This window comes from Pseudomonas sp. 43mfcvi1.1, assembly GCF_900115935.1.
GTDB lineage: Bacteria > Pseudomonadota > Gammaproteobacteria > Pseudomonadales > Pseudomonadaceae > Aquipseudomonas > Aquipseudomonas bijieensis.
In genome coordinates, this window is record NZ_UETT01000006.1 from 340,124 (window position 1) to 396,178 (window position 56,055).

The 56,055-nt window shown below is 58.8% G+C and carries 37 protein-coding genes and 4 tRNA genes (1 of these 41 running past the window's edge); 27 read left to right on the top strand and 14 right to left on the bottom strand.

Annotated elements, in window-relative coordinates:
* The 3 genes from DTP52_RS14615 to DTP52_RS14625 all read left to right on the top strand — a co-directional run.
* Positions 1-604, top strand: the final stretch of a protein-coding gene (locus tag DTP52_RS14615) for a hypothetical protein (RefSeq protein WP_240337703.1). Its footprint begins 1,391 nt before the window's first position; the window shows 604 of its 1,995 coding nt (coding positions 1,392-1,995); its start codon lies off the left edge, out of view; the stop codon is at positions 602-604.
* Between the two features lie 291 nt (positions 605-895).
* Complete coding sequence (locus DTP52_RS14620; protein WP_109753982.1) at positions 896-3,097, top strand: autotransporter outer membrane beta-barrel domain-containing protein; 2,202 nt, start codon at positions 896-898, stop codon at positions 3,095-3,097.
* A 169-nt stretch (positions 3,098-3,266) separates the two neighbouring features.
* The gene (locus DTP52_RS14625) at positions 3,267-4,715 is read left to right on the top strand and encodes a hypothetical protein (RefSeq protein ID WP_109753983.1); all 1,449 of its coding nucleotides are present in this window, start codon (positions 3,267-3,269) and stop codon (positions 4,713-4,715) included.
* Positions 4,716-4,793: 78 nt separating this feature from the next.
* Here the strand turns inward: DTP52_RS14625 and DTP52_RS14630 are convergent, their stop codons facing one another.
* Both DTP52_RS14630 and DTP52_RS14635 read right to left on the bottom strand, forming a co-directional pair.
* Positions 4,794-9,731 (bottom strand): RHS repeat domain-containing protein, encoded by a 4,938-nt coding sequence (locus DTP52_RS14630; protein ID WP_109753984.1) that lies wholly within the window; start codon positions 9,729-9,731, stop codon positions 4,794-4,796.
* Positions 9,732-9,797: 66 nt separating this feature from the next.
* Positions 9,798-10,355 (bottom strand): hypothetical protein, encoded by a 558-nt coding sequence (locus DTP52_RS14635; protein ID WP_109753985.1) that lies wholly within the window; start codon positions 10,353-10,355, stop codon positions 9,798-9,800.
* Between the two features lie 203 nt (positions 10,356-10,558).
* On the opposite strand from DTP52_RS14635, the gene DTP52_RS14640 reads away from it, so the two are divergent.
* From DTP52_RS14640 to DTP52_RS14660, 5 genes are all read left to right on the top strand, one after another.
* Entirely contained in the window at positions 10,559-12,031 is a 1,473-nt protein-coding gene (locus tag DTP52_RS14640; RefSeq protein WP_109753986.1) for a hypothetical protein, read from the top strand.
* Positions 12,032-12,071: 40 nt separating this feature from the next.
* Entirely contained in the window at positions 12,072-14,786 is a 2,715-nt protein-coding gene (locus DTP52_RS14645; RefSeq protein ID WP_109753987.1) for a hypothetical protein, read from the top strand.
* Between the two features lie 167 nt (positions 14,787-14,953).
* The gene (locus DTP52_RS14650) at positions 14,954-17,362 is read left to right on the top strand and encodes a hypothetical protein (protein ID WP_109753988.1); all 2,409 of its coding nucleotides are present in this window, start codon (positions 14,954-14,956) and stop codon (positions 17,360-17,362) included.
* A 63-nt stretch (positions 17,363-17,425) separates the two neighbouring features.
* Positions 17,426-20,809: a hypothetical protein gene (locus DTP52_RS14655; RefSeq protein WP_146206858.1), complete on the top strand. Its 3,384-nt coding sequence runs from the start codon at positions 17,426-17,428 to the stop codon at positions 20,807-20,809.
* A 71-nt stretch (positions 20,810-20,880) separates the two neighbouring features.
* Complete coding sequence (locus DTP52_RS14660) at positions 20,881-25,476, top strand: RHS repeat-associated core domain-containing protein (protein WP_109753990.1); 4,596 nt, start codon at positions 20,881-20,883, stop codon at positions 25,474-25,476.
* A 722-nt stretch (positions 25,477-26,198) separates the two neighbouring features.
* On the opposite strand, the gene DTP52_RS31630 is transcribed toward DTP52_RS14660, so the two are convergent.
* Both DTP52_RS31630 and DTP52_RS14670 read right to left on the bottom strand, forming a co-directional pair.
* On the bottom strand, positions 26,199-26,555 hold the full coding sequence (locus tag DTP52_RS31630) for an RHS repeat-associated core domain-containing protein (RefSeq protein ID WP_109753991.1): 357 nt from the start codon (positions 26,553-26,555) through the stop codon (positions 26,199-26,201).
* Positions 26,556-26,649: 94 nt separating this feature from the next.
* Positions 26,650-26,967: a LuxR family transcriptional regulator gene (locus tag DTP52_RS14670; protein ID WP_109753992.1), complete on the bottom strand. Its 318-nt coding sequence runs from the start codon at positions 26,965-26,967 to the stop codon at positions 26,650-26,652.
* 450 nt (positions 26,968-27,417) lie between these two features.
* On the opposite strand from DTP52_RS14670, the gene DTP52_RS14680 reads away from it, so the two are divergent.
* The 3 genes from DTP52_RS14680 (at position 27,418) to DTP52_RS14690 (ending at position 29,818) form a co-directional block, all read left to right on the top strand.
* Positions 27,418-27,822 (top strand): MarR family winged helix-turn-helix transcriptional regulator, encoded by a 405-nt coding sequence (locus DTP52_RS14680; RefSeq protein WP_109753994.1) that lies wholly within the window; start codon positions 27,418-27,420, stop codon positions 27,820-27,822.
* 52 nt (positions 27,823-27,874) lie between these two features.
* The gene (locus DTP52_RS14685; RefSeq protein WP_109753995.1) at positions 27,875-29,083 is read left to right on the top strand and encodes an MFS transporter; all 1,209 of its coding nucleotides are present in this window, start codon (positions 27,875-27,877) and stop codon (positions 29,081-29,083) included.
* A gap of 183 nt (positions 29,084-29,266) precedes the next feature.
* The gene (locus DTP52_RS14690; RefSeq protein WP_109753996.1) at positions 29,267-29,818 is read left to right on the top strand and encodes a glutathione peroxidase; all 552 of its coding nucleotides are present in this window, start codon (positions 29,267-29,269) and stop codon (positions 29,816-29,818) included.
* An 89-nt stretch (positions 29,819-29,907) separates the two neighbouring features.
* On the opposite strand, the gene DTP52_RS14695 is transcribed toward DTP52_RS14690, so the two are convergent.
* From DTP52_RS14695 to DTP52_RS14705, 3 genes are all read right to left on the bottom strand, one after another.
* Positions 29,908-31,191 (bottom strand): OmpP1/FadL family transporter, encoded by a 1,284-nt coding sequence (locus DTP52_RS14695; RefSeq protein ID WP_109753997.1) that lies wholly within the window; start codon positions 31,189-31,191, stop codon positions 29,908-29,910.
* A gap of 144 nt (positions 31,192-31,335) precedes the next feature.
* On the bottom strand, positions 31,336-31,818 hold the full coding sequence (locus tag DTP52_RS14700) for a hypothetical protein (protein ID WP_109753998.1): 483 nt from the start codon (positions 31,816-31,818) through the stop codon (positions 31,336-31,338).
* Positions 31,819-32,094: 276 nt separating this feature from the next.
* Complete coding sequence (locus DTP52_RS14705) at positions 32,095-32,319, bottom strand: hypothetical protein (protein WP_053124246.1); 225 nt, start codon at positions 32,317-32,319, stop codon at positions 32,095-32,097.
* A 953-nt stretch (positions 32,320-33,272) separates the two neighbouring features.
* Here DTP52_RS14705 and DTP52_RS14715 point away from each other — a divergent pair.
* Together DTP52_RS14715 and rmuC are read left to right on the top strand one after the other, a co-directional pair.
* Positions 33,273-33,596, top strand: a complete 324-nt coding sequence (locus DTP52_RS14715; protein ID WP_109753999.1) for a sel1 repeat family protein — start codon at positions 33,273-33,275, stop codon at positions 33,594-33,596.
* 188 nt (positions 33,597-33,784) lie between these two features.
* Positions 33,785-35,170 carry a DNA recombination protein RmuC gene (rmuC, locus tag DTP52_RS14720; RefSeq protein WP_163858969.1) on the top strand — a complete coding sequence of 462 codons (1,386 nt, stop codon included), beginning with the start codon at positions 33,785-33,787 and terminating at the stop codon, positions 35,168-35,170.
* Positions 35,171-35,362: 192 nt separating this feature from the next.
* Here rmuC and DTP52_RS14725 read toward each other — a convergent pair whose 3' ends face one another.
* Both DTP52_RS14725 and DTP52_RS14730 read right to left on the bottom strand, forming a co-directional pair.
* Positions 35,363-38,833, bottom strand: a complete 3,471-nt coding sequence (locus tag DTP52_RS14725) for a PAS domain-containing hybrid sensor histidine kinase/response regulator (RefSeq protein WP_109754001.1) — start codon at positions 38,831-38,833, stop codon at positions 35,363-35,365.
* Positions 38,834-39,094: 261 nt separating this feature from the next.
* Entirely contained in the window at positions 39,095-39,634 is a 540-nt protein-coding gene (locus DTP52_RS14730; RefSeq protein WP_109754002.1) for a TetR/AcrR family transcriptional regulator, read from the bottom strand.
* A gap of 103 nt (positions 39,635-39,737) precedes the next feature.
* Here DTP52_RS14730 and DTP52_RS14735 point away from each other — a divergent pair, with 103 nt between their 5' ends.
* The 4 genes from DTP52_RS14735 (at position 39,738) to DTP52_RS14750 (ending at position 44,521) form a co-directional block, all read left to right on the top strand.
* Entirely contained in the window at positions 39,738-40,931 is a 1,194-nt protein-coding gene (locus DTP52_RS14735) for an MFS transporter (RefSeq protein WP_109754003.1), read from the top strand.
* 70 nt (positions 40,932-41,001) lie between these two features.
* Positions 41,002-41,313, top strand: coding sequence for a cupin domain-containing protein (locus tag DTP52_RS14740; RefSeq protein WP_178082485.1), 312 nt, complete (start codon positions 41,002-41,004; stop codon positions 41,311-41,313).
* Between the two features lie 103 nt (positions 41,314-41,416).
* Positions 41,417-42,565: a TDT family transporter gene (locus tag DTP52_RS14745; RefSeq protein WP_109754004.1), complete on the top strand. Its 1,149-nt coding sequence runs from the start codon at positions 41,417-41,419 to the stop codon at positions 42,563-42,565.
* 81 nt (positions 42,566-42,646) lie between these two features.
* Complete coding sequence (locus tag DTP52_RS14750; RefSeq protein WP_109754005.1) at positions 42,647-44,521, top strand: MFS transporter; 1,875 nt, start codon at positions 42,647-42,649, stop codon at positions 44,519-44,521.
* A 247-nt stretch (positions 44,522-44,768) separates the two neighbouring features.
* On the opposite strand, the gene sugE is transcribed toward DTP52_RS14750, so the two are convergent.
* From sugE to rdgC, 3 genes are all read right to left on the bottom strand, one after another.
* A complete protein-coding gene (gene sugE, locus DTP52_RS14755) occupies positions 44,769-45,083 on the bottom strand; it encodes a quaternary ammonium compound efflux SMR transporter SugE (protein ID WP_109754006.1) in 315 nt (104 codons plus the stop codon).
* Positions 45,084-45,211: 128 nt separating this feature from the next.
* On the bottom strand, positions 45,212-46,180 hold the full coding sequence (locus tag DTP52_RS14760) for a bile acid:sodium symporter family protein (protein WP_109754007.1): 969 nt from the start codon (positions 46,178-46,180) through the stop codon (positions 45,212-45,214).
* 143 nt (positions 46,181-46,323) lie between these two features.
* On the bottom strand, positions 46,324-47,244 hold the full coding sequence (rdgC, locus tag DTP52_RS14765) for a recombination-associated protein RdgC (RefSeq protein ID WP_014339706.1): 921 nt from the start codon (positions 47,242-47,244) through the stop codon (positions 46,324-46,326).
* Positions 47,245-47,404: 160 nt separating this feature from the next.
* On the opposite strand from rdgC, the gene DTP52_RS14770 reads away from it, so the two are divergent.
* The 4 genes from DTP52_RS14770 (at position 47,405) to DTP52_RS14785 (ending at position 47,921) form a co-directional block, all read left to right on the top strand.
* Positions 47,405-47,480: transfer RNA gene (locus tag DTP52_RS14770), tRNA-Val, on the top strand.
* Between the two features lie 19 nt (positions 47,481-47,499).
* A tRNA-Asp gene (locus DTP52_RS14775) sits at positions 47,500-47,576 on the top strand.
* Positions 47,577-47,751: 175 nt separating this feature from the next.
* Positions 47,752-47,827: transfer RNA gene (locus tag DTP52_RS14780), tRNA-Val, on the top strand.
* Positions 47,828-47,844: 17 nt separating this feature from the next.
* Positions 47,845-47,921 (top strand) — tRNA-Asp (locus DTP52_RS14785).
* Positions 47,922-48,010: 89 nt separating this feature from the next.
* On the opposite strand, the gene DTP52_RS14790 is transcribed toward DTP52_RS14785, so the two are convergent.
* Both DTP52_RS14790 and DTP52_RS14795 read right to left on the bottom strand, forming a co-directional pair.
* On the bottom strand, positions 48,011-49,147 hold the full coding sequence (locus DTP52_RS14790; RefSeq protein WP_109754008.1) for a catalase family protein: 1,137 nt from the start codon (positions 49,145-49,147) through the stop codon (positions 48,011-48,013).
* Positions 49,148-49,178: 31 nt separating this feature from the next.
* Entirely contained in the window at positions 49,179-50,984 is a 1,806-nt protein-coding gene (locus tag DTP52_RS14795) for a di-heme-cytochrome C peroxidase (RefSeq protein WP_109754009.1), read from the bottom strand.
* A gap of 269 nt (positions 50,985-51,253) precedes the next feature.
* On the opposite strand from DTP52_RS14795, the gene DTP52_RS14800 reads away from it, so the two are divergent.
* From DTP52_RS14800 to DTP52_RS14825, 6 genes are all read left to right on the top strand, one after another.
* The gene (locus tag DTP52_RS14800) at positions 51,254-51,967 is read left to right on the top strand and encodes an FKBP-type peptidyl-prolyl cis-trans isomerase (protein WP_003204577.1); all 714 of its coding nucleotides are present in this window, start codon (positions 51,254-51,256) and stop codon (positions 51,965-51,967) included.
* Positions 51,968-52,260: 293 nt separating this feature from the next.
* A complete protein-coding gene (locus tag DTP52_RS14805) occupies positions 52,261-52,710 on the top strand; it encodes a YkvA family protein (RefSeq protein WP_109754010.1) in 450 nt (149 codons plus the stop codon).
* A 114-nt stretch (positions 52,711-52,824) separates the two neighbouring features.
* Complete coding sequence (locus DTP52_RS14810; RefSeq protein ID WP_003204574.1) at positions 52,825-53,166, top strand: helix-turn-helix domain-containing protein; 342 nt, start codon at positions 52,825-52,827, stop codon at positions 53,164-53,166.
* Positions 53,163-53,534 carry a hypothetical protein gene (locus DTP52_RS14815; RefSeq protein WP_003179080.1) on the top strand — a complete coding sequence of 124 codons (372 nt, stop codon included), beginning with the start codon at positions 53,163-53,165 and terminating at the stop codon, positions 53,532-53,534. Before DTP52_RS14810 ends, DTP52_RS14815 begins: the two co-directional genes overlap by 4 nt.
* Positions 53,535-53,936: an SEL1-like repeat protein gene (locus DTP52_RS14820; RefSeq protein WP_109754011.1), complete on the top strand. Its 402-nt coding sequence runs from the start codon at positions 53,535-53,537 to the stop codon at positions 53,934-53,936. It begins immediately after the preceding gene.
* Between the two features lie 187 nt (positions 53,937-54,123).
* Positions 54,124-56,055 (top strand): DUF6531 domain-containing protein (locus DTP52_RS14825; protein WP_256594257.1); only part of this gene is annotated, 1,932 nt, incomplete at its 3' end.

Below are 56,055 nucleotides of genomic sequence, written 5' to 3' on the forward strand. Positions count from 1 at the left end.
TGACAATGTGGGGGACGACATCGAGATTGATCTCGATTGGGACGTCATCCGTGACGAAGGCCCCAGCGATGCCATGCCAGTCTGGTACGTGTTGACCAATGCGGCTCATGCAAACCCGCAAGAGCCTAAACAACGCACTTCGGTCAAGATTGATTTCCTGGTTCAAGCGTTGCCGGAGGCCATACCTCAACACATCGTTAACAACTTCGTGACCTGTCTATCATTGCGCTGGAATGCGGGTAACACCACCTTCGGCATCGAGTACCTTATCCCGCCAAGCCGCTATTTGCAGGTAGGTGACGAGGTCGTAGTGGAATGGAAGGCCTACACAAACTTTAACAGCCCGGTGGAGGTGCCCACCGCCAGAAAAATTGCGACGTTCAGCAATATCACGAAAGAGCAGGTGGATAACGGAATTGTCTGGCTCATCGAACCCTACGATGTGCATGTCCTGCCTACCTGGACGAACCCTCTCCCGATAGGCAAGGGCGAAGTGAGCTACACGATAACGGGAAAATCGTATACACCCACGCCTACCAATACCAGGGTGGCGTTGTCCCAGGGCGAGGGTAGCTGCAACGTTCCGCCGGGGCCGAATCCTTGAGCATGCAGTTAGACAGGTAACACTCGTTCGTATCCGAAATCCTGTGGGAGCGGGCTTGCTCGCGAAGGCGGTATGTCAAGCGACAAAAATGTTGACTGTACCGCCGCCTTCGCGAGCAAGCCCGCTCCCACAGGTCGGATCCCAGGGTGACTGGCAGCAGGAGGACCAAGCTCTTTCCTATGGTTTGCTTCATCGTTTATGCGGGCGAGTTCAGAAAAGTCCTACATACCGTGGAGTCGACGTTCTGTAGCCTGCGCGGCCTTCTGTATCCAATCGTCACAGGGTGCCTGTATGTCCTCGCCTAAATCGTTTTCGCTGCATCCGTTGTTCCGAGCGTTGAAATTGTTGTCTATCCCGCCTTTGTTGCTGGTCGCTGAGGTGGCATACGCAAGGGTCCTGAACCCTGGTGAGGTCGTGGACATCGATAGCACCACCGCATCTGATAACTACGTGTTGAACGGCGAGTCGACATTGAATGCCGATGGCGCCCAGACTCGCGATATCACCGTCAACAATTCAACCTTGAATCTCAACGGCACCACCGTGCAGGCAACGAGCGCCAATGGTGTTCTGTTGAACGCCGGTCGGGCGAACATCGGTAACAGTCACATCACCAGCGACCGGGTTGGTTTGGCGGTGAGTCGTGACGCAGCGGGCACCCAAGGTTCTACCGCGACAGTGAGCGACAGCACCATCATCGGTGGGACGACTGGCGTTTCGGTCTCGGCCTTGAGCGAAGTGACGCTGTTGCGAACCACTGTCATGGGCACTGGTGCCAATGCTGCCGGCCTGCGAGTGTTTGGCGGTACCGCCACCGCCATCGACAGTACGATTACCGGTGCCCGGAACGGGATCGAAATCGGTGTGGATGCAGGCATGACCACTCCCGCCACGCTGAACCTGGACGGTACCCATGTCGAAGGCCTCGACGGCTCGGCAATTGTCGTCGATACCTTTGGCCTGGGGACGATCACCGCCAATATCTCAGTGGCCAACGGCTCCACGCTGTCGGCCAGCAACGGCATCCTGATGGATGTGCGCAATAGCGCCGAGGGCAATTTGAATGTCAGCGGCAGCACGCTGGTCGGCGATATCGTCGCGGACGACACCAGCACTGCCAATGTGCTACTGGAAAACGCCGCGACCCTGACCGGGAACCTGCAGAACGTACGGGACCTGGGCATCAACAGCGATGCCCGTTGGGTGATGGTCGGTGATGGCGAGGTCGAGAACCTGGTCATGAATGGCGGCGCTATCCAGTTCGGCAACCCCGGTGAATTCTTCAAACTGAACGTAGAGACGTTGTCGGGCAGTGGCGGCACGTTCTATATGCACACCGATTTCAGAACTGGCCAGGTCGACACCCTGACCGTCAACGGCACAGCCACCGGAAATCACACCATCGCCATTGATTCCAGCGGTTCGGAGCCTGGAAGTGCGGGGGCCATCCCGGTGGTCCATATCGGCGGCGGCGACGCGACGTTCACCCTGGCCGGTGGCGAAGTGGACCTGGGGGCTTTTTCGTACGACCTGATCCAACAGGGCAGCAACGACTGGTACCTCAATACCGCCTCACGAGTGATCAGCCCGGGCACCCGCTCGGTCATTGCCCTGTTCAATGCCGCACCGACTGCCTGGCTCGGTGAACTCAGCACCCTGCGTAGCCGCATGGGCGAAGTGCGCACCGATCACGGCAAGGCCGGTGGCTGGATGCGCGCCTACGGTAACAAGTTCAATGTCGATGCCAGTTCCGGCGTCGCCTATAAACAAGTCCAACAGGGCTTGTCGTTCGGTGCGGACGCGCCGTTGCCGGTGGGCGATGGCCAATGGTTGGTCGGTGTGCTGGGTGGCTACAGCAAGTCCGACCTGGACATGAGCCGTGGCACCAGCGCAACCATCGACAGCTACTACCTGGGCGCCTACACCACCTGGCTGGATGAGCAGAGCGGCTACTACTTCGACGGCGTGCTCAAGTTCAACCGTTTCCAGAACGAGTCCGACGTGCAACTGAGCGACGGCAGGAAAACCAAGGGCAACTACGACAGCCATGGTGTCGGTGGCTCCCTGGAGTTCGGCCGGCACATCAAGCTGGCGGATGATTACTTCATTGAACCGTTCACACAGCTGTCCGGTGTGATCATCCAGGGCAAAGACTATGACCTGGACAACGGGCTTTCCGCCGAAGGCAGTCGAACGCACTCCCTGCTGGCCAAGGCAGGGGCGACCGCCGGGCGCAACTTCACCTGGGACGACAAGGTCGTGCAGCCCTATATTCGTGGCGCTTTCGTGCATGAGTTTGCCAACGGCAACAAGGTGAAGGTCAACGACCACACGTTCAACAACGACCTGTCGGGTTCCCGCGGCGAGCTGGGGGCCGGTGTGGCCATGACCCTGACCGACAAGGTCTCGGTTCATGCCGATTTCGACTACAGCAACGGCAATAAGATCGAACAACCGTGGGGTGCCAATGTGGGCGTGCGCTATCTCTGGTAGCGCCGGCTGAGGGGACAGGCATGCCGGATTCAATTCCGGCATTCGCCCTTTGCGGCATTCGAGTGTTCATCAGGATCTTGCCCCTCCAGGCGGTGGCTTGGGGGCTGATATTCAGCGACGGAGAACATGAAAAATGTCATCGACCCAGCCCATCCGGCTTGACCCCACAATGACCGCCCCCTGGACCGAGCCCGAACCGCTGGCGGATATTCCTGGCGGCGAGCGTAACCTGCTACACCGTTCGGCCTGGAGCGACCCGGACAACCCGCTGAGGGTTAAGCTCAAGCCTTGGTACGACGACGATCTACCGGGCGGTCCCTGGACCGAGCGGGTCGATGTTTTTCTGGATGATGACGAGCGCAATATCATCGGCTCCCGGGTGTGGGACCTGCCTATGGATCCGGACGATTACTACGTCCCGATCAGTGCTGACAATTTACCGTCCGGGACGCATACGTTCAGCTTTATCATGACCAACTTTGTGGACGTACCGGCGCGATCATTTCCGTTTACGGTTACCATCGATAAAACCCCTCCGGTCCTCGCGGCCGACAGCAAACTGATTTTCCCTTCCGCTGTTCTTCCTCCCAATGAAATTACCGCCGCTTACCTCGACGACCCTGCGAACGGCGATCAGGTGCTGACGATTCTGCCCGATTACGATGAAGTAAAAGTCGGTGATGTCATCACCTGGTACTGGGAAACCTCCCCAGGCGGTCAGGACGTTGCCGACACCTCGCCGCCGCTGGGGCCTGATGATATCGGCACCGTGTTGCAGGTGCCCTTCAGCGGCGACTTGCTCCGCCGCAGCAACAATGGAACCCGTTATGCGACCTACCGGGTCCGCGACAGGGCCGGCAATCTGTCGCTGTTGTCCACTCCAGTGCAGTTGACCGTCAACATTCGCCCACCGACCCCGCGCAAATTCCCCACCGTTAAGGAAGCGTCGAATTCGCCTTCCGGTACCGGCGTGCTGAATCCATTTCGTGGCGGTGCAGGGGTGACCGTGGTGGTGGAGGCTTCGGAGGTCGATCCCGGCGACGCGGTGACCGTGGATTTTATCGGCCTGGGCGGCGAGGACGGTATCGGTTCCATCAAGGGGGTACAGCCGATCAGCGCCGGTGGGCGGGAGTTTGCCATTCCCGCGGCGGTGGTCGCGGCGAATATCCGGACGGACGCCGCCGACCAGCGCAAAGTCGAAGTCTATTACTGGGTCGGCAACGCCCCCCAGCATTCGGCGATTTATACCTTGACCATCAACCCCTTCGCCGCCGATGCCCTGGGGCAGGTCCAGTGCCGTCAGGCGCAGGTGGGCTCGCCAGCGACGATCTCCAAGGCGCAGGTTCCCTCAGGGGGCGCGGACCTGGACATCGAAAAGTGGATCTACCAGGCCCGGGGCCAGCGGATGAATGTGTGGGCCATGGCGGGGGGCGTGCGTACGGATTTCCTGCGAGGGGCGCCCCATGGTGTCGACGGGACCTTCAATACCAAGATTGCCAAGGATTATGTGGATGGGCAGGTGCTTAATTCCACGTTTACGCTTTATGCCAGTGTGAGCTTTGATGGGGGGGAGAGTTATGTTGCTTTCAAGAATTTGGCATTGAAAGTAGTTGCGTGAAGATTAAGTTAGGATATGTCGTAGTTGGAAGCAGCATGAGCCAAGGCCCATCAAAAGAATAGGGCCTTGGCTTTGGAATTATGAAGAAGATCTAACTTGTTTTAAATTCTTGGAGGTCTGACCTGTTAATGGTCCATTGGCGAGATCCCCTTTTAAGGAGTCTACGAACCACCAACTTGGATCGTCGCCGGCGTGAAAGGGTTTACCGGTTTCGACTCTACGTTTTAATTGATTGATTGTACTTGGGTACGTATCAAGGCGTGGTATGGGCGGTATATCCGGTACATTTATACGTACCTCCTTATGAGACGGTACACGTGGTATGTACGGTATATCCGGTACATCTATACGTACCCCCTTATAAACCGGTCGTGGAATGTAGATGGAAGGTATATCAGTCGCGTTAGCGGCTGTGGCCCCGGCCCCGCGACTATTCTCTAGGTTCTTTGCGACTTGCATGGTACGACTAGTCTCTCCGAATTCCTTACTGAGCATGGTGTGCCAACTTTTTTGAGCTGCTGCGGCCTCAGCGGCTTTGGCAGCCGCTGCTGCTGCCCGCCAGAGCCCCCACAGACCAAACGCCACATCCACCCCGCCAGAAATCACCGAACTCAATGCGTGCTTTTCACGATCTTTCATTCGGGTGGCGGTGGTGGCCGCGACACCTTCGTAGAAGCCATAGACCCCGAACCCGACCCCCACCACGGTGAAGGTGCTCGTGACCCCGATGGCAAGCGCGCCAACCGGCGGAGCGATAACCACCGCCGCGATCGAAAGGGCTATGCCTATCGCGGAAAGTGCCGCGCCCAATACGCCCAACCAGTTCACCCCACGATTGGCATGCCCGGTGGGATCGACGAAGTTGATCGGGTCGCCCGCCGTATACATGTAGGGATTGACCCCCCCAGCATCGAATGGGCTGAGCGAATCCGGGCTGTGAAAGCACATCAGCGAAGGGTTGTAGACGCGGTAGCCGCGACCCAGCAGGTACCAACCGCTGAGTTCATCGCGCACTTCGCCGTTGAAGCCCAACAGGCATTGCAAGTCGTCTTCGGGGCGGCGCTCGCCATAGGCGCCATACACGGCCTTGCGCAGTTCACCCTGGCCGCTTTCGGCCAGCACGCTGTTTTTCGCGTCGGTCAGCAGCAGCAACGTCTGCTCGGGATCATCCTGCAGCTGTTGGCCCAGCGCTTGGTCGGCGGCGCTGAGCAAATGAATTTTCCGCTCGCCTTGTTCCGTTCGGGTCAGGCTGTCGTCATCGTAAAACCGCAAGGTTTCGGCTTCGGATTGGCGCGTGACGCCCAGCAAGTGGTTGTGCGCGTCGTAACGGTACTGGCTGACGGTGTTGCCGCTGCTGTCAGTGACACGCAGCAAGCGGCCCTGGCTGTCGTAGTTCAGGCGCTGGCCGTTTTCATCATGCTTCAGGCGACCGTCCTCGTCGTATTCCAGCTCGATGCTGCGCGGATAATCCTCATGGGTATGGGTGATCCTGACCAACTGGCAAGGGTCGTCATCCCCGGCAAAAAAACGCTCGATGTCGTCACGGCTACCGTCGGCGAAGAGGGTGTAGACCTCGGTGATATTGTCCAGGGCATCGAAGGCGAACAGCTGTTCAACGATGGCATTGCCATAGCGGTCTTTCGGCAGTTCGGTCCCCTCGCAGTTGTATTGCACCAGGCGTCCGCGTGGGTCGTAGTCGAAGGTTTCCAGCAGTTCGGTTTCATCGCCTGCTTGCAGATGGCGGCTTTGCAGCTTGCTGTCGGCCCGGTAGGTTTGGGTGATGGTGCGGTCCGGGTGGCCGCCGCTCAAGCTCAACTGGCGCGAGCTTTCCCGGCCCTGGTCATCGAAGGTCAGGCGCGTTTGTAATTGCTGCTGGGTATGGGCATTGCGCGTGGTGATCAGGCTGATCTGGCCCAGGCTGTCGTACTCGAAGGTGGCGCTGATCTGCCCCTGTGTCACCGTCTTGGGCCGGGCTTTTTCATCGTAGCTGTAGGTGCAGGGCAAGCCGTCGTTATTCGCCCGGGACAGCGGACGGCCCTCCAGGGTATGGGTGTAATGGGTTTCCCATGTCTTGCCCGAGCGTTTTTCCGTCCAGCTCTCGCGGCGCAATTGGCCGCTGGAGCTGTAGTCGAAGTGGTGCTGGCCCTGGGTATTTTCCGAAAGCGTCAGTTGTGCGTTTCTGGAGTCGTAGTTGAAGCTCGATTGCTCGTCCGGGGCGATGCTGGACACGGGGCTGTCGGTCAGGCCCAACTGGTATTCATAGCTGATGGATTGTTGGCTGGCGGTGATCTGGGTGTCGACCTGAAGTTGCCCGCCCTTGTAGTGGAATTGCTGCAAGCGCGGGCCGACTTTCAGGGTGGTGCGGCGGTCGAGCCCATCGAACGTCTGCAGGCCCATGCAGGTGGTGGTGCCATTGGCGATCACGTCCAGGCCCACGGGCAGCTCGTCGCCGCTGTGTCGGGCATAGGTGCGCTTGAACTCGGTGTAGTCGGGCAGGGTGGTGGTCTGGACCCGACCAAACAGGTCGTAGGTGAAGCGGGTGGATTCGCCCATCGGGTCGATTTGTTCGATGCAATTGCCCAGGCCGTCGTAAAGCAATTGCACCTCACTGACCAGCCTGTTCTCCGCGTCCAGGGCCTCGATTTTATCTTCCTTGCCAAACCGGTTGAGGGTCGTGCGGGTCTTGCCGGTGATCTTCGGCGGCGTTTCGGTACTTTGGCTCCAACTGCACAGGGTTTGCGTGGGTGGGTCGTTTTCGGTGACCTGCGCCACGCCATCGGCACCGATCACCTTGTATTGCTCGCCCCAGGTGTCGTACTCGAAGAGGCTGGTCAGGGCAACGTCCTTGGCGCCTTCCCAGTCCGTACGGGTTTCGCTGGTCAGTTGTCCCAAGTTGTTGTAAGTCGCCCGATAGGTCTCGCGAAACGCCGTTGGATTGCCCCCCCCGCCATCGACATCCTGGCGTTCGACTTTCAATACGCGGTTCAACCCATCCAGCCAGGTCACGGTCTCGACGCCGTTGACGTCTTTGAGTCGTTGGTGCGCCTGCTGCTCCGGCCCGTTGGCCAGTGTATAGCCATAGGTACGGCTGGCCTGGTAGGGAGTATTCGGCGCTGCGGTTTCTTCGATTACCCGGCCCAGGTGATCGTATCGGTAGAGCACTTCGGCGCCGACGTCATCGGTGCTGAGGGATTTGCTGCCATTGGGCAAGGCGTGTTCTTCGCGGATCACTTTGCGAATCGGCGCGTTGGGTTGGTCGTCATAGCCGATCAGGGTGGTTTCTGTCCGCATGACCATCCCCCCGGTCCGGGTACCCGGGGCGATACTGTAGGCATGCTCGGTGGTGGTCAGGGTATCGGCCTCGCCATGCAGGGTTTGCCGCATTTTGCTGAGCATGCCGTGCCACTGCTCTGCCGGGGCGTTGATGTATTCATGGGCGATACGCCGCAGCTCGGTTTGTGCCTGCTCATCCACGACCTGGACCAGGGTTTCGTCGCTCAAGGCCAGCCAGGGCCCGGCGTTGCCGACCCCGGGGTATTCGACGTAGCGATAGCGGGTTTGCAGGGTCGGTGCGTTGCCGTAGTCGGAGGGGGCCGGGGTGAGGGTCTTGCTCTTGATATGGCGCACGAAGCCTTGCGGGTCCGGCGGGCAGCCGTCTTCCCCGGTGGCGTCGTACCAAGTGCTGGTTTCGGTCACGCCATCGGCATTGACCTGCACCAGCAGGTTGCCGAAATCATCGTAGGTGCTGGAGACGACTTCGGTGTACCGGGGCAGCGTGGCGCCGGCATTGCGCCAGGTCTGGGTGACGCTTTTGGGCAGTTGGTAATACGCCGGTTGATCGCTGAAGTCCGCCAGCGGGTTGGCGTAATATTCGGTCTCGGTGACCAGCAGGGTATCGTCTTTGTCCGGGACGCTGGCTTTTTGCGAAATTTCTTCGAGCACCAGTAGATGGTAACGATTGAACACCCGCCGAGTGGTACGCGCCGGTTTCTGGCGGATGGCGTCCCAAAGAATCTCGCTGGTTTCATACCGGTAGCCCCTGACCACGCCATCGCGGAAGAGGTTGTCCAGGCCATTGTCGCTCCAGGTGACACCGCTGCCATGGCCGAGGAAGTTATTGCCGGTACGGTCGTACTCGTAGCGGGTTTCGATGACGGGTTGATCAAAGCCCGGGTCGAGCTTGTGCGACTGTACCCGTGGCAGGGTGAGGTCGCTCATGCCGGGAAAGGCATGGTGGGTGCCTGAGTAGGTGACGGTTTCGTGGCCGCCAGTGGGGGTATGCACCTCTTTGAGCAGGGTCAGGCTGCTCAAGGAAATATAGTCGAAACGCCAGGAACCCTTGTTCTCGGTCGGCAGGCCAGGGTCCTCGATGGGCAGGTCCAGGCGCTTGGTTTCGCCGCCGATGATATTCAACACAAACACGGCTTCCTGCGTGCTCTCGGGGTACAGCTTGATCTCCAGGGTATTGCCGCTGCGTGTAAGGCTCAGCAGTTCCGTGCGGTCGGCGTTGCGGATCTTGTTCAGTAGCGGGGTCGTGCCGAAGGCAACGTATTCGAGGGTTACGCTATGCCCCTGGGGCGAGCGCATTTCCACCGGCATGGCGAACTGGCCCTGGCCGACCTCAAGAATCTCCACCAGCCCGGACTTATGCTCGACCCGGTAGCGCTTATTGCCCAAGTCATGGAAATGAAAGGAGTCGAGTTTCTTCTCCGGAATCTCCATCCCATCCGGTCCCGAGTTGACCTTGAAGTTTTCCCCGGTATACAGCGAGATGATCCGGCGGTTGGGATCATATTGCGAAAGTTGCAGGTTCCATCCCTTGCCGAAACCGCTGTCGGTACGGTTGAGCGGATTGAAGTTCAAGGGTAATGGCACCGTCGGGCCACAGAGATTATTCGCCTTGAGTTCGGGCAAGGAGATGACGCAGGTGTATTGCCCAGTCCGTGGGTCGACCTGACTGAGGATAAAGTTCAGGAAGTTGAAGGCATTGGAGGGCACATTGGTCGCGGTGGTCATGGACTTATCCTCGTTGAAAGCAGAGCAATGGCGGTGCCAGTCAATCCACACAATCCACGGCTGAGGTCAGTTAGCGGGTTGCGAGCGTTCGATATAAACGCAGCTAAGCCGTTCGTTGAGATTCTTGGCGGCGAGGTCCGGACCGACAAATGCACCATCCGCTTCGACACGTAGATTTTTCCCCGCAATCAGCTCTCCGGGACGCAGGTTTCGCAAAGCATCAATGGACAGAAGCATGCCGCCATGGGGAGCCCAGTCAGTGGGCTGTTTGACGGTTTTAAACTTGAAAAAAAAAGTATTGCTGACCTTGGCATCGGAGCAGGCATCGTTTTCATAAAAATTAATCAAGGTCGCCGAGGGCACATTTTCCAGCCAGAAAGTTGAGACCATATTGTTTTCGCAATATTGATTGTCATGGCTGAAATTAAACCAATTGTTAGTTTCGGGTATGGCCAGCGAGCACTTTTCCTCACCCTTATCATTATTAAAATGAATGGTCCCGAAAGAGGAGTTCGTAGTGGTGTCCTGCTCGGATGCAGCGCACGCAACGGTAGCGAGACCACTGACACTGATAAGCGTTATCCAGGCGCACGTTCTCAACACTAATGATTTACGCAGATTCATTGTCGGACACCTCTATTGACCGGGGCGGCTTGAAGAGTGGCTGTACGGTTGCCTTCTGGTCGAATCTAGCACCGGTCGGCACCTTTGGAACCTAGTAGTTCTGCTAGTACCTGAGCGAATGGAGCAGGCGTATAAATAAAAAAACTCAGGTAGTTGCGTGGATGAGTCGTTCACGTATCGGCATGGTTTGAAGGGGGGACGATATGACCAATAGCAATGACCAAGCGGCGAACAATACGCCGACGGGTCCTATCCGGGATGACCTGTTACCCGCCCCGCAAATCAAGGAATCCCACGACCTGCAACTTGATCCCGACAAAATCGACGGCAGCATGACCATCGCTGTCGTGCCCTATGCCGGCATGGCTAATGGGGATGTAGTCCGCTTGCTGTGGGTGGGCACCCGCGCTGATGGAAACCCTGGCCCCACGGTCAATTTGCCGATCAAGACCTTGAGCGACAGCGATACCGATCCCAGTAACAATCCGGGTTCGGTGCTGAACTGGGCCGTGGCGAAAACCAGTGCCGTGGCATTGCGTGGGGGCTCGATCCAGCTGCACTACGAGATCACCTACGCGACACCCGCTGCGCAGGCCGATAGCGAATCGGCGCAACGCATCATCCAGGTCACGCCACCCACCGCGCCAGAGCCTGCCGCGGCGACCATCAAGGACCTGACCGGCAGCGTCATCAACCCCGGCCAGTTTCCCGAAGGCATCCGGGTGGTGGTGGCGCCTTATCCGGGGATTCGCCCGGGAGACGATTTGTTGGTGTACGGCACGCGTACCGGTTTAGGCAGTGGGCCGAACAAGAACACGATCCAATACCTGAAGATCGACCAGGCGATGATCGACAGCGATCGGATCGAGGTGCCGATGCCCGTCCAGTGGCTGCTCGACAATCAAGGTGGTTCCGTCAGCGTGCGCTATCAGTATGGGCGCGATGACGCTGCCGGCTCCGGCGTACCCCTGGAGTTGAGCATTCGCGAGCCTCTGGTCTTACCGACTCCGACGGTGGACAACAGCGTGGTCACCGAGGGCCGTGACGAGCTGAATCCGGTCGCGGCCATCAACGGCGCCTATATCACCATTCCCTCGGCCGCCACCATTGGTGACGACGACCTGGTGATTGCCCATTGGAAAGGCTTTGGTGCCAGTGGCTCGTATGACGTGCAGGAGGCCGAGCCGTCGAACCCGTTGAAGTTCAAGGTCCCTTCGACGGTATTGCCACCGAACTTCGGCAAGACGGTCGAGGTGACCTATAGCGTGTCCGGCCAGGAAGCCCAGCCGCCCTTGCGGCTGTATGTCCGCGAGCTTGCCAGTCACCCGGAGATCTCCTGTGAAGGCGCCCAGGTGGGTTCGCCGGCGACCTTGAAGTTGTCCAATATTCCGCCGGGCGGGGCCTTGTTGAGGCTCGATCGCTGGTCATTCATTTCCACCGAGCAAACGGTACGGCTATGGCTGACGGCCAGTGGCATTACCGAGCGCGACATCATTCCCCTTCGTCCGGTCTTGCCTGCCGAGACCACCACCGGTGTCACGGCTCGCCTGATGACCACGCACTTGGCGGGTATTTCGGTGAATTCGGTATTCACCCTGCGCGCCAGTGTCAGTTTCGATGGTGGGCACTCGATTGTCGTGTTCAGAAATCCCTTGCAACTGAAACTTTTGGATTGACTTCGCACATTGCCTTTCAAGGGCTTTAGGAGACTCAATCATGAGCAAGATGACATTGAGGCAGTTGGTCGCCGAGATGCTAGGAAAGTCCCTGACCTCTGGTTGGGACGCCGTGGTGCTCTACGACCAACGCAAAACCAATGAATTGCTCATGCAACTGTATATCGAGCGGGTCAACAGCGAAAACGGCTACATCGAACCGATATCCATGGTTGCTTCCTGGGGCGAGGGGGGGCCCTACAAGGAATACATCCATGACTTGAAGCTGAGTGCGCCTCGCCTGTCGTTTGAAAACGCCGACCCCCAGTTGCCGGCCAAGGCGCGGCTGACCCTGGACATGATCGGCGGCATGATTGTCAGCGCCAAGAAGGAACCAGGCGGTCCTTTTTTCATATCGAGGCTGCTCAAGGTCTTACCCGTGGGCGGTCCGCAACTGTGGATGGACCAGCCGGTGACCAAGGCCGTGGTCGGCGGACTGGGGGATGTGCTGATCGACCTGAAGAATGCCGAGAACTTCATGGCGAACTTCGTGCTTGGTGAGCTGGCGATGAAGGAGGTCGGCAATCGATTCAAGCAATATTTCGATGAAAATATTCCCCCTGAACTGAAGGTCTTTCCGTTGGGACGCCTGGAGGGACAATCGAACGGGATATTGACCCCGCAAAGCTTCGAGGTCAGGGCGATGAAGGCCGCCCCGTATGCCGTGCTCGGTGACGAGCAATACGGGGAGGGCGCGTTGGTGCTTTTCATTACCTTGCAAGGCGGTCGCGACAGTGACCGTTATCCTGGTTCTGAAGCGCCTTATCTGATTCCGGCCGACGAAAGTGGCAGCAAGTACACCGGCACACTGTTGCTGTCCAGCAAGGTATTGGCGGAAAAAATCCTCAAGCCGGCACTGGAGAGTTCCATCGGCAAGGGGCTGGCTTTACGGGTGGCCTACCAGAGCCATGACATTGCCACGACGCTGGAAGCGACCGCTGGTGGAAGCAATATTGGTTTTAATACGGCAACGTATGGGTATTGGGATGCCGCCTTTCAACGCAGTGGCTTTGCAAACAGCAAGCTGGATCCCTTCGCCTATGAGTTCAGTTGGTTGGCCAGCGCCAGCAAGGGCTTGAGGGTCAGTTATGGGGTTGGCGCAAGCCTGACGATTTATTGGAGGGGCCAGGTCGCCGGACAATGCAAAGTACCGGCGACCAATGACCGGTATAACTTTGGTTATCACTGCAATTTCGAAATGGCGATGAAGCTTGAGGCTTCGCTGGATGAGGCGCGCCAACATGTAGAGCTGAGTAGACCCGAGATGTTTTTATTGGCGGTCGATACCGGTTTCAACGGGAGTGCTGGTCATTATTGGAATATGCAAGGGGAGGCCGATACCCGAAACCATATTAACGACAGGGTCAAGTCGGTACTTCATGGCGTAGTCAAAAAAATCGACATTCCATCGATCGAGACGTTCCTGCTGGGTAATCTGCTGTTTCCAAGCCATAATGCCTTGCACTTGAGCACGGCGTTCATCCCCGGCGATCTGGCGGTATTTGGCCAGATCGAACCCTTGCGCACCAGCACGCAACTCACCCCGCTCAACTCGACGGTTGCGGCCGGCAGCGGGTTTCAGTTCGTATTGACCCCCACGCCGACCAACATCAGCTGGACCGCACGGGATATCGATGGCCAGGTGTCCCTGCCGCATGTCATCAGTTCGAGTGGTTACTTTACGGCGCCGCCCCAGAACCAGTTGCCCGAGGGTTTCCTTGCCATTGTGGTGACCGCGCGGGGCACCTTGGACGGGAAACCGGTGCAAAGTTCGGCGCTGGTCTCGGTGTTCGGCAGCATGGTCCTGACCAACCCCCTGTACGACAGTTGTAACCCCGGTGAAAGCAAGAAATTGTCTGCCCAATCCTTGGACGGCGGCTCACTGGAGTGGAAGATCCTGACCCCGCAATGGGGCTCGACATTGGCCGCCGTAGCGAATGAACCAACCCAAAGAACGTATACCGCCGGCGGTAGCTCGGACGATGATGTGCCGTTTTCCCTGGATAAGATCGAGGTCAGGCAAACGTCCAGTGGCCAGGTGAGCCACATCCATATCCTGATCCACAACCAGGCGGTCACGACCCCCTTGTGGATCTCCGAGGCGAGTGAGCCGGCCAGCGGCACGGTGCAGTTCGAGCTGCGGCCCAGGGGGGAGCCGGTCGATTCTTCCCGGGTGACCTGGAGATTGCTGGGCGGGCCGGGCACTCTTGACGAGCGTACCGGGGTTTATCGGGAGCCGGCGTCCGTGGCGGCGAGCAGTTTTATCGTGGTGTCGGGAACCATTCCCGATGACTTTCATGATGTGCAGGCTCTCGCCGCTATTCCACTGCCGCTGAGCAAGTATGCTGCGCTGATGGACATTCTGCAGGAGGATGTTCTCCCCACTGCTCCCCCGCCTCAAATACCAATTCCAACCGGTTTTCGCTTGACGCACCAAAGTTATTACCCCATCAGGTTTGAATGGAATGCTTCCAACAAGGCCGTGAAGTACCGGCTATATCGATGGTGGGTGCCGATCGCCGATGTTACCGGAACGGAATATACATCCAACGTACAGGGCTATAACCGTTTTCACCTGCGGGCAGTCGATGCGTCCGGACGGTTGTCCGAACCAACGCCCTATGTCTTTTTCTATCCGCCGGGTTATTTATCGAGCGAGGCGGATGATTTGTCTGCCCAAGAGGGGAATGGCGAGCAGGAGGGGAATAGTAGTTAGAGCGCTCTAGCTCGGCGAGTGGTTGAATGCGTTCAGCTACTGCGGGATTTATTGGTTGTGATGTTTGTATCGCGGTCTGTCGTATGACTCGCGTGGCAGTTTGCGCCTTGCGTTTGGCATAACTCGACAGGCAGACAGGATTCTATTGGTGATGGGAGTGAACGGTCATGAGTAAATTGACGCTGACGCAATTGGTCAACCAGATGCAAGGCAAGTCCCTGACTTATGGCTGGGACGCCATAACGCTTTACGATCAACGCAAGGCCAATGAATTGCTGTTTCAGTTGTATGTCGAGCGGTTCGATAGCGAAACTGGTTATTTTGAGCCAATGACCATGCTTGCCCCTTGGGGTGATGGTAGCTATGTGGAGAATATATACGGGCTTAAACTAAGCGCACCGCGTTTATCCTTCGAGACCTCCGATCCCAGTTTACCGGCCAAGGCTCGGCTGACCATGGATATGATCGGTGGCATGATTGTCAGTACAAAGAAGTATTCGGGAGGCAGGCTTTTCGTTTCCAAAATGTTAAAAGTATTACCCGTAGGAGGTCCGACATTATGGATGGACCAGCCGGTGACCAAGGCGGTGGTCACTGGGGCCGGGGATGTGTTGATTGACCTCAGTAATGCCGATAATTTTATGGCGGATTTTGTCATTGGCGATATGACGATGGCCGCTGTGGGACAACGTTTCAAGGAGTATTTTAATGACAATATACCCTCTGAGCAGAAAGTTTTTCCGCTGGGGCGGCTGGACGGGGACCTGAACGGTATCTTGACGCCGAAAAATTTTGAAGTAAGAACAATGAGGTCCGATCCCAATGCCTTGTTTGGCGACGAGCAGTACGGCGACGGTGCGGTGATATTGTTTATTACATTGAAAGACGGTGAGGATGGAAAAAGTTATCCCAATGCCAATGCGATATACCTGATTCCTGCGGACGGTGGCGGAGAAAGATATACCGGCACCATGCTGCTATCCAGTCGAATATTGTTCGATAAAGTCATGCGCGGTCCGGCGACCGCTGATATTGGCTATGGGATCAGTTTTCTGGATTACACCCCGGAAAATGGCGGAGGGTCGGATATTGGCTGGAGTCTGCGCGGCGCTTCCGGCGGGCTTGATCTTGAGTTTGTTCATGATTATAGAGTTCGTGACGATGATTTTCCCGCGACATTCAAAGCGGATCTCTACTCGCATTTCAAGGCCGACGAGGGTGGACCCGCGCTTACGATAAAAGGGGCAGGTACACGTATTGAGTTTGTCTGGAGTAAAACCTATACCACCCGATTCAGCCGAGTCATTCACTGGAGTTGGCCTACGGGAGATGAGTGGGATTACGGGGACCTGACGTTTGTCTGCAATTACCGAGTGAATTTTGATGTTGTGCTGGATAAAGTTACCGGTGTGGTTGACTTTAATCGTAATGAAGGTTCATCCGCTTTCAATATGGCGGTGACTGGCTTTGAGCATCTGTTTGATCTGAAATGGGAAGGGATCAATATGATTCCTAAAATCGAAGAGTTTTTCCGACCGAAATTGCTGGAAATCCTCAAGGAGTTGTCGACCCCCACGATTGATACGTTCTTGCTGCGTAACCTGCTGTTTCCCGGTCACAATGCCTTGCATCTGACTGAGGCGTTTGTCCCTGGAGATCTCGCTGTGTTTGGTGAGATCGACCCTTTGCTTACAAGCACTGTGCTCTCACCCAGGAACTCCACGGTCGAGGCTGCCTACGCATTTCAGTTCAACCTGTCCCCTCAGCCAACCAACGTCAGGTGGTCGGCGCGAGATGTTGATGGTCAGGTTTCTCTGCCGGACGTTATTAGTTCAAGCGGATATTTTACCGCCCCCGATGAAAGCCAATTACGCGATGGTTTTCTCGCCATCGTAGTGACTGCCGAGGGAACTCTAAACGGAACACCGGTAAAAAGTTCGGCGTTGGTTTCCGTGCTCAGCAGCATGATCGTGGCAAACCCGCTGTACGACGCAGGCGACCCCGGTGAGGAGAGAACGTTTACTGCCCAATCGGTAAATGGCGGAACCCTGGAGTGGATCAATCTCACGCCGCAATGGGGCTCAAGGCTCGATCCGGTAGCGGGTAAGCCCCACGAGCGTAAGTACACTGCGGGGCCGGGCAGCGTGGATCCTTACATTCCGTTTTACATGGACAAGATCCAGATCAAGCAAACCGTCAATGGGAAGACGACATCCGCCTATATCCATTTCTTGATCACCAAACTCGGGGTGACCACGCCCATGTGGATCTCCGAGGAGAGCGATCCTGCCAGCGGTACAGTGCAGTTTGAACTAAGAGGCAAGAATGGTCCGATAGATCCTTCAAGGGTAATCTGGAAATTGCTGGGCGGAGTGGGAACCTTTGACGAGCGCACAGGGGTTTATCAGCAACCGGCGTTTGTTCCTCCGGGTAGCTTGGTCGTTGTTTCGGGCACCGTAGAGGGCCTTGACCAAGACAGCCACGCCCTTGCCGCCGTTCCGTTACCACTCGATCGATATGTTGAACTGATCGGTACCTTAGGAAAGACCCTGAAAACCGATTGGACCTTTGACTGATCTCGGTGCAAATCCTTTTGCCACTCTTCATCGTTGATTTTTAGTTTACTGAAGGCAAAAACCATGACTACTTATTCATTAAATGCACTGACCGATCGGATGAAAGGCAAATCGGTCACCCTCGGTTGGGATGCCGTGGTATTCATGAACCGAGCCAAGGTCAATAGCTTGTTGGAGCAGCAATACATTACCCGCTTCAACCGCGAAAGTTTTCTCAAGCGCATTTTCGGCGCGCCGTTCATGGTGCCGGATAACAGTGAATATCTGGAGATGAGCGGCCTGATCTTAAGCCACCCTCGCTTGAGTTTTGAAAAAGCCTCGCTGCGCAATTCGCGCGCAACGGCAACCATGGATATTGTCTCAGGCACAGTCTCCTATATACGCAAGGGCTCCGGCCAGGTCCCCGGGGCGATTCTCTACAGCTATGTGGTGAGTGCCAACCAGGCTTATACCCTGACCATGGATATCGACCTGGCGGCCAGTCGCGGTACGGTCAATGAGCAGGGCAAGGTCATTGTCGATATCGGTGATGGCTACAATTGCCGTTGCAATCTGGTCAACGAAGACCGGGCCCAGGAAACCCTCGGAAACTTCTTCAAGGGCTTGTTTCTGGAACAAAAACCTGAAGACCGGATGTATGAGCTGGGCATGCTCGACCTGCGTGATGTCGATCTGCTCGCGCCGCGTTCATTCCTGATTCGAACCATGGCCACGGACGAGGGCAAGGACCGTGCTTCCGACGATTATGGTGAGGGCGCCGTGGTGCTATTTGTCAGGACCAAGGGCAACTCGGATGAGGGCAGCGATCCGGGTGAAGGGGCGCTGGATTACCTGATTCCCAATGATCGACATCCGGTAACGGGTAAAACGTTATATTCAGGGTCACTGATATTGGCCAGTAGAGTCGTGTTTGACTGGTATGTACAGATCTATCTGGAGCAGCATATTGGCAATGATCTTAGGTGTGTGCGAGAAGTAGAATCCAATGATGTGGCTCGCTCGTTGCGTGCGATAAGCGGAAAGTTTGCGCTTCCTGGCGTTTATGTGTCATGGGAGGCAAACGAAATGGATCATTACGATATAAAAAATCGCGGTGATTTGGGCTTGACATTTTTCAGTGCGCTTCCGGATCAATCGTTGAAAGTATTCAGCAATCCGGATAGTCGATGCATGCTTAGTTGGCAGAGTCGCCAGACTCAACCCTATCAATTTCACGCCTATAACCCTATTGCGATTCCTCAACACCGTTATACAAATTTCAATATCTATGCCTCGCCTACAGTCAGTATCGTCCTTGAACCAGTGATGGGGGACACCGATAACTCTGTGATCTTGAAGCGGATGTCCGGGTCGACCGTTCAATGTCCTATCGACCTGACGGAGTTTCATGCCTTGCCAGGTCGTATTCCTGAACATTTCGAGCCCCAAGTCATTGAACGGCTTACAAGACCGATAGACGAGAAGTTTGGCGCCTCATTCGATCGGATAGAGCTTCCTGAAATCAATGTCCTCGCCATCAGCAACCTACTCTTCCCCGAACGCAACGCCCTGCAACTGACCGAAGCCCGCCTACCAGGCGACCTGCTCATGGTCGGCCACATCGATCCAAAAGAAACCACCTTCACCCTCGACCCCTTGTTGCCAGTGGTTAAAGCGGGCGATTCACAGACGTTCACTATTCGGCAATTGGGCTACCGGGCCAACGATGTGACCTGGAGCGTGCGCAGCGTCGACGGTAGTCGGGCGCTGGGTACTATTACCAATGGTGAGTATTTGGCACCGGACGTTCAACTGCTCGACGGCAGCGCCATACGCAATGTGGTCACGGCCACCTACACCGATTCGACGACCGGTAAGGAAGTCACGGCCTCGGCGATGGTTGTGGTGGTACTGACCGGCGTGGTGGTCACGCCGTCGATGTCGCTGATCCAGATGAGCGCGCGCCGCAATGTGCGGCTTCGGGCGACCTCGTTGGGCGCCGGGCCGTTCCGCTGGACACCGCGCAGCAATGTCGGCTCGCTACAAGTCGACGGTGACGAGGCGGTCTACACTCCACCGTCGACGGACCTGCCGGATGGCACGTTGGAGGCGGTGTTGTTCGATGTCGAGGACACCAGCACCGGCGAGAAAACCGTCGCCACGGTACTGCTGAGTCAAGGTAATTTCGCGCTGAATGTTACCCCCGCCATGCATCCCGGGTTGCGCCCCAACGGCACTGCGCTGTTGAAACCGCCTCGCGCTGACCGCCCGCAAATATACACCTGGGAAGTAGTTGCCGGGGAGGGCACCATCGATGCGCAAACCGGCATATTTACCGCGCCTGCGACGATCACGCTGCCCTACAGCGTGGTGAGGATCAGCTATTCCGATGAGTTTTTCGATCACTTCGGTTACAGCATCATTCACTTGTCCGAGCACGCCCGGCAGTCGGAGTGGTACGCCCTGGATATCTTCGATTTTGAAGTGAGTGCCGTGCCCCCGACGGTGTATGCCAATGGCCTGCAACAGGCCAAGGTGGTGGTGCGGGTCAAGCCCGTGGGAGATGGAGAGTTATCGGAGAGCGAATACGAAAGTATCAAGCTGGTCTCGGCGGAACAGAAAGTGTCATTGCCGGAAGTAGGTGAAGACGGGGTGCCGGAAGGCGGTAAATGGCATTACACCGAAGCCCGCAATACCTACGACCCCTACCCCAATCAAACGCCTGCCTCGGACCAGGATGCGCAGCAAAACAGGCCCAAAGGCCTGGTGGTCAAGGAGTTCTTTGTCCAGACCCACAGTATTGAAAATCTGCGTGTGTCTGCAAGGTTGCGCAGTGACAGCTTCGAAACCATCTATTCCAATCCAGGACTGGAAGGCGACGCTGAGCATAAAGTCATCACGCTGTTCGCAGTGGAGCCACCGGATGCAGGAGGTGGTGGTGTAACAGCCTTTACTTTTGAGACGCCTGGTGTGGAGTGGCCGGTCCGTGTCTACGGTGATAAGGACAATGAGAACGACCTGACTACGCTCGATTATTACTACCTGAAACTTATGATCCGTCAGCAACAGGTTGCCATTAAAAAAGTCCAGTTCGTTGGCAATTGCAGCATGGTGAAATGGGAGAGCGACACCATGCTCGAAGATATTCACAGTATTACCGGGTATGCCGTCGCGGGTGACGAGAACGAGGATAAACAGACAATCCTGCACATCGACGAAATTCTCTTCAGGCGATTGCAGGGGCAACCCGATGTGCCGGAAGAAACAGTTGACCCGGGAAACCCTGTCCCACCTGGCGAGGTTCTGTTCAGTTTGCACCGCCGTGAGTACTGGCGCTATGACCGGTATGCCAAGTCCGATTTCGGCCGGGCTCTGGATGTGATTGTGTTTGACCGCTATGGAAATCGACACAGTGTAAAAATCGGTTTCGACGGGGTTAATCGAAACAAGCTCAGGATAATCGGTTAGTCATACTGGTTTAAGGCGCGACCTGTAGCAGGTCGCGCTTCTCAAACATTTCCTCTTCCGGGAGAAGAGTCATGTCGACAGAGACTTCGATACATTCCAATGCCTTCAACTTCTTGAGTTTTATCCTTAACCAAGTCGACCCGCGTACTGGTCAATACACCTGCGCCATCTCCTTGCCCGAACTCAAGGCCAATGACTTGTGCGGCCCGGTCGTGCCGCTGCAATTGAACTTCAACCCGCTCAACAATACCGACAGCGGTTTCGGCAAGGGTTGGAACTTGCAACTTTCGCAATATGATCCGAACCGCCGGATCATCTCGCTGTATACCGGGGAAACGTTCAAGGCCAATATAGGGGCCGACGGTATGGAGATTCCGGAGAAGAAACTCGACTCCTTTCATTTCCATGACCTGGGCAATCAACGCTACCGGGTCGAGCATAAGTCCGGGCTGGTGGAGATTCTCCAGGTCGGCCAGGGCCAGTTCGCCATGCCGGTGGAAATGCGCTCACCCCAGGGGCATAGCGTGACCCTGGAATACGTCGCCTTCGGCACGACCCCGTTGCTGAGCAGGATCCGCAATGCCGACCGCACGGAATTGCTGAGCCTTACGCGCAACGGTAATACCCTGGAGGTCAAGCTGCATCCGGGTACCCTGTATGAAGCGCTGTTCGTATTCAACATCCTTGGCGGTGAAACCAAAAGCATCGTCCTGCCCGCCGAAGATGCGGGACTGCCCACCGAGAACAAGGGTTCCTGGCGTTTCTACTATATCTCCCTGAGTGGCCTGACCCTGCTCAAGGAGGTCCATACCCCCACCGGCGGTCATGAAACCGTCACTTACTCAGGCACACCCCATGCCTTCCCCGGCCTGAGCGACCGCACCCTGCCACGGGTACAGTCGCACAAACGCGACCCGGGCTTTGGGCAGGGCGTCATCGAAACCCGCTACGATTATGACCGCACCGGCAATAACTTCCTCGGCCATGGCAGCGGTGTCACCTGGATCGATAATGACCTGGACAATCTCTATCGCGATGGCGTGGCCCGGGACTATAGGTATGAAACCAGCGAAACGCTCTGGGACGCCGTCAGCGAGAAACCGCTGCGTATCACCCGCCGGGTGTTCAATCGTTTTCATTTGCTGGTGCTCGAAGAGGTTTTGCAAAAAACCAGCGAGCCGAACAAGAGCGATACGCTGTTGGTCACCGAGACCGAGTACTACGTCGATCCCCTGGCCGATTTCAAGGACCAACTGGCGTACTTCCAACTGCCGCAAAGCGTGACCCAGACCTGGCGCAATGCGAGCGCCACGGTACCCCGGCATACAGAAGTCGTCACCAGCACTTACGATGATTTCGGCAATTTGCTGGTGCAGGTCAATGCCAATGGCGTGACCGAAACCAGCACTTGGTACGACGCCGATGGGGAAGACGGCTGCCCGAAGGACCCGCAAGGTTTCGTGCGTAATCTCAAGAGCAAGACCATCACCCCGGCCCCCTCCGGCTACGGCGCCGCGCCAACCCTGCAAACTCGCTATCGCTATGACGAATACCCCGGCCTCGGCGGCGTCGGGCACTGGCTGGCCTTGAGTGACGAAAGCCTGATGGAAGGCGAGCAGGTGCTGCAACAGAGCACCTACAGCTATATCAATGCCCCAGGCAATGCCTTTGAACATGGGCGCAAGTTGCAGGACGCCGTCACTCTCAACAACCTGACCACTACCACCGATTATGTCTACAGCAAGACCCGCAACGCCCGCGCCGGCGAAACTGTCTTGCATACGGTCAATACCTTGCGGGGCTTCGATGGCGAGGAAAAGATCGTCAACCTGGAACATTCGCTGCTCAATGGCGAGCCCCTGCTCAGCCGTGATGACAACGACGTGGCGATCGCCACCGAGTATGACCTGCTCGGTCGGGTGACCAAGGAAACCGTGGCCCCGGACACTCCCTACGAGGCCAGTCGCAGCTATCGCTACACGCTGGTCGACACGGTGGGGCAGCAGGCCACGCAAAGCGCCATCGACGTCAAGGGCGTCGAGACGATCTCCTGGCTTGACGGACACAACCGGGTGATCAAGGAAACCCGCCGCGATGCCGATGGCCTCGGCGGTAATCCGCAGGCGTTGCGCGAAATCTACCGGGCGAGCTACAACCAGCTCGATCAGTTGACCAGCGAAACTGTGATCGACTGGGAACGGGCCAGGAACATTGAACTGACCAGTGTCTTCAAGTACGACGACTGGGGCGAGCAGCGCAGTGTCATTCGCCCCGATGGTGTCGAGGAGCATGAGGTCACCGACCCGATTGCCCGCACCACCACGCAATGGCTCGAAGGCCAGGGCAAGACGGTGACCGTCAACAACCTGTTCGACAAGCCCGACAGCGTCAAGCGCATCGACCGCGGCGAGCAGATGATCAGCGAGCATCTCTACCATTACGATGGGCTCGGGCGGACCGCCGAGGAATACGATGCCGCCGGCAACTGGACCCGCTATGAATACGATGCGTTCGATCGCATGACCAGGACCCTGTTGCCGGACAGCACCGAGGTCGAGCGCGAATATGCGCCCCACAGCAGCGATGAAGAGCTGCCGGTCAAGATCAGTGTCAACGGCGCGGTGCTCGGTGAGCAGGTCTTCGATGGCCTGGACCGGATGGTCGTGTCGATCACCGGCGGGCGGGAAAGCGTCTATACCTTTGACCCGGGGCAGACCCAACCCAAAAGCGTCAAGCGCCCCAGCGGCCAGGAAACCGGCTATGTCTACCGGCCCGAACTCGGCGAAGATCCGGAGCAGCGGATTGCCGTGGAAAGCACCGCGATCTACAGCTACGACGCGCAGAACGCACGGCTGTTGCAAACCGAGGAGCAAGACCAGCAGGGCGTTACGCATCGCCTGCTGCGCGAGTATTTCAGCACTGGCGAAGTGAAAAGTGAAAGCCGCGAACAAACCGGGGAAACCACCCGGACCATGCATTACGAGTACAGCCGGCAAGCACGAATGCTTAGCTATACCGATGTGCTCGAGCAGACCCAATCCTTTGAATACGACCGCCATGCTCGCTTGATCGCCACCGAGCTGGGTACGACCCGCTCGACCTTTGCCTACGATGATTGGGGGCAGCTCGCGGATATCGAGACCGTTGACGGCAGCCAGCAGTTGAAGACCCACCTGGCATACGACGATTTTGGTCGCGAGGTCCTGCGCCGCTTCGATCTGGGCGGTGGGGTGATCCAGACCTTGACCCAGGTCTACGATGAGGTCGACCGGCTGACGCAACGGACCCTGGTGCAGGGCAACGAGACCCTGCGTGACGAAACCTATGGCTATGACACGCGCGGGCGCCTGGTCGAATACACCTGCACCGGCAGCCAGGCCCCCGAAGACCCCTACGGCAAGATCATCCAGAGCCAATTGTTCGGCTTCGATGCCCAGGACAACCTGGACTTTGTCGAGACCAGCTTCGAGGGCGGGCGCAATTCAAGTTACTACGAGTACGCCAATCCGGATGATCCCTGCCAATTGACCGCCATCACCAATACCTTCCAGCCGGATTACCCTCCACGGTTGGAGTTTAGCTATGACGCCAATGGCAATTTGTTGCAGGACGAAGCTGGACGGATCTTGGAGTACGACAGTTTGAGTCGATTGATCAGTGTCAGTGCGTTGAGTGGAGAGTCGGCTAATAGCTATCGTTATGATGCGTTGGATATGTTGAGTGCCAGTGGTACGGCGGCGGCCAGCGAGTCACGGTTCTACCAGAACGGTGAATTGGCCAGTCGACTGGTGGGTTCTCAAGGCAGTACCTTTATCCGAGCTGACGGCAGGGTACTCGCCGAGCAGGTGGGTACTGGGGGAAAGTCGTCATTGCTGGCAGTCGATGAAAAAAACAGTGTATTGCGCGAGATTGGTGAGCCAGCTGTCAACGATATTGCCTACAGCGCTTACGGCCAGGAAAGTGCCCGGCAAGCGGTGAGCACTGCGTTAGGTTTTAACGGTGAGCTGCGTGAGGAGCAAAACGGATGTTATTTGTTGGGGAATGGCTATCGGACATACAGCCCGGCGTTGATGCGGTTTTACAATCCTGACAGTTTGAGTCCGTTTGGTCGGGGAGGTATCAATGCCTATGCCTATTGCGAGGGGGATCCGGTTAATAGTACTGATCCGAGTGGGCATTTTTCCTTTAAAGCGATCGGAACTTTATTCGCGCTAATCGGAGGTGGCTCTGTAATTGCCTCCTTAACTGTGAAGGATAAGACCGCCAAAGTGACCCTGGCTATTGCGGGAAGCGTTCTGTTGTTTGTCGGGTTGGGATCAATAGGTATGGGCGCCTTCCAGACGAAAACAAGTTCGTTATCTGGGGCGCGACGGGTGAGTGTGCCAAGGGTGGGGAGGAGGGAGTATGTAGCTGCTGCACAGAAGGCGAGGGCTCAGGATCTGGAGAATGTTAGACGCTATTTCCCGTTGTTTAAGCCTACACCTGCACCTGCACCTGCACCTGCATCGCCTAGTGTTGGCAGAGAATTGCAGAGCATAACTCCTGCTTCTCGACGTTCGGGAAGAAGTAGCGCCGCCTCCGGAAAGAGAACGCCTGAGCCTGTGGCCGTGCGTCAGGTGGAAAGTCCATCAAACGCAGAAGTTAGATTGGAAATAAGAGAACCATAATGATTGGCTAAAGCTTAATGGCTATGTAATAGGCACTTATGGACCGGAGGACCATAATCCTCCGGACGCTTACCTTCAATCTGCCGGCCACCTGGGATTTCAGTTTCCCAGGGCTGCTACGCCGCCCAGCGGGGATAAATCCCTTGCCACAAAATACGTGCGGCGGGTGTTGTCATGTTGTCATGTTGGCATATTGCCATTTTGGCGGTGTAGCGGTGGTCTTGTGCCTCTTCTTATATGGCGCGCCTGTTCCGCTTCCACTCGAGCAAGTTCGTCTTCAAGTCGCCTGATTTCCTGCTGCTGCAGCTCTTGCCGGCGACGCATTTCTTGCGCTCTTGCCCCAGGCCAATACTCTTTGCGTTCCAAGGGGGCAGAGGTTTGCCGTTCGGCTTCAATCCTATACTGGGGAGCCGTCGGTGTGTTTTTAGCGGTAGTGGGACCGCTTGGCAACAGCGAATCGCCGCGCAGCGGCTTGTATGGTTGAGCAGAACCTGACCTGCCGCTGAAACCTGTTTTCCTGTTCGCCCCCGTCAGGTTCCGGGCTGGGCGCCCACCCCGTGAAATGTATCCCGCACCCAGGCCTGAGGCAGCACTGATAAGCAGCAGTGCCGTGCCGACGGCAGAGTCCTTGTCCATTACCGCAACAGCGGAAACCCCACTGACAACGGCTGTCGCGGTCAATGCACCTGCGGGCGTTGCCAGGCGACCCAGGAGCGACGCACCTAGGCCGAAGATCCCGAGATGTCCGGTGGGGTCACGGTAATTAATCGGGTCCCCCAGGCAATAGGTGTAGGGGTCAAGCCACCGCCATCTATCGGGCTTGACCCGTCTGGGTTGTGAAGTCGCCTCAGTACCGGGTTATAGGCTCTGTAACCATTGCCCAGGATGTACCAGCCCGTGTGTTGCTCCCGACGTTCTCCGTTGAAACCCAGGCAGGTCGAGGCGGGTTGAGCAGATGATCGGTGACCATAGGAGCAATAGGCCATTCGCCTGGTATCGGTTTGGCTGATTTGCACCAGTATCGATTGGCTCTGGTCGGTCGCCAGAAGGACTGTTTGCGTTTCGTTTTTAACTAACATGGACTGGCTTTCCTGGGAGCCGCACGACGATTGTCCCGTATCGAGTCTGTCAGAGGTCCTTTCTGAGCTTGCCCGGTTTGGGAGCAGAGTTTTGCTAGATCAGCACATCCTCTTGGGAGTTTCCCTTGATGTACGGTTTATTGATCAACCCCAACTCCAGTGCCTTGAATGCCGCCGTCCAGCGAGAGTTCACCCCGAATTTTCGACGAATATTGCAAAAGTGATAGTTCACCCCGGCCTCGCTGCAATTGATGATTTGGCTGATCTCCCAGGAGGACTTGCCGGCGGCGCTCCACTGCAGGACCTCCGTTTCCTTGCGCGTGAGTTTTACCGCCGTTGGTTGTTGCGAGTTCTCGTGCTGGAAATTTCCTCGGGTGGAGGAGGGGCGGGTGATGGAGTCGGTGCGATACATGACAAACACTCCCATTAAACGATCAGAAATGGCGTGGGGGCGGCGAAATTTTCCTACTTCTTGATGGCGTGATTCGCACGGCCCTTCTTCGGACCCTGAGGCAGGGCTGGAGGCACGGGTTCGTTATAGCCCGATTCAAGTCGGCTGAAACCTGTCAGACATGACAGGTGGGGGCACTGGATGATGAATGGCTGTAAAGAACTTAAATTATAAGCCTTTGATATTGTTAAGTTTTTTAATTGGCTGCGAGATTCATTGTGGCGAGGGAGATTGCTCCCGCTTGAGTGCGAAGCACTCACAAAAAGGGACGCCGCTGCGCGGCCCAGCGGGAGCAAGCTCCCTCGCCACGGGTTCTATCCACCCAGGGATGAGCTGTTCGCCCCAAATAAAGGACGTGGGCTTTTCCATTTAAAATTTGCATTCAACCAACCCCGGGTATATACACGCACCATGCTTCCTTCCCAATGTTTATGCATCAACCTGCGTCGTGCCGCCCGTGGCGTCAGCAGGTATTACGACGGCGCCCTCGACGGCTTCGGGATCAACGTTGCCCAGTATTCTTTGCTGAGCAACCTGGCGCGCCTGGACCAACCGAGTATTTCCTCCCTGGCCGAGGCCATGGGCCTGGATCGCAGCACCCTGGGGCGCAACCTTCGGGTGCTGGAAGGCGAGGGGCTGGTGGCGTTGGCCGAGGGTGATGACTTGCGCAACCGTATCGTCGTGCTCACTGACGCGGGGCATGCTCGGTTGGCGGCAGCGCTGCCGGCCTGGGAAGCGGCGCAGCAGAAACTGATCGATAAGCTGGGCGCGGAAAAGCGCGCGACCCTGCTGGCCTTGCTGGATGAATTGGCGTGAAGCTGATTCGTTCGATGATAAGTGGGTATATACCCGCGACTGGAGAACAAAAATGACATCGATGTGGCGTACCTGTGGTTGGGTCCTGGTGGGCAGCGCGCTGATCCTGGCGTTGTCCCTGGGCGTGCGGCATGGCTTCGGCCTGTTCCTGGCGCCCATGAGTGCCGAGTTCGGCTGGGGCCGTGAGGTATTCGCCTTTGCCATCGCCTTGCAGAACCTGATCTGGGGCCTGGCGCAGCCTTTCACTGGCGCGCTGGCTGACCGCTTCGGTGCGGCAAAAGTAGTGCTGATCGGCGGTGTTCTCTATGCCGTCGGCCTGGTGTTCATGGGCATGGCGGACTCGCCATGGTCGTTGTCGTTGAGTGCGGGTCTTTTGATTGGTATCGGCCTGTCAGGCACGTCCTTCTCGGTGATTCTGGGTGTGGTCGGACGGGCCGTGCCGCCGGAAAAACGCAGCATGGGCATGGGCATCGCCAGTGCCGCCGGTTCTTTCGGCCAGTTCGCCATGCTGCCCGGTACGCTGGGGTTGATCGGCTGGCTCGGTTGGTCGGCGGCGTTGTTGGCGCTGGGACTGTTGGTGGCGTTGATCGTGCCTTTGGTGAGCATGCTCAAGGACGCACCGTTGCCGGTGGTCGGCCACGAACAAACCCTGGCCGAGGCCTTGCGTGAGGCGTGCAGCCATTCCGGGTTCTGGCTGCTGGCGGTGGGCTTTTTTGTCTGCGGTTTCCAGGTGGTGTTCATTGGCGTGCATTTACCGGCGTACCTGGTGGACCAACACCTGGCCGCCGGCGTCGGCACCACCGTGCTGGCCCTGGTCGGGTTGTTCAATATCTTCGGCACTTACACCGCTGGCTGGCTGGGCGGACGCATGTCCAAGCCGCGCCTGTTGACCGGGTTGTACCTGTTGCGGGCCGTGGTGATCGGCTTGTTCCTGTGGCTGCCGGTGACGACCACGACGGCGTATCTGTTTGGCGTGGCGATGGGCTTGTTGTGGCTGTCGACCGTGCCGCTGACCAACGGCACGGTCGCGACCCTGTTTGGTGTACGAAACCTGTCGATGTTGGGTGGGATCGTGTTCCTGTTCCACCAGTTGGGCTCGTTCCTCGGTGGTTGGTTGGGCGGGGTGGTGTACGACCGCACTGGCAGTTATGACTTGATCTGGCAGGTATCGATCCTGCTCAGCCTGTTGGCGGCGGCGTTGAACTGGCCGGTGCGCGAGCGTCCGATGGCGCGCTTGCAAGTCCAGGTTGGTGCGGCATGAGTCGCATCGGCCCGTGGCTGATCGCTGCCGGCGCTGGCCTGCTACTGGCCTTCGCCTGGTGGGGCTGGCACCAGGGCGGGTTGGCCCTGATGCAACTGGGCATGGGCACGTGCTGAACAAATGGACGGCGGCGGGCGTGACAGAGTAACGTCGTGATCTGACATGCTTTTAAGGAAACCCGACATGTTGATGCGCTGGTTTGCTGTTCCCGCTCTGTTGCTGGCTGTGACCGGGCAGGTCTGGGCCGCCGGTTGCCCGCCGTTGCTGGAGGGTTCGTTGCCCAAACTGCGGGCCAAGGAAACCATCGATTTGTGCCAGCGCTTTGCCGGCAAGCCACTGGTGGTGGTCAACACCGCCAGCTTCTGTGGGTTCGCCCCGCAATTCAAAGGCCTCGAAGCGTTGAACCAGCGCTACAAGGGCGAAGGTTTGCAAGTGCTCGGCGTGCCGTCCAACGATTTCAAACAGGAGTCCAAGGATGGCGCTGAAACCGCCAAGGTCTGCTACGTCAATTACGGCGTGACCTTCACCATGACCGAGCCACAGCCCGTGCGGGGTGCGGATGCGATACCGCTGTTCAAGCACCTGGCGGAACAAGCCGGTGCGCCGAAATGGAATTTCTACAAGTATGTGGTGGACCGCCAGGGCAAGGTCGTTGGCAGTTTTTCCAGCCGGATCAAGCCTGACGATCCCGATTTCATCAAGGCTGTGGAAACAGCCATCGCTTCCAAACCCTGATCGCCAGCCATGAAAAAGCCCCGCCTCTTCGCAGAGAGCGGGGCTTTTTTCGCTTCAGGTGGCGATTGGTTCAGGTTCGCCGGAAAACATCAGAAGCGGTAGGTTGCACCGACACCGAAACCGTTGGCGCTGTTTTCGTATTTGGCGTTGTAGGACTGGCCGAGGGCATTGCTGCCACTGACGTTGACTTTTTCTTCCTTGAGGTAGGAATAAGCCACGTCGATGGTCAGGTCGTCGGTTGGGCTCCAGCCGGCGCCCAGGCTGAAGATGGTCCGGTCGCCGGTCGGGATGCGTGGCGAACGGTCCTGGTTGTTGGTCGGCGCCTGGTCGAAGGACAGGCCGGTACGCAGCACCCACTGCTTGTTCAACTGGTAGGAGGTACCGATGGCGTAGGCCCAGGTGTCGTGCCAGTTTTGCTCTTCAGTAATGGAGCTGAAGAAGCCGGGCGCGAAGGCGCCACCCGTAGCGGGTGTCACACCGTCGTTGTTCACGGTGATTTCTTTCAGGCGGCTCCAGCGAGTCCAGGTGCTGCCTGCATAGACGGTCCAGGCATCATTGATTTGCTGGGTGACCGAGAAGTCCACCGACTCAGGTGTGGTGATGTCCAGCGAAGCATCGTAGCGCGCGCCATTCAGCAGGCTGGCAGGAGTGCCGGCCCCTGGACTGATTTCGGTATGGCCTTCGAGTTTGTATTTGACCTTGGAGTGATAGGTCAGGCCAACACGAGTGGTATCGGTCGCCTGCACCAGCACACCGATGTTGTAGCCATAGCCAATGTCGTCGCCCTTGATCTTCACGTCGCCATCGTTAGGCGACAGTGGTGTGCTCAGGGTCGATTCCAGTGAGCCGGAGATACGGTTGATGGTCGGGCCGAAACCGATCGATACCTTGTCGTTGAAGGCATAGCTGACGGTTGGCTGGAAAGTGACGACCTTCACTTCGCTCTTGCTGCCGAAGTTGCCGCCCTGGAAGCCGTTTTCATAATCGGTGATCAAGCCAAACGGTGCGTAGACACCCAGGCCGAATGCCCATTGATCATCGATGGGCTTGACGTAATAACCCATCGGAACGCCAGTGAGCGGGACCATGTCGCCCTTGTTGGTGCCGGACTGGGTGCCGCTGGCATCGTCGATATCGGTGGAGGCATCAATGGCGGCGAAGCCACCGGTGACTTGCTGGCGCTTGAGGCGCGACATGCCGGCAGGGTTGCCAAATACGGTGCTTGCATCATCGGCAACAGAAGAACGACCAGCGAAACCAGTGCCCATGCCACTGATGCTTTGTTCGTTCAAGGCAAAGCCACTGGCGAAAAGTTGAGTGGATGCCAAGGTAACGGCAAGGCCAAGGGTGGTTTTGAGCATCATTTTTTTCATTGTTAGAACTCCTGGTGATCACCGGGGCGAAAATTACCAACATTTTCGTTCAAGCGCTATAGCCTGGATGGCTTGATTTAGAGCGGTTTTGTAGGACAATCCGACCAGATTCGCGACCGTTGTAGGAACTTTCCAAATTTCCCGTCAGCAAGCGACTTGGTTCAGTGGCGAAACACAGCTTTGCCAGGCGCAGGTGAAATCTCGCAGGCGCCCTTGGGGGTGAAAGGTCTGGCGCCAGATGCGGGCCATGCCCAGCAGGTCATCGGTTTCGGGAAGCGGGGTGTTCTGTTCCTCCACCAACAGCCAGGCAATGGCGGTGGCGTAGCGCAGGTTGACGGTCAGTTCCAGGTGCGGGCCGCTGAGAAAGGCGTGCTGGCTGGCCAGGCCACGTACCAGGCTGGCACGTTCCGGGTCCAGCGCCAGGTAATGGTCCCAGAGTGCCTGGTGTCGGGGTTCGGTAATGCGATACAGGCCATGCCCGCGTCGATCATGCAGGGCTGAGCCCAGGGCAGACTGGCTGGCGGCAATGCCCAGTAACAAGGATTCCGCCGTTGCGCTGTGACGCTCAAGGTAGAGGAGCGTCGGGCGGATCACATATCGACACAGTTCGCTGGCTGCGATACCCATAAAACCCTCGAAGCGTGAAAGGGGCGGAGCCTGAAGAGTGTGGCCTTGGCAGCGGTGGATCGGTCCAGGCCCCGCCGGAAGCGGATCATGCCGCTTGACTTGAAGTGTAGTGTCATATTTGCGCTGTAAAGGACTGTTTTTAAAACATCTTCAACGAACGGTTATAACTGTTATATCCCTTGGTGCTTACGCCGTTTCGCTCGATCGAGAAATTCCGGGCAATAAAAAGCCCCGCTTTCTGGGCGGGGCCTTTGGGGTTTCAGCCTTTCTGGCGTCTCAGGCAACCAGTGCCTGGCGAGTACGCTCGATCACGGCCTGCAGCGGTTCAGCGCTGGAGTACTGATCGGGGTAGAGGCGTTCGCTGTGACGGGCGATGCCGTGTTCGTTGACCAGGGTGAAGCTGAAGCAGCCTTTGCGAGCGGCCATGATCAGGCAGTTCATCGGGGCAAAAGCGTTGGTTAGGGTGCGGATAGCATCCTGTGCATGGATTTGATTGGACATGTTATGGGTGTTCCTACAAATGACACGGTTAAGAACCGTGCAACGTTAAAACGTTCCAGTAACGTCGACCACCAATGGTCGAACGAAGAACCCGACTGGAACAAAGCAGCCAGTTTGAGCGCTATATAGAGTGCGCGCTTGGGCTGGCAGGTAGGTACTTAGGAGGGCAGGCAACACAGCGAGGGCAAAGGTTCTGGGCCCGGGGTGAAGATCCTGATCAATTTTGCAGGTTGGTTCGGTCAGAGTAATGAGCCTGGCAACACCCTTTGCATTCGATCAAAGGCTGTGTTGGCGCAAGATTTACCTGGAAACCATCGAGGGGGTCGGTCTCTTTTTTCGGTGAGGCGTCCTTTGAAGGATGGCTGACCGTGGAGATGTGTTCGACCCGGAATTGACTTTCAGCTTGGTACTAACGCTGCGGATACTAACGGATCGAACCCACGAAGGGAAGGGCGTTGGTTAAAAAATATTCAATAGGGCGATAAACCCGGGTGAGGGAGGGGCGTATAGCACAGGATTCAAGCGTATGCAGATGCGTCCCGCGCCACCGATGCCGTGCGCGAGGCCCCAGGGTTATCCCCAGGTTTTACCGCCAGATGCGCCAAAAAATCCCAGCGTTATAACCAGTTCGGCTGTTACTTGTGCACACTCGCTACACCACTTGTCACTGTACTGTCATGTCGAAACAATCCGGGGTGGGTGCCTGTATCCAAAATTTAAGTCAATGAAAAACATCGCTTTTTTTTACTGGTGAAAAAATCGTCAGTTTGAGCGCAGGCCCCGTTCCACAGGGCTTTGCGCGGGTTCAGGGTGGGTTGTCCACTGAGTTATCCACAGCTTCTGTGGATTGTCCCAAGCGCTTGCTCTAGCACGGGCGTGCTGGTTTTTTCGGCTTTACCCGTACGAAAAAAGGAGTAGAGTGGCGCGCCTTCCGATCTGTCCCACAGTGTTTTATGAAGTTTCGCTCAGTATCAAATCCTGTTACCTCCGTACCCCCTCGTGTTACCCCACCCAAGCGAATTTCGATGCGGCTGGCTGAGTGGCTACTCGACAGCCCGCGACTGGGGGACAGCCCCAGCGTGAAGCACTTGGCCGGCCGTCTACTCAAGCAACCGGCCCGTGAAGGCGTGGTGGCTGCACAAAGTCGCCTCGGGCAGTTGATGTGCCGTGAGTGCGGCAACGCCCGGGATCGACGCATCGGCCACGATCTGCTGCGCCAGGCCGCGCGGGCCGGTGATGATCGTGCTCGGCGGGCCCTCGGTGAAATCCAAGACTGAAAACGCAGACTGCGCTGGGCAACCCCCAGCCGCTTGGTTAACCTTCGGGCTTTATTTGATCGGCAGGAATTGTCATGGCTATGGATTTGACCAGCCTGTTGCTTGGCCTGGCAGGCGCTGCGCTGCCGTTGCTGGCACTGGCCTGGCACCTGCAACGTCAGGCCAGTGTCGCGCAGACCGAGCTGGCCCTGCTGGAAGAGCGCCTGGCTACTGCCCACATGGCCCACGATGGCCTCAACGCCCAGCTCGATGCCTGTCGCGACGAGATCAGTGACCTGAGCCAGGCCAACGCCGCCAAGCAAGCCGAGCTTGCCGCGGCCTGTCGTGAAGTCGAGTTGTTGCAGATCGAACGCGACAATGCCCGGGATGCGGCCCACGCCTGGAACCTCGAACGCGCCAACAAGGAAGCGGAACTGCGGCGGCTCGATGCCCAGGCGGCGTCGTTGCATGCCGAACTGCGCGAGCAGCAGGAAAGCCACCAGCAACGCCTGGATGACCTGCAAGGTTCGCGAGACGAGTTGCGGGCACAGTTCGCCGAGCTTGCCGGGAAGATCTTCGACGAACGTGAGCAGCGTTTCGCCGAAACCAGCCAGCAGCGCCTGGGCCAGTTGCTCGATCCGCTGAAGGAACGCATCCAGTCCTTCGAAAAACGCGTCGAAGAAAGTTATCAGGCCGAGGCCCGGGAACGTTTCTCCCTGGGCAAGGAACTGGAGCGCTTGCAACAACTGAACCTGCGCTTGAGCGACGAGGCGACCAACCTCACCCGGGCGCTCAAGGGCCAGAAGACCCAAGGCAACTGGGGCGAGCTGATCCTGGAGCGGGTACTCGAACATGCCGGCCTGGAGAAGGGCCGCGAGTATCAGACCCAGGTCAGCCTCAAGGGCCCGGACGGCGAGCGTTTCCAGCCGGACGTGTTGATTTATCTGCCGGGCGACAAGCAAGTGGTGGTCGATTCCAAGGTCAGCCTCACGGCCTATCAGCAGTACGTGGCCGCCGAGGACGACGCCATCGGTCAACACGCCCTCAAGCAACATGTGGCGTCATTGCGCGCCCATGTCAAAGGCCTGGCCGGCAAAGACTATAAACGCCTGGATGGCCTGCACAGCCTGGATTTCGTGCTGTTGTTCGTGCCCATCGAAGCGGCGTTTTCCGCCGCCCTGCAAGCCGAGCCGAACCTGTTCCAGGAAGCCTTCGACCGCAATATCGTGATTGTCAGCCCGACCACTTTGCTGGCGACCTTGCGGGTGATCGACAGCTTGTGGAAACAGGAGCGCCAGAGCCAGAACGCCCGGGAAATCGCCGAGCGGGCCGGGTGGCTGTATGACAAATTCGTCTTGTTTATTCAGGACCTGGACGAGATCGGCAGTCGTTTGCAGCAGTTGGACAAAGCCTACAGCGCGGCACGCAATAAACTGACAGAAGGGCGCGGCAACCTGATCAGCCGTAGTGAACAGCTCAAACTGCTCGGCGCCCGGGCCAGCAAGAGCTTGCCGGCGGAGTTGCTCGAGCGAGCGATGACGGGGGCGGACGGGTTGCCCGAGTTGTCCGAAGAAGCCGAACCTTCTCAAGACTGAAGCAAGCCCTAAGGCTGAAGCAAAACCCAAGGCTGAAGCAAAACCCAAGGCTGAAGCAAACCCCTGTGGCGAGGGAGCTTGCTCCCGCTTGAGTGCGCAGCACTCACGAAAAAGGGGGCCGCTGCGCAGCCCAGCGGGAGCAAGCTCCCTCGCCACAGAGGCCACTATGTTCCCAGGATCACGGTGTGGTGCCTACAACGGCAAATGCCGACTCAACAACGCCCGCAACGCCGCTGGCTTCACCGGCTTGGCCAGGTAATCCAGGCCCGCCGCATGCACCTGGGCCACCGTTTCCGGCCGGCCATCGGCACTGATCACCACCCCCGGCACCGGCTCCCCCATGCGTGTGCGCAACCAGGCCATCAGCTCGGTGCCGGTCTCGCCGTTGTCCAGATGAAAATCCACCAGTGCCAGTTGTGGCCGGCCACCCTGGGCCAGCCAACGCTCGCATTCTTCCCGGTTGCGCGCCGTCCACACCTGGCAACCCCAGCGTGTCAGCAGGCTGTTCATGCCGATCAGGATGCTGTCTTCGTTATCGACGCACAGTACCTGCGCGCCGCTTGGCAAATGGCCGTTGGGTTCGGCGACCACGCTGGGTACGGCGGCCTGCGTATGGGCCAGGGGAACGCTGACGCTGAACACACTGCCGCGCCCTGGCCAGGAGCGTACGCGCAAGGTATGGCCCAGCACGCGGCATAGCCCGTCGGCGATTGCCAGACCCAGGCCCAGGCCTTTTTCGGCACGGGTCTGGTGGCTGTCCAGGCGCTTGAACTCTTCGAAAATCACCTGCAGCTTGTCCTCGGCGATGCCCGGCCCGCGATCCCAGACTTCCAGACACAATTCGCCGTTGCGCCGACGTACCCCCAGCAGCACCGGCCCCTTGGCGTAGCGGAAGGCGTTGGTGAGGAAGTTCTGCAAGACCCGGCGCAGCAGCTTGATGTCGCTGTCCACCCGCAGGTGCGAACCGCGCACGCGGAATTTCAGGCCCTGTTCCTGGGCCAGGGCGGTGAATTCGGCGCCGAGGATATCGAACAGTTCGTTGAGGACGAAGGGCTTGCGGTCCGGGTTGATCTTGCCGTTTTCCAGGCGGGAAATGTCCAGCAGGTCGCTGATCAGGTCTTCGGCGGAGCGCAGTGAGCTGTCCAGGTGCTGCACCAGTTGTCGGGCTTCGTCCGGCAAGTCGTTGCACTGGTGGGACAGCGCGGCGGAGAACAGGCGCGCGGCGTTGAGCGGTTGCATCAGGTCGTGGCTGACCGCGGCCAGGAACCGCGTCTTGGATTGATAGGCCGCTTCGGCGGTGCTCTTGGCTTCGGTCAGGGCCAGGTTCAGTTGGGACAATTCCCGGGTGCGTTCGGCCACCCGTTGCTCCAGCCCCTCGTTGGCTTCGGTCAGCGCTTGCGCGGCCTCACGGAAAGCGGTGATGTCGGTGAAACTCATGACGAAACCGCCGCCAGGCATCGGGTTGCCGATCAGCTCGATGACTCGGCCATTGGGGAACAGCCGCTCGGAGGTGTGGGCGCGGCCCTGGCGCATCCAGTGCAGGCGTCGGGCGACGTGGACTTCCGCTTCGCCAGGGCCGCAGAGGCCACGTTCGGCGTTGTAGCGAATGATGTCGGCAATGGGCCGGCCAACACTGATCAAGCCGTCCGGATACTTGAACAGCTCCAGGTAGCGACGGTTCCACGCCACCAGTCTGAGGGACTGATCGACCACGCTGATGCCCTGGGTGATGTTCTCGATGGCACCTTGCAGCAAGGCGCGGTTGAACTGCAGCACTTCCGACGCTTCGTCGGCGATCCGGACGACGTCTTCAAGCTGCATCTCCCGACCTTCAATGGCGGCTTTTACCACAGCTCTTGTCGAAGAAGCCCCAAGTACACCGGCCAGCAGGCGTTCGGTGTGGGCGATCCATTCGCTGTCGGCGTTCTGGGTCGGGTTGAAGCCTTTGCCCTGGCGGTAGGCAAAACGGATGAAACTCTGCCGCGCCCGTTCTTCGCCGACGAAGCGCGCGGCCAGTTGCAACAGGTCTTCGATGTGTACCGCCAGCATTGAACGGGGGTTGGGGCGGGCGCTGATTTCCTGGCCGATGAAGCGTCCGGCCTGCCAATGTTCCGAAACGCGTGTGCGCGACAGCACGGAGATCCAGGCAAACACGGTGAAGTTGCCGGCCAGGGACAGGACCACCCCTTGGGTCAGTGGCGTAATCGGCAAGTTCAATGGGTTGCCGTGCAACCAGGCCAGGCCCGGGAAGCTGCTCAGCGACCAGCCCAGGCTGTGGGCGGCTATCGGCAGCACCAAGGTGTAGAACCACAGGAAAATCCCTGTGGCGAGGCCGGCGAACACGCCGCGGCGGTTGGCCTGTTTCCAGTACAGCGCGCCGAGCATGGCAGGGGCCAGCTGGGTCACGGCGGCGAAGGCGATCTGGCCGATGGTCGCCAGGCTCGCCGTCGAACCCAGCAGGCGGTAGCTGACATAGGCCAGCAACAGGATCACCACGATGCTCACCCGTCGCACCGAGAGCATCCATTGGCGGAACACTTCGAAAGGCCGTTCGGCGTTGTTGTGGCGCAGCAGCCAGGGCAACAGCATGTCGTTGGAAACCATGGTGGACAGGGCCACGCTGGCGACGATCACCATGCCGGTCGCCGCCGAGGCGCCACCAATGAACGCCAGCACTGCCAGGGCCGGATGGGCCTGGGCCAGCGGCAGGCTGATGACGAACGAGTCCGGTAGCACGGAACTGGGCAGCATCATTTGCCCGGCGAGGGCGATGGGCACCACGAACAGCGCGGCCAGGGCCAGGTAGGCAGGGAATACCCATTTGGCCAGGCGCAGGTCCTGGGGCTCGATGTTCTCTACCACGGTCACATGGAACTGCCGTGGCAAGCAGATGATTGCCATCATCGCCACCCCGGTCTGCACCACCATGGACGGCCAGTTGATGGTTTCTTTCCAGTATTGCTCCAGGCGTGGGGCGAGCATCGCCTGGTTGAACAGGTCGTCGAAGCCGTCGTAAAGACCGAACGTCACGAACGCACCGACCGCCAGGAAGGCGAACAGCTTGACCAGGGATTCGAAGGCAATCGCCAGCACCATGCCGCGATGGTGCTCGGTGGCGTCCAGGTTGCGCGTACCGAACACGATGGTGAACAGCGCCAGAATCAGCGAGACGATCAGCGCGGTGTCCTGGGCACGGGTGCCCATGGCATCGGCCCCGGCACCGATCAGCAGGTTTACCCCGAGCACGATGCCCTTGAGCTGCAAGGCAATGTACGGCAACACACCGACCAGACAGATCAGCGCGACCACTACTGCCAGGGACTGGGACTTGCCATAGCGGGCGGCGATGAAGTCGGCAATGGAGGTGATGTTCTCCTGCTTGCTGATCATCACCATCTTCTGCAGGACCCACGGCGCCAGCACCAATAGCAGGATCGGCCCGAGGTAGATCGGCAGGAAGGACCAGAGCTGTTCGGCGGCCTGGCCGACTGCACCGAAGAACGTCCAACTGGTGCAGTACACCGCCAGCGACAGGCTGTAGACCCAGGCGCGCATGCGTGGCGGCAGGGGCGTGCTGCGCCGGTCACCGTAGAAGGCGATGGCGAACATGATGGCCATATAGGCCAGGGCGACAATGGCGATCAGCCCGCTGGACAACGACATGGAAACTCCCGGACAAAGACACCGGGACCTGGGCCCGGCAGGACAGTCTCGCACGCCTACCCGGGTTCGTCAGTGTCGACCAAGGTCGAGGCGTGGCGGGGAGTCGCGGGGAGTCGCGGGTTGCGATCAGCATTGGGTTATAGGGTGTTCTGGCGGGCCTCATCGCGAGCAGGCTCGCTCCCACATTTGATTGGGGGTGAACCATGGATTTGTATTCACCTCAGGTTCCTTGTGGGAGCGAGCCTGCTCGCGATGGCGGCTTTACTGACCCAACGCGATATCCACCAACCGATACAACTCCTCGACCGCCAACGGCGCGGTGGCGAAGAGGATGCGAAACACCGTCGGCGCCACTACCACATTGATCAACCGCTCGACGCCAGGGTTCGGCGCATCTGGGTAGCGATCCAGGATGATCTGCAACTGGGTACTGAGGATGCCCACGCAATGCCCCGGGGTGGCGCAGGCCTGGATGTCGCGCATCATGTTGCGACCGGGCTCGGAACTCATTTCGTCCAGGTACTGCTCGGCCCAGGCGCGTAGGTCGCCGCGCAGGCTGCCGGTGTTGACCGGTTCGCTGTCGGGGCGCATGCGGGCGATGGCGACGTCGGCCAGCAGCGCCGGCAAATCGCCCCAGCGCCGATAGATGGTGGACGGCGTCACCCCGGCGCGCGCGGCGATTTGCGGCACGGTCAGGGTGGCGCGGTCCTGCTCTTGCAGCAGGGCGCGGACCGCCGAGTGAATCGATTCCTGGACCCGGGCGCTTCGACCGCCGGGGCGTAAACCTTCTTTAATAGCCATGTGTCAGACCTTAACACAAAGAATTTGCTTTAAGCGCACGCCGGTAGCACACTCCGCAAAAGCAAAAAATTAGCTTTTGCGAATGTTCTTGTGGAGCGTGCCCATGTCCCGTCCAGCTTCGACCCGCGCCAGCCTGATCTTCCTGGCGATCACCTTGCTCGGTTTTCTCGCCGCGTCCAGCGCGCCGACGCCGTTGTATCACCTCTATCAGGAACAGTTGCAATTTTCCCCGGCGATCCTGACGCTGATTTTCGGTGTCTACGCATTCAGTTTGTTGGCGGCCTTGCTGACCGTGGGCTCGCTGTCGGATTACCTGGGGCGCAAGCCGGTGATCTTCGTGGCGCTGTTGCTCAATATGCTGGCGATGTTGCTGTTCATCAATGCCGACAGTGTCGCCTGGCTGATCGGCGCCCGCTTGATCCAGGGCTTCGCCACGGGCATGGCCACCAGCGTGCTGGGCGCTGCGTTGCTGGACTTCGACCGCCGACAAGGCCCGCTGATTACCAGCGTCGCGCCCTTGTTGGGCATGGCGTGCGGGGCGTTGGGCTGCGGCCTGTTGGCGGAGTTCGCGCCGCTGCCGCTGCAACTGACTTACTGGATTCTGCTGGGGCTGTTCCTGATTCAGGCCCTTTATATCTGGCGTCTGGCGGAGAGCGTCAGCCCGCAACCCGGTGCCTGGCAGTCGCTGCGTCCGACCTTGCATGTGCCGGTCCAGGCGCGGCGGGCCTTGTGGCTGATACTGCCGCTGAACCTGGCGGCCTGGGCGGTGGGCGGTTTCTATTTGTCCTTGGCGCCTTCCCTGGTGCGGGCCGCGACCGGGTCGACATCCAACCTGATCGGCGGTGCACTGGTGGCGGTGTTGACGCTCACCGGCGCGTTGTCCATCTATACGCTGCGCAACCAGGAAGCCGACAAGTTGCTGCGCCTGTCCGCGAGCCTGTTGGTGATCGGCCTGGCGCTGGTGCTGGTCGCGGTACACGGCGGCAGTTTGCCGTTGTTCTTCATTGGCACGCTGGTGACCGGCAGCGGTTTCGGCGCCGGGTTCCTGGGGGCGTTGCGCAGCATCATGCCGCTGGCCTTGCCCCACGAGCGGGCCGGCTTGATGTCGGCGTTTTATGTCCTCAGCTACCTGGCGTTCAGCCTGCCATCGTTGCTGGCCGGGAATCTGACGCGGGTGTTCGGGTTGATCCCGACGACCGATGGTTATGGCGCGGTGCTGATCGTGCTGTCGGCCGCTGCGTTGCTGGGGTTATCGCGTCAGTCGGTAAAGCCGGCAGGCGAGGGTGTTCGGCCTTGAAGCCGTGAGTGCAGGCGCCGCTGGCAGTGGGTTAGTCTTGGCGTCTCAGCATTTTTTCCGGGCGATCCCTTTGAAAATTATCCGCAGCAAATCCTTCACCGGCGAGCGCGCCTGGGCAGCGCTGGATATCGCCAACATGAATGGCATCACCACGCGCCTGCACTGGACCGATCAGCCGTACAAATGGCACATCAATGACGGTCAGGAAGTCTTCGTGGTGCTCGATGGGCAAGTGCGGATGTGCTATCGGGAGGGTGGTATAGAAAAAGATACCGTGCTGGACGCCGGGGATATTTTCTACGCGTCAGTGGGCACCGAGCACGTCGCCAAGCCGCTGGGAGAGGCGCGAATCCTGGTGATCGAGACCGAGGGCAGTGTTTGAGTGTTATCTGTAAAATCGATAACACATACAGAAATTACCCGTTATATAGATATTCGATTCGGCTCTAGCATGGCTCCACCTCATCCGAGGACAGGAGTTCGCCATGACATGTTGCACCGCCAAGCGCCGGTTTCGTCCCTTGAGCCATTTGCCCAGGCCGCTGGAGGCCATTCGCCAATTCACACCCAACTGGTTCGCCGTGGTCATGGGTACCGGTGTGCTCGCGTTGGCCTTGGCGCAGTGGCCCGGAAATGTATCGGGCCTGCGCCTGTTGGGTGAAGGTTTGTGGTTGTTCAATATCCTGTTGTTCGTGGTGTTCACCGGTTTGTATGCGGCCCGTTGGGTGTTGTTCTTCGACGAGGCGCGACGGGTTTTCGGCCACTCAACGGTTTCGATGTTTTTCGGCACCATTCCCATGGGGCTGGCGACGATCATCAATGGCTTTCTGGTATTTGGGCTGCCGCGTTGGGGCGACGGTGTGCTGCCGTTGGCCGAGGCGTTATGGTGGCTCGACGTGGCCATGTCCGTGGCCTGCGGTGTGCTGATTCCGTTCCTGATGTTTACCCGCCAGGAACACCGCATCGACCAGATGACCGCCGTGTGGCTGTTGCCAGTGGTGGCCGCCGAAGTCGCCGCCGCCAGCGGTGGGCTGTTGGCCCCGCACCTGGCCGATACTCATGGGCAACTGGTCATGTTGGTGACCAGCTACGTGCTCTGGGCCTTTTCCCTACCGGTAGCATTCAGCATTCTGACGATCTTGCTGTTGCGCATGGCCCTGCACAAACTGCCCCACGAAAACATGGCCGCCTCGAGTTGGCTGGCCCTAGGCCCGATTGGCACCGGCGCCCTGGGCATGTTGCTGTTAGGCAGCGACGCTCCGCTGATTTTTGCCGCCAATGGCTTTCCCGGCGTGGGCGAAATTGCCGCCGGGCTAGGCTTGGTGGCTGGCATTACGCTGTGGGGCCTGGGGTTGTGGTGGATGTTGATGGCGCTGTTGATTACTGCGCGTTATCTACGGGCCGGCATTCCCTTCAACCTTGGCTGGTGGGGCTTTACCTTTCCCTTGGGTGTGTATGCGCTGACCACGCTGAAGCTGGCGGACTTGCTCGGCCTGGAATTTTTCCGCGTGTTCGGTTGCGTGCTGGTGGTGATGCTGGTGGTGATGTGGCTAATCGTTGGGCGGCGTACGGTCTTGGGCGCCTGGCACGGCGAGTTGTTTGTATCGCCGTGCATTGCGGGGCTGGCGAAATAATCGCTAAAGACAGGTAATGTGTGGCCTGGATCGAAAAACGTTCATTCCAATAAGCGTCCACGCCACTCAGGAACATGGAAGATGAGTCACCCTTCGCAGTTCACCTTGCTTCGCACGCGGCGTTTCCTGCCGTTCTTCATCACGCAGTCCTTGGGTGCGTTCAACGACAACATTTTCAAGCAGTCGTTGATTCTCGCCATCCTCTACAAGTTGACCATCGACGGCGACCGTTCGATCTGGGTCAACCTCTGCGCATTGCTGTTCATCCTGCCGTTCTTTCTGTTCTCGGCGCTGGCGGGGCAGTTCGGGGAAAAATTCGCCAAGGACGCGTTGATTCGTCTGATCAAGCTCGGCGAAATCGTCATCATGGCGGTGGGCGCGGTGGGTTTTCTGTTCGACCATTTGTCGTTGATGCTGGTGGCGCTGTTTGCCATGGGCACGCATTCGGCGCTGTTCGGCCCGGTGAAATATTCGATCCTGCCGCAGGCCTTGCGCGAGGATGAACTGGTCGGCGGCAACGGCCTGGTGGAGATGGGCACGTTCCTGGCGATCCTCGCGGGCACCATCGGCGCGGGGATCATGATGTCCTCGGCACATTACGCTCCCGTGGTGTCCGCCGCGATCGTCGGCATCGCCGTGCTCGGTTACCTGGCCAGTCGTGGCATTCCGCGCGCGGCGGCGGCTTCGCCGCAAATGCGCCTGAACTGGAACATCTTCAGCCAATCCTGGGCCACCCTGAAACTGGGTTTGGGGCAGACCCCGGCGGTATCCCGTTCGATTGTCGGCAACTCCTGGTTCTGGTTCGTCGGCGCGATCTACCTGACGCAGATTCCGGCCTATGCCAAAGAGTGGATGCACGGTGATGAAACCGTGGTGACCTTGATCCTGACCGTGTTTTCGGTGGGGATCGCCTTGGGTTCGATGCTCTGCGAGAAGCTTTCCGGGCGCAAAGTCGAGATCGGCCTGGTGCCGTTCGGCTCGTTCGGGCTGACGGTGTTCGGCCTGTTGTTGTGGTGGCACTCCGGCGGGATTCCCGACAGCGTCGAGGGCCACGGCTGGCTTGAAGTGCTCGGCTTCGGTCACGCCTGGCTGGTGTTGATCGACATTCTTGGCCTGGGTGTCTTCGGCGGTTTCTATATCGTGCCGCTGTACGCGCTGATCCAGTCGCGCACTGTCGAGAACGAGCGGGCGCGAGTGATCGCCGCCAATAACATTCTCAACGCGTTGTTCATGGTGATCTCGGCCATAGTCTCCATCGTATTGCTGAGCCTGGCGAAGTTGTCGATCCCCCAGTTGTTCCTGGTGGTGTCGTTGCTCAACATCGGCGTCAACGCCTACATCTTCAAGATCGTCCCCGAGTTCAGCATGCGCTTCATGATCTGGCTGCTGAGCCATTCCATGTACCGCGTGGAGCATCGCAACCTGGACGCGATTCCCGATGAAGGCGCTGCGTTGCTGGTCTGCAACCACGTGTCCTTCGTCGATGCCTTGCTGATTGGTGGTGCAGTGCGTCGGCCGATTCGTTTCGTGATGTACTACAAGATCTACAACCTGCCGGTGTTGAATTTCATCTTCCGCACAGCCGGGACGATTCCGATTGCCGGGCGTCAGGAAGACATTCATATCTACGAAAAAGCCTTCAAGCGAATCGCCCAATACCTGAAGGACGGTGAGTTGGTCTGCATTTTCCCTGAAGGAAAATTGACCGGTGACGGTGAGATCAATGAGTTCAAGAGCGGACTGACACGCATCCTCCAGGAAACCCCGGTGCCGGTGATCCCCCTGGCGCTGCAGGGCTTGTGGGGCAGTTTCTTCAGTCGCGACCCGGCCAAGGGGCTGTTTCGCCGGTTCTGGTCGCGGGTGACGTTGGTGGCGGGTTCGGCAGTAGCGGTGGAGACGGCGACGCCTTCGCAGTTGCAGGCGTTGGTGGGGGAGTTGCGCGGGACTGTCCGATAGGCAGCGACCTTTCGACTTATCGCGAGCAGGCTCGCTCCCACATTGGATCAGTGGTGCGCTGTGGTTCTGCGCCTTGCACATAAACCTGTGGGAGCGGGCTTGCTCGCGAATAGTGACTGACATTCAACGATGATGTTGGCTGACACGCCGCCTTCGCGAGCAAGCCCGCTCCCACAGTGGATCGCGGCCAGCTTGGGCAACTCGATCAAAATGTGGGAGCGAGCCTGCTCGCGATAGCGGTAGAGGCCTAAGCGCTGACCTTGAGGCCGATCAACCCGGTAATGATCAACGCCACGCTGGCCAGGCGAACCAGCGCCATCGACTCACCAAACAAAATGATCCCGGCGATCACCGTACCCACGGCACCGACCCCGGTCCAGATCGCATAGGCCGTACCCAATGGCAATTCCTTCATCGCCAGGCCCAGTAGGCCGAGGCTGATCGCCATGGCGGTGATTGTCAGTGCAGTGGGAAGAGGGCGGCTGAAACCGTCGGTGTACTTCAGGCCGACCGCCCAGCCGACTTCGAACAGGCCGGCAAAAAACAGAATGATCCAGGACATCACATACCTCCATCGATGGATGGGGTCGTCCCCGGATTAGGCACTCGATCGGGAGCCTGATCGAGTGGCGGGGTCGTCCCCGCGCTGGATGGATAGTGCCAATTACTGACCACTCGATCAAGTCTGCTTCAGTCGGCTGTCTGCCGGACGGCGAGGGTTTCGCGGTCCTGTTTTTCACTCATGCGTCGGAAATACGTCGAGAGCAGCGCCCCGGAAATATTGTGCCAGACGCTGAACAGCGCGCTGGGTACCGCCGCCAGCGGCGAAAAGTGTGCACTGGCCAACGCCGCGCCGAGGCCGGAGTTCTGCATGCCCACTTCCAGGGCCAGGGATTTACGTTGGGCCAGCGGCAGCTTGAACAAGTGCCCGGTGAAATAACCGAGCAAAAAGCCGAAGCTGTTGTGCAGCATCACCACGGCCATGATCAGCAGACCCGATTCGGCAATTTTCGCCTGGCTGGCGGCCACTACGGCGGTGACGATGATGACGATGCTCACCACCGACACCAGCGGCAACACCTCCACCGCATGCCGTACCTTGTCCCCTAGCAGCCGTTGCGCCACCACGCCCAATACGATCGGCAGCAGCACCACTTGCAGGATCGACCAGAACAGCTCCATGAACGACACCGGCAACCAGGCCGAGGCGAGCAACCAGATCAGCGCCGGGGTCAGCAGTGGAGCGAGCAGGGTGGTGACGGCGGCGATGGCCACCGACAGAGCCAAGTCACCCCGAGCCAGCCAGGTCATGACATTCGACGAGGTGCCGCTTGGGCAGCAACCCACGAGAATGACGCCGACGGCGATTTCCGGCGGCAGGTGGAACACCTGGCAGAGCAACCACGCCACACCGGGCATGATCACGAAATGCGCGACGACGCCCAGGGCCACGCGCCAGGGATGACGCGCGACTTCGGCGAAGTCATCGAGCTTGAGGGTCAGGCCCATGCCGAACATCACCAGTCCCAGCAGCGGCACAATCGCGCCTTTCAGACCGATGAACCAGGTCGGCTGCACAAATGCCACGACGGCGAAAATCAGTACCCAGTAAGCGAAGGTATTGCCGACAAAGCGGCTCAATGCAGCCAATGCGCGCATGACCTGATCCTTTATTGTTAAGAACACCGAATACTAGTGTGGGAGCGAGCCTGCTCGCGATAGCAGAGGATCAGTCAGCATTTCTGTGACTGTCATGCCGCTATCGCGAGCAGGCTCGCTCCCACAAGGGCAACCCGTTACCTTTAGATCCCCTGCGGAATCTCTTCCCCACCCAACGCCTCAACCAGCGCCGGCAGGAACTCGCCAAACGTCAGCATCATCAGGGTGAAACTGGCGTCCAGTTGGCCAAGGGCCTCGTCGCCACCGTCCTGCTCCGCCTGGTCTTGCAGCAGGTCTTCGAACTTCAGGCGCTTGACCACCATCTTGTCATCGAGCACGAAGGACAGCTTGTCCTGCCAGGCCAACGACAGTTGTGTCACCACTTTGCCGGTGTTCAAGTGCAGCTGGATTTCGTCGCTGGTCAGGTCCTGGCGCTTGCAGCGCACGATGCCACCGTCTTCGTGGGTGTCGCGCAGTTCGCATTCATCCAGCACGAAGAAATCATCTGCGGCTTTCTGGGTCTTGACCCAGTCGGTCATGGTCGCGGTGGGGGCCATCTTGACCGTCAGCGGGCGGACCGGCAGCGAGCCGATGACTTCGCGCAGGGTCGAGAGCAGGTCTTCGGCGCGTTTCGGGCTGGCCGAGTTCACCAGGATCAGGCCCTGTTTCGGCGCGATGGCGGCGAAGGTGGACGAGCGACGGATGAACGCACGCGGCAGGAACGCCTGGATGATTTCATCCTTGAGCTGGTCCCGTTCCTTTTTATAGACCTTGCGCATTTGCTCGGCTTCGATCTCTTCGACCTTTTCCTTCAAGGCATCGCGTACGACGCTGCCTGGCAAGATGCGTTCTTCCTTGCGCGCGGCGATCAGCAGGAAATCCTGGCTGACGTGCACCAGCGGCGCGTCTTCGCCTTTGCCAAACGGCGCGACGAAACCGTAAGTGGTCAACTCCTGGCTTGCACATGGACGCGCCAGTTTGCTGGCCAGTGCAGTTTCCAACGCCTCGGCATCAAAAGGCAGATCTTGGGTCAGGCGATAGATAAGCAGGTTTTTGAACCACATGGGGTGAGTCTCTCCTTTATACAAAGGGGGGCATTATTCTCTTCGCGGCGCCATAGGCCAACCCTTCGCTAAGCCTTTGGAAGGCCTGAAAAAATTAATTTAAAAAGTGCTTGCCAGCTTAAAGAGTGCTCCGTAGAATGCGCGCCACACCGAAAGCGAAGGGTGATTAGCTCAGCTGGGAGAGCGTCTGCCTTACAAGCAGAATGTCGGCGGTTCGATCCCGTCATCACCCACCATTCGTTCAACGTGTTACGCGCAGCGGTAGTTCAGTCGGTTAGAATACCGGCCTGTCACGCCGGGGGTCGCGGGTTCGAGTCCCGTCCGCTGCGCCATATTCGGTTATCTGGAACACTGAACGCCAGGTCACCACAGAAAGCCCGCTAACGCGGGCTTTTTGCTGTTTGCAGTTCCTGCGGTGTGCGTTGCTCATGTTTTTTGCTGAATTTGCTAATTAAATCAGCACGTTACAAAAAGATGTGAGAGAATGCGCCCCGCATCGAAAGTGAAGGGTGATTAGCTCAGCTGGGAGAGCGTCTGCCTTACAAGCAGAATGTCGGCGGTTCGATCCCGTCATCACCCACCAAACTTTCAATGTTACGCGCAGCGGTAGTTCAGTCGGTTAGAATACCGGCCTGTCACGCCGGGGGTCGCGGGTTCGAGTCCCGTCCGCTGCGCCATATTCGGTCACCTGGAACGCTGAACGCCAGGTACCCACAAAAAGCCCGCTCATTGAGCGGGCTTTTTGCTGTCTGGCATTTGCCTGCCGCTATTGCTCAGCGTTACGGCTGTGACGGTAATCGCTGACCGCCTCATACACCGCTTTACGCAAGCGGTTGATACCGCCAATGGGGCGATGGGCCTCGATGCCGAACCAGGGGTTGAACGACTGGTTGTCGCAGGCCAGGTTCAGCTTGGGTGTGTCGAAATCCTGGGCCGGCACCTTGATGTGGGCCACGGTCTCGAACGGTGCGTCACTTTCCTGCCATTCAATACTGGTGTCTTCGATCGGCATGTACTTGCTCGGATCCTGGCGCTGGATCTGCAAGACAAAACATGCCGGCACCCGGTCTGTGGATAACTGCTGGTTCAGCGCGCTACGCAAGAAATTCGGCAGGTCCTGGTTTTGTGCGGGCAGCGTATAGGCCGGGCAGCTATCCGGGTCCGGTGCTACGCGAAACTTGGCATTGGCCTCACCAAACTTGTAGGGCGACACCGAGAAGTAAGTGGTCTGGGTCGGGCTGGCCGGAGGCGGCGAGAGTGTCGCCAGGGCGATGAACAGATGGCGGATCTGCCAGGTGCGCGGGTCCAGGCTCGGAAAGAAAGCCATCGCCTTCTTCCCGTCAGCCTGTGCGGCCACATTCTGGCGATATTCAGCGACGTCACTGACGAAGAAGTTCGGATGATTGAACATCACGAAGTCCTGCTCGCCGTGTGATTGCCGATCCGCCAGCAGCTGTTTGCCGGGCACATCCAGCAGCTTGATCGCCATCCCACGGGCATCGCGCAGGCTGTCGAACTGCGGATAGGCGTTGCCGTTGGACAGGCGAATCGTCGCTTGCCAGGTCTTCCCCGGTTCGGCAAAGACTCCCTGGCGCAAGGGGGCCGGCAGGTCGTTCGGCACCTGGACTTCGGCCATGACACAGCCGTGGGCCTTGGCATGGGCGTCACGCAGGTAGCGCGTGCCTTCACGGTGCTGGTCGACGATGCGAATAGCGGTCTGAATGATGTCCTGGGTCATGGCGGTTTCGCCGGGTGCAATCTGCTCCTTGTCCGGGACCGGCCCGCGGTGTTGCCAGGCGAACCAGGCCGAGGACAAGGCCCAGCAGAGCAACCCGATGCCCAGCAGCCACAGGAGCGTCTTGCCCAAAAAGGCGCCGAGGCGCAGCCAGAGGGTGATCAACATGCCAACATCCTTTTGCCTGTGGGGTTCATCATTACAGTTGCGACTCCAACGGCCCGCCCAGCACCTTCAAATACTCCAGCAAGGCCCAGCGTTCCTGCGGTTGCAGCAAGCGGCCAATGACGCCATTGCCTCGCTCGCCCGCACGGAATTCATGGCCGCTGTTGTGATTGCCGGTAATCCGGGTATCAAAGAGGAAACCGTTGGTAAAGGCTTCGGTGCGATAGCCCAGGTGGCGCGGGTCGTATTCGAAGTTGCCTTTATAGAAAGTGGTTGCGCGTTCGTCCTGAGGCGACAGCAATTGATAGATCGTCGGCACCGAGCCGTTGTGCAGGAACGGTGGCGTGGCCCAGACACCCGCCAACGGCCGGGCCTTGTAGGCGCGCAATTCGCGTACACCGATGGGCAGGCCGAAACCGTCCAGGGCCGGGCGCTCGGCGGGGGTGACGCCGGCATCGCGGTAGGCGCGGTTTTCCACGAATGCCGTGACGTAGGCCAGGCCTTTGGCGACCGAGAGTTGGCTCAGGTCCAGTGGCTCCGTCGGGGTCGGGTGCAGTTGCACTTCCAGCTTCGCCAGCTCGGCCGGATCCCATTGCAGGCTGGTCAGGTCGAAGCGGTGGTCAGCGATGTTGTTGGCGGTGCCCGGGTCGGTGCCGATCACCTGTATCGGCAGCATATGCAGTTGTTGCACCGGCCTGTCGGGGCCCTGGACCACTTTGGGCACATGGCAGCCGGCGCAGTTTTCGCTGAACAGGGCCCGGCCCTTGGCCGCCAACGGTTTATCGATCGCACCCAGCAGCGCTTCCGGCCACACCGGGGGCTTGAGCAGTTGCAGGGTTTCCTCGATCTTGTTCAAGTCGCGCACACGCACGCTGGAGGGGTAGCGCGCATCGCCTTGCAGTGGTTTGCCTTGGGCGTCGAAGAAACTCAGCGTGGCGCCAACCCCCAGCGCTTCACCGACGTTGCGGGCCATCGGTTGCTGGGCTGATCCGTTCCACTGCACCCAGTCGAACGTCCATATGTCCCATAGTTGCGGGTAATCCACCGGTGCGTTGGCGACCCGGTAGTTCTCTGCCGAAATGGCATCGCCGAAGCTGGCATTGGCGATGCGGCCGAAGGCGTCGGTACGGCCCGGGCCCTCTTCGGTGGGGTAGAGGCCGCGATGGGTATCGTTCCAGGCCACCCGCAGGAACGTGTCCAGGGAGACCTTGAACGCCTTGCGCAATTCCTCGTGGCGGGCATCGTAGTCCTTGCCCAGCACCTGGCGGGCGAAGCGCTCGAATTTCCATGGGTTGTAGTAGGTAGATGCCAGACTGGCGACCAATGCCTGTCCGAAACTGCCACCGCGTAATGTAGGAACACTGGAAGGCAGCACATGCTGAGCCGAGCCGCCATCGATCCGTATCGCCTGGCCTTTGAAGCGCAATTCGCCGGTATGACACGCCGCGCAGGTGATATCCAGGAACTGCTCGCTGCTGCCCGGATTCTGGTGCCGTGCAAACCCTACTGGCAAATTGCCGGGATTGTCAGGCGAGGCTTTCTGCGCCGGATCGACCAGGAAGCCAAAGCGCGCCAGGTACTCGGGCGAAGCGAAGCGTTGTTGCGAGAATGGCAATTCGAGGGCGGTGAACCAGTCGTAGCGCAGGCCTTTGACCTGGGTGCCCTGGGGGGTGAAGTAATACGTCTGGCGCTCGGCGGCGCTCCATTGATCCAGGTAATGCACCTGTTCGACGGGCGTATAGAACGGCAAGCGAGGATTGGCGACGTAATAAAGCACCACGGCCACGACGACGATCAGCAGCGCGAGAAGCAGCAAGAGAATGCGAGAGAGAAGGCGCACGGTAACGTCCTTGTTTTTTTGATATGTCCTTATGCCTCAGTGCCGCGCGGCGGGCAAGTGGCCATTACCCCTGGCCTGTAGGGGAGCGGCAATTTGTCCCTGTACGTCGCAGATGACAGATGCTTCATTCGTACAGGGTTAAAAAGCGTTTGCAGGCCTGAACTTATCGTTACTTTGCGGCTCACATGCCGGTAGCCATTGGTCGTGGCCGCCTGATAAGCTCGCGGCTTTATTCGATTGCCCTTTAGGCGCATGAACAAGGAAATAGCATGAAACAGCATCGGTTGGCGGCGGCGGTGGCCCTGGTTGGCCTGGTACTCGCGGGTTGCGACTCGCAGACCAGCGTAGAGCTGAAGACCCCGGCGCAGAAAGCTTCCTACGGTATTGGCTTGAACATGGGCAAGAGCCTGGCTCAGGAAGGTATGGACGACCTGGACTCCAAAGCGGTCGCCCAGGGCATCGAAGATGCCGTCGGCAAGAAAGAACAGAAGCTCAAGGACGAAGAACTGGTCGAAGCCTTTGCCGCACTGCAAAAGCGTGCCGAAGAGCGCATGGCCAAGATGAGCGAAGAGTCGGCTGCTGCCGGCAAGAAGTTCCTTGAAGAAAACGGCAAGAAAGCCGGTGTCACCACCACCGCTTCCGGCCTGCAGTACGAAGTGGTCAAGAAAGCCGACGGTCCACAGCCTAAGCCGACTGACGTCGTGACTGTTCACTACACCGGCAAGCTGACCAACGGCACCGTATTCGACAGCTCCGTTGAACGTGGCAGCCCGATTGACCTGCCGGTCAGCGGCGTGATCCCGGGTTGGGTCGAAGGCCTGCAACTGATGCACGTCGGCGAGAAGTACAAGCTGTACATCCCGAGCGACCTGGCCTACGGCGCCCAGAGCCCGAGCCCGGCTATTCCGGCCAATTCGGTCCTGGTGTTCGACCTGGAACTGCTGGCGATCAAGGATCCGGCAAAAGAAGACGCAGCCAAGTAATCGCGTCTGCTATAACGACAACGCCTCGCTTATGCGGGGCGTTGTCGCATCTGGGTTGCGGCAAATGGCAAAAAAACCGAACGCACGATGCAGGCTGCAGTCATAGGCAATACAGGCGCTGGGCTAGACGCAGTCAGCCGGTCAAGTCAATGAAATATTGGGTTTTTTTATGTGAGTAAAAAACGCCCGATCTAAGCCGGGGCCTTATGAAACGGGGGCTTCAGCGCGGAAATGCAGCTCTGTTCACAAGGTTATCCACAATTTGTGTGGATAACATTTCAGTGGGAGAAAAAATGAAGGCCCCGTGGAATTTTGCGCGATTTCTGCCCTTGGCAGGCCGCCTGCTGGCCCGCGGTCGATTGCCGACATTGCTGTTTGCCGTCGCCAGCAAAGGTGCCCGGGAGGGCGGGCGGTTGGGCAAACTCAAGGAGGACCTGCGTCTGCTGCAGGCCCTGTGCCTGGCCTACTGGCGGGGCGAATACCGCGCTGTCAGTGCCAAGTCGATGTTGTCGGTGGTGGCAGGGCTCATGTACTTCCTCAGTCCCCTGGACGCGATTCCGGATATCTTGCCGATGTTTGGCATGTTCGACGATATCGCGGTGCTGGCATGGGTCATGAAAACCCTCGACGTTGAACTCGAGGCTTTCCGCGCCTGGCGCTATCGACAATCCCCCGAGAAGCTGGCCCAGGTCGAAAGGCTTCCCGATACCCCGGAACAACTCCAAAGCCAGAAAAAGACCTGATTCGCTAGCAATTGCCCCTGAGAATTCATCGCACCGCGACCTTAGCCGGTATTAGGATTACACTTCCAAGGAAAAAGGCTGACTCGCTAAGTGTTGTTGTCCTACGGGGTAGACATGGATATTCAAATAATCACACGTGACGGAGAGCCCGAGTACGCGGTTTTGCCGTGGGATCAGTACCAGTCTTTGTTGAAGGCAGCAGGCATCGATCAAGCACCGCCGCGCGAGGCGACAGTCCGTCACGCGGCGGCACCCGGCCAGGTTCTCCCTGGCCTGGATCAATTACGCAGTTTGCGCGAAGGGAAGGGCATCGCCATTGAGGCGCTGGCCCGCACGGTAGGTATCAGCCCGTCTTATCTGGCCTTGATCGAGAGCGGCGAGCGTCAGCCCGATGCCGCGATTCGGCGCAGTCTGGCCTGGGAGTTGACGGTGCCGGGTTGGAGGGAAGAATCGTGAGCGTACGCATCAGTCGGCAGCATTGGGATGGGTTGTTGGGTGAATTGGACCAGGCGCGTCGCCAGCGCCATTTGTTGACTTACCGAGCGTTGCTGGAGCGCTTGCAACTGCCCAGCCCGGCCATGCAGACCTTGACTGCGGCCCTTGAACACCTGGCTGCGCTGGACGCCCGGGCGGAACAGCCGTTGCGCAGTTCATTGGTGATCAGCCAGGGCGCCAGTCGTTTGCCGCGAACCGGGTTCTTTGAGTGCGTTGAGCGCCTGGGCCGCTTTTCCGGGCCTTCCGATGGCGTGGCCGCAGCCTCCTGGCACGCTTCGGAAGTGGTTCGGGTTTTTGAATACGAGTACCCCGAGTCGGCGGAGGCCTGAATGCTCTGGCGACTCAAGGCGCGGGGCGGTTACTGGCTGGCGCGTCGGTTGTTTCATTGGTCCTGGTTCGTCCGCCAGCCGCGTGGCTGGGCCTGGCTCGAGGGCCAGTTTTCCCGCATGGCGAACCTGGGCGACGTCGGTGCGCAAAGCTTCTATGGGCACATCCTCACGTTTCGCGGCCAAGGGCTGGGTGCCCGTGAAGAAGGGATTCGCCTGCTGCGGCTGGCGGCATTGGCTGGGGATGGCAAGGCGGCCTACCAGGTTGGCGTGATCAGCCTGGCCGGTACAGCCAGCAAGACGCCAGACCCGGTTGAAGCGGCACGTTGGTGGACCTTGGCGGCGAAAGCCGGGCATCCATTGGCCGAGATCAAGCTCAAATCACTTGAAGATCAGGATCTCTAGGGTTATCCACAGGCTATTCGTGTGCAAATCAGACTAATTTAGCGAATCGCCCTACGCGCTCTATCTCCTTCCCCTGACTTAACTCTCCACTCATCCCCGGCAAAATCTCGCGCTCCTTGAGCGCTGCGAGACGTTTGCCCATGTTCGACCGTTTTTTCCTGCCAGCCCTTGAGCGAGCCCCGTCCTGATGGATCAGGTGAGCCGTATCGAGCAGGAACTCGACAGCTTCAACGACACTCTGTCGGTCTATCGCGAACAACTCACACGCTGGTACAGCCGAGCGGCGGACCGGGCCAGTCATGCCGCCGACTTGCCCTCGCTAATGGGCATGGAGCGGGTGATCCGCTTCGGCGACAGCACCACCGCTGTCAGCACCGGTGACGATGATTTCCTCCCCACGGTCGTCCAGTGCCCCGAAGGCGGGACGATGACGATCGAGAGCAAGTTCGAGTCGGTGTACGACATCCCGCTGGGCGACATCGTGGTGGATGTGGTGGACGTGGACAGCGGCAAGGTCACGCCAGTCACCCTCGATGCCCAGGGGCTGGGGGCCTTCCAGGGCGAGGCGGGCAAGTCCTATCGGGTACACGTTCAGGGCGAGGTATCTCCCCAGCACATCGAGCAACTGTTTTCTTCCTACGATGGCGTGACCCGCGATCTGACGGACTGGCTGCGCGGCGAATGGCAAGGCTTCAAGCCGCGATGGGCGCAGCAGTCCTTGGCAACGTCGGCGGCTGCGGTGGGGAACGGGTTGCTCGCCGGTAGTTGGGCGGCGATTGAAAGTGTGTGGGACAGCATCAGCTTGCTCTCGGACATCCTCAAGGACCCTGGTCAGTTCGTTGAGCGGTTGGGCGAAAGCGCCAGGCAGCTAGAAGAGCTGGCGGAAAAAACGCCGCAGGTGATGGCCAAGCTGCAACTGCTGGCCAGCGACGAAGCGGCTTTATGCCTGTTGGTGCGTACCGCCAGTCTCTGGCTGGACATGCTGCCGCCCAGTGAGGTCGCAGGCGAAACGGCCGAAGCCTTGTCGAGGGTGACGGTGCAGTTGTTGATCGATCTGTTGATCGGCGTAGTCCTGACCTTCACCGGGGCGGGGGCTGGTATCGCTTATCTGTCGATGCGCCTGGGAAATGTGGGCGTGCACCTGCTGGGTGCCATGCAGCGTTTCATCCGTGGGATCTTCGCGGTGGTCAACGGCTTCATGACCTACGTGGATCGCTACAAAACGGTGGCGGCCCGAGGTATTGCGGCGGGGGTCAAGAAAGGTCGGATGCAGTTGCGCTGGGATGCACAACGCAACACCACTTTGAAAAAACACGAACCCCACGACGACGCCCCAACCCAATCGAAAAACCCCAATGGCGACAGCGCCGATACCGCGGCCCAGACCCAGACCAGCGGCTGCCCGGTGTCGATGGTCACCGGCGAAGAACTGCTGACCCTCGACGACGGTACCCTCGATGGCCGCTTGCCGTTCGTCTTCACCCGTTTGTACCGCACCAGCGCCGCCGACCTGGACGTCGGGCTCGGGCGCGGCTGGAGCCATGCCCTGGTCCATCGCCTGGAGCTCGACGGCGAGCAGGTCGTCTGGGTCGACCAGGAGAACCGGCGCACCACCTTTCCACTGCCCAACGCCCAGCGTCCGGCGATCCACAACAGCCTGGCCCGGGCGGCGATCTACCTCGGTACCGAGCCGGACGAACTGATCGTCGCCCAGGCTGGTGCGGACGCCGCGTTCCTGCACTTTCGCGACGGCCACCTGGTGGCCCTCAGCGACCGCCACGACAACCGCCTGACGGTCCAGCGCAACATCCATGGCGACATCAGCCGCCTGGACAACGGCGCCGGCCGCGCCCTGCGCCTGCGCTACGCGCATCGTCACCTAATCGCCGTCGACTACCAGAGTTTCCACCCGGCCATCACTCTCGACGAAGCCTGGCGGACCGAGCAGACGCTGGTGACCTACCGCTACGACGGACGTTTCCGACTGATCGAAGCGACCAATGCCGCCGGCGAAAGCGAACGCTACGACTACGACGACCGACACGTCATCCTCCAGCGGCAACTGGCCGGCGGGGCGAGTTTCTACTGGGAGTGGCAAGGCCTCGGGCCGGCCTCCCGC

Bases quoted from the DNA above. Each gene is read 5' to 3' on its own strand.
- DTP52_RS14635 (WP_109753985.1), bottom strand. From the start codon at position 10,355: ATGAATCTGCGTAAATCATTAGTGTTGAGAACGTGCGCCTGGATAACG.
- DTP52_RS14760 (WP_109754007.1), bottom strand. From the start codon at position 46,180: ATGCGCGCATTGGCTGCATTGAGCCGCTTTGTCGGCAATACCTTCGCT.
- DTP52_RS14655 (WP_146206858.1), top strand. From the start codon at position 17,426: ATGACTACTTATTCATTAAATGCACTGACCGATCGGATGAAAGGCAAA.
- DTP52_RS14620 (WP_109753982.1), top strand. From the start codon at position 896: ATGTCCTCGCCTAAATCGTTTTCGCTGCATCCGTTGTTCCGAGCGTTG.
- DTP52_RS14725 (WP_109754001.1), bottom strand. From the start codon at position 38,833: ATGTCGTTGTCCAGCGGGCTGATCGCCATTGTCGCCCTGGCCTATATG.
- DTP52_RS14805 (WP_109754010.1), top strand. From the start codon at position 52,261: ATGAAGGCCCCGTGGAATTTTGCGCGATTTCTGCCCTTGGCAGGCCGC.
- DTP52_RS14745 (WP_109754004.1), top strand. From the start codon at position 41,417: ATGACATGTTGCACCGCCAAGCGCCGGTTTCGTCCCTTGAGCCATTTG.
- DTP52_RS14690 (WP_109753996.1), top strand. From the start codon at position 29,267: ATGTTGATGCGCTGGTTTGCTGTTCCCGCTCTGTTGCTGGCTGTGACC.
- DTP52_RS14695 (WP_109753997.1), bottom strand. From the start codon at position 31,191: ATGAAAAAAATGATGCTCAAAACCACCCTTGGCCTTGCCGTTACCTTG.
- DTP52_RS14810 (WP_003204574.1), top strand. From the start codon at position 52,825: ATGGATATTCAAATAATCACACGTGACGGAGAGCCCGAGTACGCGGTT.
- DTP52_RS14645 (WP_109753987.1), top strand. From the start codon at position 12,072: ATGAGCAAGATGACATTGAGGCAGTTGGTCGCCGAGATGCTAGGAAAG.
- DTP52_RS14730 (WP_109754002.1), bottom strand. From the start codon at position 39,634: ATGGCTATTAAAGAAGGTTTACGCCCCGGCGGTCGAAGCGCCCGGGTC.
- DTP52_RS14680 (WP_109753994.1), top strand. From the start codon at position 27,418: ATGCTTCCTTCCCAATGTTTATGCATCAACCTGCGTCGTGCCGCCCGT.
- DTP52_RS14750 (WP_109754005.1), top strand. From the start codon at position 42,647: ATGAGTCACCCTTCGCAGTTCACCTTGCTTCGCACGCGGCGTTTCCTG.
- DTP52_RS14715 (WP_109753999.1), top strand. From the start codon at position 33,273: ATGAAGTTTCGCTCAGTATCAAATCCTGTTACCTCCGTACCCCCTCGT.
- DTP52_RS14670 (WP_109753992.1), bottom strand. From the start codon at position 26,967: ATGTATCGCACCGACTCCATCACCCGCCCCTCCTCCACCCGAGGAAAT.
- DTP52_RS14735 (WP_109754003.1), top strand. From the start codon at position 39,738: ATGTCCCGTCCAGCTTCGACCCGCGCCAGCCTGATCTTCCTGGCGATC.
- DTP52_RS14630 (WP_109753984.1), bottom strand. From the start codon at position 9,731: ATGACCACCGCGACCAATGTGCCCTCCAATGCCTTCAACTTCCTGAAC.
- DTP52_RS31630 (WP_109753991.1), bottom strand. From the start codon at position 26,555: ATGTTAGTTAAAAACGAAACGCAAACAGTCCTTCTGGCGACCGACCAG.
- DTP52_RS14800 (WP_003204577.1), top strand. From the start codon at position 51,254: ATGAAACAGCATCGGTTGGCGGCGGCGGTGGCCCTGGTTGGCCTGGTA.
- DTP52_RS14660 (WP_109753990.1), top strand. From the start codon at position 20,881: ATGTCGACAGAGACTTCGATACATTCCAATGCCTTCAACTTCTTGAGT.
- DTP52_RS14640 (WP_109753986.1), top strand. From the start codon at position 10,559: ATGACCAATAGCAATGACCAAGCGGCGAACAATACGCCGACGGGTCCT.
- DTP52_RS14685 (WP_109753995.1), top strand. From the start codon at position 27,875: ATGACATCGATGTGGCGTACCTGTGGTTGGGTCCTGGTGGGCAGCGCG.
- DTP52_RS14790 (WP_109754008.1), bottom strand. From the start codon at position 49,147: ATGTTGATCACCCTCTGGCTGCGCCTCGGCGCCTTTTTGGGCAAGACG.
- DTP52_RS14650 (WP_109753988.1), top strand. From the start codon at position 14,954: ATGAGTAAATTGACGCTGACGCAATTGGTCAACCAGATGCAAGGCAAG.
- DTP52_RS14705 (WP_053124246.1), bottom strand. From the start codon at position 32,319: ATGTCCAATCAAATCCATGCACAGGATGCTATCCGCACCCTAACCAAC.
- DTP52_RS14820 (WP_109754011.1), top strand. From the start codon at position 53,535: ATGCTCTGGCGACTCAAGGCGCGGGGCGGTTACTGGCTGGCGCGTCGG.
- rdgC (WP_014339706.1), bottom strand. From the start codon at position 47,244: ATGTGGTTCAAAAACCTGCTTATCTATCGCCTGACCCAAGATCTGCCT.
- DTP52_RS14700 (WP_109753998.1), bottom strand. From the start codon at position 31,818: ATGGGTATCGCAGCCAGCGAACTGTGTCGATATGTGATCCGCCCGACG.
- sugE (WP_109754006.1), bottom strand. From the start codon at position 45,083: ATGTCCTGGATCATTCTGTTTTTTGCCGGCCTGTTCGAAGTCGGCTGG.
- DTP52_RS14625 (WP_109753983.1), top strand. From the start codon at position 3,267: ATGACCGCCCCCTGGACCGAGCCCGAACCGCTGGCGGATATTCCTGGC.